56 protein-coding genes, 1 pseudogene and 1 riboswitch (2 of these 58 only partly in view) are annotated in these 55,556 nt (G+C 64.6%); of the genes and pseudogenes, 34 read left to right on the top strand and 23 right to left on the bottom strand.

Annotated features, from left to right (window positions below):
• The 3 genes and pseudogenes from catA to J5251_RS09490 form a co-directional block, all read right to left on the bottom strand.
• Positions 1-618 (bottom strand): annotated as a pseudogene (gene catA / locus J5251_RS09500) (catechol 1,2-dioxygenase) (it extends 229 nt beyond the left edge of the window).
• A 186-nt stretch (positions 619-804) separates the two neighbouring features.
• Positions 805-1,881, bottom strand: a complete 1,077-nt coding sequence (locus tag J5251_RS09495) for an AraC family transcriptional regulator (protein WP_208575914.1) — start codon at positions 1,879-1,881, stop codon at positions 805-807.
• Between the two features lie 85 nt (positions 1,882-1,966).
• A complete protein-coding gene (locus J5251_RS09490) occupies positions 1,967-2,158 on the bottom strand; it encodes a hypothetical protein (RefSeq protein ID WP_139005111.1) in 192 nt (63 codons plus the stop codon).
• A 165-nt stretch (positions 2,159-2,323) separates the two neighbouring features.
• Between J5251_RS09490 and J5251_RS09485 the strand changes: the two genes are divergently transcribed.
• The 5 genes from J5251_RS09485 to gluQRS all read left to right on the top strand — a co-directional run bounded on the left by J5251_RS09485 (position 2,324) and on the right by gluQRS (position 7,569).
• Complete coding sequence (locus J5251_RS09485; protein ID WP_208575913.1) at positions 2,324-3,721, top strand: dihydrolipoyl dehydrogenase family protein; 1,398 nt, start codon at positions 2,324-2,326, stop codon at positions 3,719-3,721.
• 263 nt (positions 3,722-3,984) lie between these two features.
• Positions 3,985-4,329, top strand: a complete 345-nt coding sequence (locus J5251_RS09480) for a hypothetical protein (RefSeq protein ID WP_139005109.1) — start codon at positions 3,985-3,987, stop codon at positions 4,327-4,329.
• A 71-nt stretch (positions 4,330-4,400) separates the two neighbouring features.
• Positions 4,401-4,494: riboswitch (TPP riboswitch) on the top strand.
• A gap of 52 nt (positions 4,495-4,546) precedes the next feature.
• Complete coding sequence (locus J5251_RS09475) at positions 4,547-5,311, top strand: 3-oxoacyl-ACP reductase (RefSeq protein WP_208575912.1); 765 nt, start codon at positions 4,547-4,549, stop codon at positions 5,309-5,311.
• Positions 5,311-6,651: an LLM class flavin-dependent oxidoreductase gene (locus J5251_RS09470; protein ID WP_208575911.1), complete on the top strand. Its 1,341-nt coding sequence runs from the start codon at positions 5,311-5,313 to the stop codon at positions 6,649-6,651. Before J5251_RS09475 ends, J5251_RS09470 begins: the two co-directional genes overlap by 1 nt.
• Positions 6,652-6,660: 9 nt before the next feature.
• A complete protein-coding gene (gene gluQRS / locus J5251_RS09465) occupies positions 6,661-7,569 on the top strand; it encodes a tRNA glutamyl-Q(34) synthetase GluQRS (protein ID WP_244250881.1) in 909 nt (302 codons plus the stop codon).
• A 71-nt stretch (positions 7,570-7,640) separates the two neighbouring features.
• Here the strand turns inward: gluQRS and J5251_RS09460 are convergent, their stop codons facing one another.
• Positions 7,641-8,339, bottom strand: a complete 699-nt coding sequence (locus J5251_RS09460) for a FadR/GntR family transcriptional regulator (protein ID WP_208575910.1) — start codon at positions 8,337-8,339, stop codon at positions 7,641-7,643.
• 124 nt (positions 8,340-8,463) lie between these two features.
• On the opposite strand from J5251_RS09460, the gene J5251_RS09455 reads away from it, so the two are divergent.
• From J5251_RS09455 to J5251_RS09440, 4 genes are all read left to right on the top strand, one after another.
• On the top strand, positions 8,464-9,822 hold the full coding sequence (locus J5251_RS09455) for an SLC13 family permease (protein WP_208575909.1): 1,359 nt from the start codon (positions 8,464-8,466) through the stop codon (positions 9,820-9,822).
• A 43-nt stretch (positions 9,823-9,865) separates the two neighbouring features.
• Complete coding sequence (locus tag J5251_RS09450) at positions 9,866-11,101, top strand: CaiB/BaiF CoA transferase family protein (RefSeq protein ID WP_208575908.1); 1,236 nt, start codon at positions 9,866-9,868, stop codon at positions 11,099-11,101.
• 1 nt (position 11,102) lies between these two features.
• Positions 11,103-12,608, top strand: coding sequence for a carboxyl transferase domain-containing protein (locus J5251_RS09445; RefSeq protein WP_208575907.1), 1,506 nt, complete (start codon positions 11,103-11,105; stop codon positions 12,606-12,608).
• 82 nt (positions 12,609-12,690) lie between these two features.
• Positions 12,691-13,671: an Lrp/AsnC family transcriptional regulator gene (locus J5251_RS09440; RefSeq protein WP_139005102.1), complete on the top strand. Its 981-nt coding sequence runs from the start codon at positions 12,691-12,693 to the stop codon at positions 13,669-13,671.
• A gap of 73 nt (positions 13,672-13,744) precedes the next feature.
• On the opposite strand, the gene J5251_RS09435 is transcribed toward J5251_RS09440, so the two are convergent.
• Complete coding sequence (locus J5251_RS09435; RefSeq protein ID WP_139005101.1) at positions 13,745-15,184, bottom strand: amidase; 1,440 nt, start codon at positions 15,182-15,184, stop codon at positions 13,745-13,747.
• 517 nt (positions 15,185-15,701) lie between these two features.
• On the opposite strand from J5251_RS09435, the gene J5251_RS09430 reads away from it, so the two are divergent.
• The 3 genes from J5251_RS09430 to J5251_RS09420 all read left to right on the top strand — a co-directional run bounded on the left by J5251_RS09430 (position 15,702) and on the right by J5251_RS09420 (position 21,695).
• Positions 15,702-18,164, top strand: a complete 2,463-nt coding sequence (locus J5251_RS09430; protein ID WP_208575906.1) for a penicillin acylase family protein — start codon at positions 15,702-15,704, stop codon at positions 18,162-18,164.
• A gap of 104 nt (positions 18,165-18,268) precedes the next feature.
• The gene (gene abc-f, locus J5251_RS09425; RefSeq protein ID WP_208575905.1) at positions 18,269-19,906 is read left to right on the top strand and encodes a ribosomal protection-like ABC-F family protein; all 1,638 of its coding nucleotides are present in this window, start codon (positions 18,269-18,271) and stop codon (positions 19,904-19,906) included.
• 379 nt (positions 19,907-20,285) lie between these two features.
• Entirely contained in the window at positions 20,286-21,695 is a 1,410-nt protein-coding gene (locus J5251_RS09420; protein WP_208576099.1) for an NAD(P)-binding domain-containing protein, read from the top strand.
• 152 nt (positions 21,696-21,847) lie between these two features.
• Here the strand turns inward: J5251_RS09420 and J5251_RS09415 are convergent, their stop codons facing one another.
• Entirely contained in the window at positions 21,848-22,075 is a 228-nt protein-coding gene (locus tag J5251_RS09415) for a hypothetical protein (protein ID WP_208575904.1), read from the bottom strand.
• A gap of 250 nt (positions 22,076-22,325) precedes the next feature.
• Here J5251_RS09415 and J5251_RS09410 point away from each other — a divergent pair, with 250 nt between their 5' ends.
• The 6 genes from J5251_RS09410 to J5251_RS09385 all read left to right on the top strand — a co-directional run bounded on the left by J5251_RS09410 (position 22,326) and on the right by J5251_RS09385 (position 26,849).
• Positions 22,326-23,039 (top strand): TetR/AcrR family transcriptional regulator C-terminal domain-containing protein, encoded by a 714-nt coding sequence (locus tag J5251_RS09410; RefSeq protein WP_139005097.1) that lies wholly within the window; start codon positions 22,326-22,328, stop codon positions 23,037-23,039.
• A gap of 197 nt (positions 23,040-23,236) precedes the next feature.
• Positions 23,237-23,617: a GNAT family N-acetyltransferase gene (locus J5251_RS09405; RefSeq protein WP_208575903.1), complete on the top strand. Its 381-nt coding sequence runs from the start codon at positions 23,237-23,239 to the stop codon at positions 23,615-23,617.
• A 404-nt stretch (positions 23,618-24,021) separates the two neighbouring features.
• A complete protein-coding gene (locus J5251_RS09400; RefSeq protein WP_208575902.1) occupies positions 24,022-24,420 on the top strand; it encodes a hypothetical protein in 399 nt (132 codons plus the stop codon).
• A gap of 235 nt (positions 24,421-24,655) precedes the next feature.
• On the top strand, positions 24,656-25,279 hold the full coding sequence (locus J5251_RS09395) for a hypothetical protein (RefSeq protein WP_208575901.1): 624 nt from the start codon (positions 24,656-24,658) through the stop codon (positions 25,277-25,279).
• Between the two features lie 71 nt (positions 25,280-25,350).
• Complete coding sequence (locus J5251_RS09390; protein WP_208575900.1) at positions 25,351-25,902, top strand: RNA polymerase sigma factor; 552 nt, start codon at positions 25,351-25,353, stop codon at positions 25,900-25,902.
• Positions 25,899-26,849, top strand: a complete 951-nt coding sequence (locus tag J5251_RS09385; protein WP_208575899.1) for a hypothetical protein — start codon at positions 25,899-25,901, stop codon at positions 26,847-26,849. The genes J5251_RS09390 and J5251_RS09385 overlap by 4 nt, the downstream gene beginning before the upstream one ends.
• A 42-nt stretch (positions 26,850-26,891) precedes the next feature.
• Here J5251_RS09385 and J5251_RS09380 read toward each other — a convergent pair whose 3' ends face one another.
• Complete coding sequence (locus J5251_RS09380) at positions 26,892-27,128, bottom strand: DUF6480 family protein (RefSeq protein ID WP_139005178.1); 237 nt, start codon at positions 27,126-27,128, stop codon at positions 26,892-26,894.
• 184 nt (positions 27,129-27,312) lie between these two features.
• Here J5251_RS09380 and J5251_RS09375 point away from each other — a divergent pair, with 184 nt between their 5' ends.
• From J5251_RS09375 to J5251_RS09355, 5 genes are all read left to right on the top strand, one after another.
• Entirely contained in the window at positions 27,313-27,669 is a 357-nt protein-coding gene (locus J5251_RS09375) for an ArsR/SmtB family transcription factor (RefSeq protein ID WP_208575898.1), read from the top strand.
• Complete coding sequence (locus tag J5251_RS09370) at positions 27,666-28,151, top strand: SRPBCC family protein (RefSeq protein ID WP_139005090.1); 486 nt, start codon at positions 27,666-27,668, stop codon at positions 28,149-28,151. Before J5251_RS09375 ends, J5251_RS09370 begins: the two co-directional genes overlap by 4 nt.
• 51 nt (positions 28,152-28,202) lie before the next feature.
• Positions 28,203-28,724, top strand: a complete 522-nt coding sequence (locus J5251_RS09365) for an SRPBCC family protein (protein ID WP_348272972.1) — start codon at positions 28,203-28,205, stop codon at positions 28,722-28,724.
• Positions 28,725-28,752: 28 nt separating this feature from the next.
• Entirely contained in the window at positions 28,753-29,184 is a 432-nt protein-coding gene (locus tag J5251_RS09360) for a VOC family protein (RefSeq protein WP_139005088.1), read from the top strand.
• Positions 29,185-29,314: 130 nt separating this feature from the next.
• Positions 29,315-29,830: a hypothetical protein gene (locus J5251_RS09355; protein ID WP_208575897.1), complete on the top strand. Its 516-nt coding sequence runs from the start codon at positions 29,315-29,317 to the stop codon at positions 29,828-29,830.
• Here the strand turns inward: J5251_RS09355 and J5251_RS09350 are convergent.
• The 11 genes from J5251_RS09350 to J5251_RS09300 all read right to left on the bottom strand — a co-directional run bounded on the left by J5251_RS09350 (position 29,827) and on the right by J5251_RS09300 (position 40,176).
• The gene (locus J5251_RS09350; RefSeq protein WP_208575896.1) at positions 29,827-31,074 is read right to left on the bottom strand and encodes an amidohydrolase; all 1,248 of its coding nucleotides are present in this window, start codon (positions 31,072-31,074) and stop codon (positions 29,827-29,829) included. The genes J5251_RS09355 and J5251_RS09350 overlap by 4 nt on opposite strands.
• 24 nt (positions 31,075-31,098) lie before the next feature.
• Entirely contained in the window at positions 31,099-31,833 is a 735-nt protein-coding gene (locus J5251_RS09345) for a hypothetical protein (RefSeq protein ID WP_208575895.1), read from the bottom strand.
• 37 nt (positions 31,834-31,870) lie between these two features.
• Positions 31,871-32,635, bottom strand: a complete 765-nt coding sequence (locus tag J5251_RS09340) for a DUF5058 family protein (RefSeq protein ID WP_139005084.1) — start codon at positions 32,633-32,635, stop codon at positions 31,871-31,873.
• A 176-nt stretch (positions 32,636-32,811) separates the two neighbouring features.
• The gene (locus J5251_RS09335; protein ID WP_208575894.1) at positions 32,812-33,765 is read right to left on the bottom strand and encodes an Lrp/AsnC family transcriptional regulator; all 954 of its coding nucleotides are present in this window, start codon (positions 33,763-33,765) and stop codon (positions 32,812-32,814) included.
• A 92-nt stretch (positions 33,766-33,857) separates the two neighbouring features.
• The gene (locus tag J5251_RS09330) at positions 33,858-34,811 is read right to left on the bottom strand and encodes a PDR/VanB family oxidoreductase (protein ID WP_208575893.1); all 954 of its coding nucleotides are present in this window, start codon (positions 34,809-34,811) and stop codon (positions 33,858-33,860) included.
• Positions 34,812-34,832: 21 nt separating this feature from the next.
• A complete protein-coding gene (locus tag J5251_RS09325; protein ID WP_139005081.1) occupies positions 34,833-35,630 on the bottom strand; it encodes an amino acid ABC transporter ATP-binding protein in 798 nt (265 codons plus the stop codon).
• Complete coding sequence (locus J5251_RS09320; protein ID WP_208575892.1) at positions 35,627-36,565, bottom strand: amino acid ABC transporter permease; 939 nt, start codon at positions 36,563-36,565, stop codon at positions 35,627-35,629. The genes J5251_RS09325 and J5251_RS09320 overlap by 4 nt, the downstream gene beginning before the upstream one ends.
• 18 nt (positions 36,566-36,583) lie before the next feature.
• A complete protein-coding gene (locus J5251_RS09315) occupies positions 36,584-37,531 on the bottom strand; it encodes an ABC transporter substrate-binding protein (protein ID WP_139005079.1) in 948 nt (315 codons plus the stop codon).
• A gap of 67 nt (positions 37,532-37,598) precedes the next feature.
• Entirely contained in the window at positions 37,599-38,669 is a 1,071-nt protein-coding gene (locus J5251_RS09310) for a succinylglutamate desuccinylase/aspartoacylase family protein (RefSeq protein WP_208575891.1), read from the bottom strand.
• Complete coding sequence (locus tag J5251_RS09305) at positions 38,657-39,100, bottom strand: hypothetical protein (RefSeq protein WP_244250877.1); 444 nt, start codon at positions 39,098-39,100, stop codon at positions 38,657-38,659. The genes J5251_RS09310 and J5251_RS09305 overlap by 13 nt, the downstream gene beginning before the upstream one ends.
• Before the next feature lie 14 nt (positions 39,101-39,114).
• A complete protein-coding gene (locus tag J5251_RS09300; protein WP_208575889.1) occupies positions 39,115-40,176 on the bottom strand; it encodes an aromatic ring-hydroxylating dioxygenase subunit alpha in 1,062 nt (353 codons plus the stop codon).
• Between the two features lie 185 nt (positions 40,177-40,361).
• Here J5251_RS09300 and J5251_RS09295 point away from each other — a divergent pair, with 185 nt between their 5' ends.
• Positions 40,362-41,018 carry a GntR family transcriptional regulator gene (locus tag J5251_RS09295; RefSeq protein ID WP_208575888.1) on the top strand — a complete coding sequence of 219 codons (657 nt, stop codon included), beginning with the start codon at positions 40,362-40,364 and terminating at the stop codon, positions 41,016-41,018.
• 200 nt (positions 41,019-41,218) lie between these two features.
• Complete coding sequence (locus J5251_RS09290) at positions 41,219-42,898, top strand: thiamine pyrophosphate-dependent enzyme (RefSeq protein WP_139005074.1); 1,680 nt, start codon at positions 41,219-41,221, stop codon at positions 42,896-42,898.
• Between the two features lie 89 nt (positions 42,899-42,987).
• Here J5251_RS09290 and J5251_RS09285 read toward each other — a convergent pair whose 3' ends face one another.
• The 4 genes from J5251_RS09285 to J5251_RS09270 form a co-directional block, all read right to left on the bottom strand.
• A complete protein-coding gene (locus tag J5251_RS09285) occupies positions 42,988-43,755 on the bottom strand; it encodes an anti-sigma factor (RefSeq protein WP_139005073.1) in 768 nt (255 codons plus the stop codon).
• Positions 43,755-44,336 carry an ECF RNA polymerase sigma factor SigK gene (gene sigK, locus J5251_RS09280; protein WP_139005177.1) on the bottom strand — a complete coding sequence of 194 codons (582 nt, stop codon included), beginning with the start codon at positions 44,334-44,336 and terminating at the stop codon, positions 43,755-43,757. The genes J5251_RS09285 and sigK overlap by 1 nt, the downstream gene beginning before the upstream one ends.
• 159 nt (positions 44,337-44,495) lie before the next feature.
• Positions 44,496-45,182, bottom strand: coding sequence for a fasciclin domain-containing protein (locus J5251_RS09275; protein ID WP_139005072.1), 687 nt, complete (start codon positions 45,180-45,182; stop codon positions 44,496-44,498).
• 132 nt (positions 45,183-45,314) lie between these two features.
• Positions 45,315-46,937, bottom strand: coding sequence for a molybdopterin-dependent oxidoreductase (locus J5251_RS09270; protein ID WP_244250876.1), 1,623 nt, complete (start codon positions 46,935-46,937; stop codon positions 45,315-45,317).
• 150 nt (positions 46,938-47,087) lie between these two features.
• Here J5251_RS09270 and J5251_RS09265 point away from each other — a divergent pair, with 150 nt between their 5' ends.
• The 3 genes from J5251_RS09265 (at position 47,088) to J5251_RS09255 (ending at position 49,581) form a co-directional block, all read left to right on the top strand.
• Positions 47,088-47,546: a DUF4383 domain-containing protein gene (locus tag J5251_RS09265; protein WP_208575887.1), complete on the top strand. Its 459-nt coding sequence runs from the start codon at positions 47,088-47,090 to the stop codon at positions 47,544-47,546.
• A 125-nt stretch (positions 47,547-47,671) separates the two neighbouring features.
• Positions 47,672-49,009, top strand: coding sequence for a serine/threonine-protein kinase (locus J5251_RS09260; RefSeq protein ID WP_208575886.1), 1,338 nt, complete (start codon positions 47,672-47,674; stop codon positions 49,007-49,009).
• Positions 49,006-49,581 (top strand): hypothetical protein, encoded by a 576-nt coding sequence (locus J5251_RS09255; RefSeq protein ID WP_208575885.1) that lies wholly within the window; start codon positions 49,006-49,008, stop codon positions 49,579-49,581. The genes J5251_RS09260 and J5251_RS09255 overlap by 4 nt, the downstream gene beginning before the upstream one ends.
• A gap of 18 nt (positions 49,582-49,599) precedes the next feature.
• Here the strand turns inward: J5251_RS09255 and J5251_RS09250 are convergent, their stop codons facing one another.
• On the bottom strand, positions 49,600-50,571 hold the full coding sequence (locus J5251_RS09250) for a D-2-hydroxyacid dehydrogenase (protein WP_208575884.1): 972 nt from the start codon (positions 50,569-50,571) through the stop codon (positions 49,600-49,602).
• Between the two features lie 233 nt (positions 50,572-50,804).
• Between J5251_RS09250 and J5251_RS09245 the strand changes: the two genes are divergently transcribed.
• The 6 genes from J5251_RS09245 to J5251_RS09220 all read left to right on the top strand — a co-directional run.
• Positions 50,805-51,242 carry a pyridoxamine 5'-phosphate oxidase family protein gene (locus tag J5251_RS09245; RefSeq protein ID WP_208575883.1) on the top strand — a complete coding sequence of 146 codons (438 nt, stop codon included), beginning with the start codon at positions 50,805-50,807 and terminating at the stop codon, positions 51,240-51,242.
• 31 nt (positions 51,243-51,273) lie between these two features.
• Complete coding sequence (locus J5251_RS09240; RefSeq protein WP_208575882.1) at positions 51,274-51,786, top strand: pyridoxamine 5'-phosphate oxidase family protein; 513 nt, start codon at positions 51,274-51,276, stop codon at positions 51,784-51,786.
• A 70-nt stretch (positions 51,787-51,856) separates the two neighbouring features.
• Positions 51,857-53,518, top strand: coding sequence for an alkaline phosphatase D family protein (locus J5251_RS09235; RefSeq protein ID WP_208575881.1), 1,662 nt, complete (start codon positions 51,857-51,859; stop codon positions 53,516-53,518).
• 83 nt (positions 53,519-53,601) lie between these two features.
• Entirely contained in the window at positions 53,602-53,976 is a 375-nt protein-coding gene (locus J5251_RS09230) for a hypothetical protein (RefSeq protein WP_208575880.1), read from the top strand.
• 231 nt (positions 53,977-54,207) lie between these two features.
• A complete protein-coding gene (locus tag J5251_RS09225) occupies positions 54,208-54,525 on the top strand; it encodes a hypothetical protein (protein ID WP_139005063.1) in 318 nt (105 codons plus the stop codon).
• Between the two features lie 17 nt (positions 54,526-54,542).
• A protein-coding gene (locus tag J5251_RS09220) for a DUF1538 domain-containing protein (RefSeq protein WP_208575879.1) crosses the window boundary here: on the top strand, positions 54,543-55,556 show its 5' portion. It continues 465 nt past the right edge of the window; only the first 1,014 of its 1,479 coding nucleotides appear in the window; the start codon lies at positions 54,543-54,545; the stop codon falls past the right edge of the window.

Here is a 55,556-nt window from a genome sequence, read left to right as displayed (position 1 = left end):
CTTTCCGCAGGAACCGTCCGTCGGGATCTGGTACGGGGCCGGCTGCATGGTGTTGATCCGGTAGTAGCCGTTCTGGTCCGCAACAACCGTGGCGCGCAGGTTCCATTCCGGCAGGCCCGGGGCGAACTGGGAGTAGAAGCCCTGGTCATCCGCGTGCCAGATCTCCACTGTGGCCCCGGGCAGTCCTTCGCCGGCCAGATTGGTGATTCGGCCCTGGAACAGCAGCGGCGTGCCCTGCTCGTCGTCGCGCATCGGCAGGGTTGCCGGGGACTCCAGCTTTGGGGCGTCCGGAATGTAGTACGGTCCCTCGATGGAGCCCTTTGTGCCCTCACGGTTCTCGTTGGCCACCTGCTCCACCGAGTGCTCCACCCATACGTCCAGGAACAACGGCCACTCCCCATCCTCGCCGACCTGGATCAGCCACGCCTTCAACGCGTTGTACTCGTCGTAAGTGACCTTTTCTTCCAGGATCGTCTGGTTGATGGCTCCGATGACCCGCGAGGCCAGCCGGTCCACCCGCTCCTGGCTGGTACCGGCCGCGAACTTCTTGTTCTCCCGGAAGCGGTCCGTCGCATTGGCGCCGGAAGCAGCCGCCGTTGCCTGTGTTTCCGTAGTCATGACTGTCCCTCCTGTGGTCTTTCGGCGATATCGCCGTTAGACAAGAGTGTTCTGGATCACCCTGGGCAGCGGGGACTGCTGATGAGGATCCGGCCGAACAGTGACAAAACAGGTCCGGTGGGTGCTAAATCCGGCACGGCACCCCTCTGTCTTCGGCCGCGGATGACTACAACGGCGGGACGGAACCTAAGGCGCGACGCCGAGGAGAGCGTCTTTGCGCAGCTGGAGCGGAGTGAGCCCGAAACGGGCCTTGAAGGCGCGGGTGAAATAGCTTTGCGACGCGAAGCCGGCCTTCGCGGAGATCCGGCCCACCGGCGTCGTTCTTTGGGTTGGATCGGAGAGGATGATCCGAGCCAGCTCCAGCCGCAGGCCCAGGATATAAAGGCTGGGCGGTTCGCCGGCCTCGGCAAAGATCCGCGTCAGATGGCGCTCGCTGATGCCGACCGCCGCCGCGACTTCGGCGGCGCTGAGCTGCGGATCGCCCAGCCGGTCCTCGATGTAACTTCGCGCGGTGGCAAGGTAGCCCGAACCGTTGCCGCTGCGCTCCCCTCTGATCATGAGGCTGAGCAGTTCCAGGGCCGAGGCCTCCGCATGCTCCAGATTTGCGGGCTGGCTGGGCTGGGCCTGCCCTGCGATCGTACCGCTGACCAACTTGGCCAAGGCGAGCATGTGCCGGTTCGCTGCCTCGCCTTGATTGAAGTTGAAGACCCGGGGCTTTAATAGGGGTTTCCCGCCGGACAGTTCCAGATAGTCATCGCGCGGGATGGTGAGCACCAGTTCACGCAGACCCTTGCAAAAGCCTCGCAGAAACGGCCGGTCGGCGTCGTAGATGACCGCTTGGCCGGGTTTAAGCGATTCCTGTCCGTCGCCGTAGTAAAAAAACGCTTCGCCTTCCAATGCGAAGAAGACGGCAATGGCGTCCATGGGGTTCTGCCGGATGAACCGTTCGTTTCGTTCCACCACCTGCGCACTGCCCTTGACCTGGGCAAACTTCAGCGAGGGGAAATGCAGGTTCACCTCGCTGGCCTGCAGCGGAGCTTCGTCCATGGTGCGGATGTCCAGCGGAATCAGCGCCTTGGAGTTATGGTGCTCCCAGAGCTGGACCCGATTGGTCGTGGGGATGCCGTCGGTGCTGAACTTCAGGAGCTTGGCAGGCTTGTGGCCGGCAAACCCCGGGGGCGGAACTGCGGTTTGTTCCTGCCCCGGGGCAGGAACATGCCCTGCAGCGGCGCGCCCTACGACATCAGAGTGGTCCTGGCTCATGGATCAATTAGTGTATCTTGAATCACATTTTCCCGACAGGCCGGAACTCGGCCAAGAAGGCGCACGCTTGTCTGCGCGGCAGAGGTCAGTAGCCGTAACCGCCTTCCTTTGCGTTGTCGGCCTCGGCTGAACCGTCAACATTTTCCGAATCCGGTCCGGCTGCCTCGGCCAGCGGCTCCTCCTTGCTGCTACCGGATTCCGCGGCAGGCTGGGGTTCGTGCGGATGCAATGCCGATTCCTCGGGCTGATCGCTGTTTTCGTTCGCTTCGCTGGTCATCTCGACTGCTCCTGCCGTTACGCGCAGTGTCCGGCGGTTGCCGGACGGCGGATTCCCAGCGTAGGTAGGTGCTAAGCAACCTGTCCATACCCCTTCTGGAAGGGCTCCCGCGTAGGATCGACCCGAGGGTGGCTTTGCCCGGCGGCACACTTCAGGAGGACCATCATGGACATTGAAGAAGTAGACCTGCTGGTCATTGGCGGCGGCAAGGCGGGCAAATCCCTGGCGATGGACCGGGCCAAAGCCGGGCAAAAAGTTGCCATGGTTGAACGTGGCATGATCGGCGGCACCTGCATTAATGTGGCCTGCATTCCCACGAAAACCCTGATCCACAGTGGCCGGGTGCTGGAGACCGTCCGGCGTGCGGAAGAATTCGGTATTTCCGGCGTCGAAGATCCGCGGATGGATCTGGCACTGCTGCGGCACCGCAAGGATGACGTCGTCGGCACCATGGTCAAGGGACAGCTCAGCAGCTTCACCGATTCCGGGATGGACTTCATTCTGGGCGCAGCGAAATTTACCGGGCCCAGGACCGTGCATGTGGACCTTAACGACGGCGGCACCCGCGTTTTGCGCGGCACCGACGTGGTGATCAATCTCGGCACCGAGCCGGCCCTGCCTCCGATCGCGGGGCTGGCGGAGGCCCGGGTACAAACGAGCAATACACTGCTCGAGCTTGAGTCCTTGCCGGAGAGCATTGTCATCCTCGGCGGCGGCTACATCGGCTGTGAATTCGCGGACCTGCTCAACACCATCGGCGTCGATGTCACGATCGTCCAGCGCGGGAACCAGCTGCTGGGCCGCGAGGATGCAGACATCTCGGCCGCGGTCAAGAAGGCCTTTATCGACGCCGGCATCACCGTCCGTCTCGGCGCCGCGGCCGAGAAAATCCAGCGAGCAGGGGACGGCACAGTGACCATCACGATCGACGACGGCGAAACGCTCGGTGCCGAGGACGTCCTGGTGGCGCTCGGCAGGAAACCCATGACCGACGGCGCCAATCTGGAAGCCGCCGGTGTGGTCCTGGACGACCGCGGCTTCATCGAGGTCGACCAGCAGTTGCGGGCGGCCGACGGCGTGTGGGCCGCCGGCGACGCTGCCGGGACCCCGCAGTTCACGCACGCTTCCTACGACGACTACCGCATCCTCAAAACGAACTTGGCGGCCCGGCATGGCGACGGCGGGGCACGCACCACCGAGGGACGGCTCATTCCCTATACGGTCTTCATCTCGCCGGAGCTGGGCCGGGTCGGCCTGACTGAGCTGCAGGCCCGCGACGCCGGCCACGACGTGCGCATCGCCAAGATGCCGGTTGCCGCCATTCCGCGCGCCCGCACGTTGGGCCAGACCGAGGGCGTGTGGAAGGCAGTGCTGGACCGGAAGACCGGCAGGATCCTGGGCGTGGCTCTGCTGGGCACCGAGGCCAGCGAAGCCACCGCCGTGGTCCAGATGGCCATGCTGGCGGGGCTGGACTTCACCGCGGTCCGGGACGCCGTCATCACCCATCCGACCATTGCCGAAGGACTGAACCTGCTCTTCACCCCCGCTTACCTGGAGGATTGAGCCACCCCGGGGCGTCAGCAACGCCGACCAGCCGGGAGAGATGGCCAATCAGCCTTGCCTGCGCTCCCGGAAGGAATCTTCCTCCGGGCCCAGCTTCGGCGCCTGGTCCCAGGACGGACTGCCGACGGCTACCCGGGATGGACGCTCCTACCTCCGCCGCATCCCTCAGATTGAGGGTGTTGGCGTTCCAAGGTCGAGCCTACGATGAGCCCTACACCGGCTCGCACCATGAGTTCCCTGCAGCAGCAAAAGAAGGATCTGTCATGGAATGTATTACCTGGTTTGTGCCCATCCTGCCCGGGAAGCTCGAGGAGTGGAGGGCTTTCGTGGAGGAGATCAAAGGCCCGCGGAAGGACGATTTCGCCCAGTCCAGGCAGCGCCTGGGAGCCAGCCGTGAAGTGATCGGCCTGGTGCAGAGTCCCGAAGGCGACTTCGCCGCTTTGTTCCACGAGGGCGACAGTGTCTCCGCGGGGTTCAGCAAGCTGGCTGCGTCCGAGGAGCCTTTCGACGTCTGGTTCAAGGACAGGATTCTGGAGCTCCATGGGGTCACCAAGGAGATGCTGGCTCAGGGACCGCCTTCTGAGGTGGTGTTCGACTACCGGGCGTAACGATCCGGAGCTTCATTGACCGTCTGGAGGTGGCGTTGCTGCAGTAGCCGGCTCGCGCAGGTAGACTCGCAGGCAGTGACACGGGGTGCCCCTTGAGGGGCTGAGAGCAAACCCGTTGAACCTGATCTAGTTCGTACTAGCGAAGGGATGTCATGCAGCGGCTGCCGTGCGGTGCGCTGCACCCATCTTTTCGCCTTAATCAAGGTGGAGAACCTCAATGCAGCTCGCAGAACAAACCGTACTGGTAACCGGCGGCGGCCGTGGCCTCGGCGCCCGGATCGTCGCAGCCTTCGCGGAAGCCGGCGCCCGGGTAATCATCAATTACCGCAACAGCGGCTCCGCCGCGGAGGAGCTGGCCGCCAAGTTCGGGCCGGAACAGGCCGTGGCTATGCAGGCGGACGTCACCGATGCCGGGCAGGTGGCGGAGCTGTTCAGCCGTGCCGAAGCCCATTTTGGTGGCGCAGTGACTACGGTGGTCAACAACGCGCTGGCGGATTTCTCCTTCAACGGGGATGCCCGCTCCAGCGCCGCCGATATTTCCTGGTCCGAGTTCGAAACCCAGTTTTCCGGCAGCGTGCGCGGCGCGCTGAACACCGCTCAGCAGGCACTTCCCGGAATGCGCGGCCGCCGGTTTGGCCGGATCATTAACATCGGCACCAACCTCTTCCAGAATCCGGTAGTTCCCTACCACGACTACACCGCGGCCAAGGCGGCCCTGCTCTCGCTGACCCGGACGCTGGCGGCGGACCTGGGCCAGCACAACGTCACCGTCAACATGGTCTCCGGCGGATTGCTCCGCACCACCGATGCCAGCGCGGCCACCCCGGATGAGGTCTTCGACCTGATCGCCGCCTCCACTCCGCTGCGCAGAGTAACGACTCCGGAAGAACTCGCCGACGCGGTATTGTTCTTCGCGTCGCCCTGGGCCCGCTCGGTGACCGGACAGAACCTGATGGTCGACGGCGGACTGGTGATGAACTAGTGGCGGCGCGGCAACTGCATTTCAACGCGTTCCTGTTCGGCTGCGGCCACCACAGCGCAGCCTGGCGCCGGCCGCAGTCACCCATCAAGCAGCTCGGCGACATCGCCTTCTACGAGCGGTTGGCCCAAACCGCGGAGCAAGGCCTGTTCGACGCCGTTTTCTTCGCCGACGGGCACTCCACCGGCAATCTGGGCGCGGGTCCACTCTGGCACATGGAACCCCTCACCGCCCTGTCAGCCATGGCCCGGGCCACCAGCAGGATCGGCCTGGTCAGCACGGTTTCGGCTACTTTCTACACGCCGTTCCATGCCGCCCGCATGCTGGCCTCGCTGGACCACATCAGCGCCGGGCGCGTCGGCTGGAACGTCGTCACGTCGATGTTCGACGCCGAGGCACGCAACCACGGCATGGCGGCCATGCCCGGGCATCAGGAACGCTACGAACGCGCCGCCGAATTCATCGACGTCGCCCTGCGGCTGTGGGATTCCTGGACCGACAACGCGCTCGTCCTCGACCGGCAGGGCTACTATGCGGATCCGGCCGAAGTCCTCCCGCTCCACCATGAGGGACGGCACTTTCTGGTGGACGGCCCGCTCACCGTTCCGCGCTCCCCGCAGGGCAGGCCCGTGCTATTCCAGGCCGGCGCCTCGGAGCAGGGACGCAACCTCGCCGCCCGTTATGCCGAAGGCATCTATGCCGTCGCCTACGATCTGGCCAACGCGCAGGCCTACTACGCGGATGTGAAGCGCCGGATCGCCGCCGCCGGACGGAACCCGGACAAGGTCGCCGTCATGCCCGGCCTGGTGACCTACCTCGGGACAACAACGGCGGAAGCCAAGGCCAAGCAGGCGGAAACCGATGCATTGCTGCCCACGGAACATTCCCTGGCCCAGCTGGGCACCTTCATCCAGCAGGACTGCAGCGGCTGGGAGCTGGACGCTCCCGTGCCCAGCTTGCCGCCGGCGTCGGAATTCACCGGCCCGCAGGGCCGCTACACCACCATCCTGCGGATTATCGACGCCGAAAAGCCGACCGTGCGCCAACTGCTCGGCAGGCTCGCGGCCGGCGGCGGACACTGCACCATGGCCGGCACGCCCGAACAGGTGGCGGACCAGATCGAGCTGTGGTTCACCTCCGGCGGCGCGGACGGATTCAACCTGATGCCGCCGCTGCTGCCGGACTCCCTGGACGAGTTCGTGGACCGCGTCGTTCCGGTGCTGCAGCGCAGGGGGCTGTTCCGCACCTCCTACACCGGCAGCACGCTGCGCGAGCATCTGGGACTGGACCGTCCGGCTGCCGCGGCTAGAGGAAGGGCAGAAACCGCCGGCTCCGCTTTATAGACTGGACCCGTGCCTCCTATCGATGCCGGAGCCGGCCGCTTCGCCCCCAGCCCCTCGGGCGAACTGCATGTGGGAAACCTGCGCACCGCCATCCTCGCCTGGCTTTTCGCCCGCAGCACCGGCCGCGATTTTCTGTTGCGGATCGAGGATCTGGACCGCGCCCGCGCCGGGGCGGAAGACAAAGTGCTGGAGGATCTGGCCGCCATCGGGCTTACGTGGGACGGCAACGTGCTCAGCCAGACGGACCGCTTCCCCCTCTACCGCGCGTCCATCACCGCCCTGGCCGACGCAGGCCTGGTCTACGAATGCTTCTGCACCCGCCGGGAGATCGCCGAAGCCCCCAGCGCTCCGCACGCCCCGTCCGGCGCCTACCCCGGAACCTGCCGGAACCTCAGTGATTCAGAACGCGAACGACGGCGGCAGGAACGGCCCGCTGCCCTCCGGCTGCGGGCCGGAGTCACCGAATACACCGTGACGGACCGGTTGCACGGCGAGTACACCGGCGTCGTCGACGACCTGGTGCTGCTGCGCAACGATGGCGTGCCGGCCTACAACCTCGCCGTCGTCGTCGACGACTCGGAGCAGGGCATCGACCAGGTGGTCCGCGGCGATGACCTGCTCAGTTCCACGCCCCGGCAGGCCTACCTGGCGTCCCTGCTTGGTCTGACGCCAGTCCAATATGCCCATGTGCCGCTGGTGTTGAATACCCATCACCGCCGGATCGCCAAGCGCGACGGCGCCATTTCCCTGCGCACTCTCGCCCTGGCCGGGATTGGTCCGGACAGTGTGCGGGACATGGTCCTGAGTTCGGTCGGCCTCCCGGCCGGGCCGCTGGAGCAGGCACTCAAGGCGTTCTCGCCCGGTCAGCTGCCTACCGAGCCGTGGATCTTCGAACCGCCTGCGTTCGACCTGCACTGAAAAATCCCCAATCCAACCACGACGACGGCTGGCGCGGACAGATCCTAATCTCGGTCAGGCCTCCAGCTTTCTTACTTGAGCAGGGCTACATCCGAGACCAGTTCGATATGGGACAACATCGCTGCAGCGGCCAGATCCGGGTCCTGGGCCCGGATGGCATCGGCGATCTTGCGGTGGGATGCCAACGACTGCTCAGGGCGGCCAGGCTGCCCCAATGATTCAAGGCGGGTTTCGAGGACCATTTCGGCGATGAAGGTCATCAGCTGCGCAAGCACCGGCGAGTGCGCGGCCTCCGTGACTGCCTGGTGGAAAAGCTCATCTCCGTGGGCGCCCCGGTCGCCCTTGCCGACTTCGTCTTCCATGACGCTCAGGGCTTTCTCAATGCCGGCCAGATCTTCGTCCGTCCGTCTCGTTGCTGCTAAGGCGGCAAGCTTCACCTCCAGGGTGCTGCGCGCTTCAACGATTTCCGGCAGGCGGTTCTGATGCTCACGTAAGTCCCGGAGCACGGTGGCAATGCTGGGCCGGTAGACCAGCACCGCGCCCGTGCCGTGCTGGACGCTGATCACGCCGAGTACCTCCAGAGCCACGAGCGCCTGCGCCAGGGTGGCTCGCGAGACTCCGAGCTGTTCAGCCAAGTCACGCTCAGCCGGAAGGTGATCACCCGGCCCCAACTGCTCGGACTCAACGTAACTCAGGATTTGCTTCATCAACTGCTCATAGAGCCTTGGCCGAGCCACGCGGCCCAAGAGTGAAGCAGGCTTTCCAGCCATACCGTTCCTCCCCTCATCGGAATTGCCTCCACAGTACACCTATTGACAAGAGACTCAGTGTCTAGGAGGCTAGGCCAGTGAGCCAGTGACCCACTTCACTATTAAATCTTCTGGAGGAACGCCGATGTCCGCTCCCGTCTTATCAATCATCGTTCTGGCGGCGATGTTCCTGATCGCCACGGTCCTGCCCATCAACATGGGCGCACTCGCCTTCGTCGGCGCCTTTCTGCTCGGAGCCGTCTTCCTGGGGATGGACACCGACACCATTTTGGCCAACTTCCCCGGCGGCCTTTTCCTGACGCTGGTAGGCGTCACCTACCTGTTCGCTATTGCGCAGAACAACGGCACCATCGATTTGTTGATCAGTCGGGCAGTGAAGCTCGTCGACAACAGAATTGCCCTCATCCCGTGGGTCATGTTCATCATCACGGCCGCGATCACAGCGGTCGGCGCGCTGGGCCCTGCTGCGGTGGCCATTATGGCCCCGATCGCTCTCGGCTTCGCTGCCAAATACAAGATCAACCCGCTCATGATGGGCATGCTGGTAGTCCATGGCGCGCAGGCCGGAGGCTTCTCCCCCATTGCCGTCTACGGGGTTATCGTCAACGGGCTCATTACGGACGCCGGCTTTGCCTTCAGCCCCACAGCCCTGTTCCTGACGAGCTTCGCTTTCAACCTGGTGATTGCTTTGGTGCTCTTCCTCGTGCTCGGTGGCCGCAGCCTGTCCATGACAAGGGTGGGACAGTTCGTCGAGCAGGTAGCTGAGGCACGGATGTCTGTGAGCGTCGGCAACAGGGCCAGCGACGTCACATTCAAGGGAGCCGGCAGCGGCACCTATGGGCCACGGGATCCTGCAGGCGACGGCTCCTCCAAGCCGTCCGGCGAGCGCCTGCCGCAGCTGCTGACCATTGCAGGCCTGATCGTACTCGCCGTCGTGGCCCTGGGCTTCAAAGTCGACGTCGGATTCGTCTCCATCACCATCGCCGTGGTCCTCGCGCTCGTGTCACCGAAGGCCCAGAAAGGCGCTGTCAACAAGATCAGCTGGTCAACCGTACTGCTGATCTGCGGCATGCTGACCTTCGTCGGCGTGCTGCAAGAAGCCGGCACAATCGACTACGTTTCGGACGGCGTCGCCAACCTGGGTGTTCCGCTGCTGGCTGCGTTGCTGATCTGCTACATCGGTGCCGTCGTCTCCGCCTTTGCCTCCTCCACGGCCATCCTGGCCGCACTGATCCCGCTGGCCATCCCGTTCCTCGACTCCGGCGAGATCAGCGCCGTCGGCGTGGTCTGCGCCCTGGCAGTCGCCTCCACGATTGTCGACGTCTCGCCGTTCTCAACCAACGGAGCCCTGGTGCTGGCCAACGCACCGGAAGGCACCGACAAAGACCGTTTCTACAAGCAGATCCTGGGCTACGGCGGCATCGTCGTGGTGGCCGGGCCCGTCCTGGCCTGGTTGACCTTGGTACTGCCCGGCTGGCTGTGACCCGCCGACCCTCCAACTGCAGATCCACACCAAAGGAATCGATATGAGCATTGCAACCGACCATCGCACCGGGACATCCCTGGACGCAACCGAAACGGCGGGGCCACTGACTGGATTTACCGTAGTTGACCTCAGCCGTGCACTGGCGGGCCCGCATGCCGGCATGATGATGGCCGATCTGGGCGCCCGCGTCATCAAAGTGGAGAACCCGGGCCACGGGGATGACACCCGCGGCTGGGGCCCGCCCTTCGTCGGACCGGAGGATAACGCACAGGCCACGTACTTTCTGTCCTGTAATCGGAACAAGGAATCCATTGCACTGGACCTGAAGAGCGACGACGGCAAAGAAGTCCTCACCGAACTCATCCGGCGTGCGGACGTGCTGATCGAAAACTTCCGCCCAGGCGTACTCGACCGGCTGGGCTTCGACGCCGCCCGGCTGCACGAACGCAACCCCGGACTGGTGATCCTCTCGATTACCGGGTTCGGGCACGACGGCCCTGAGTCGCACCGCAGTGGCTACGACCAGATCCTGCAGGGCGAAGCCGGCCTGATGTCCCTGACCGGCTCCGGACCAGATGACCCGCAGCGCGTGGGCGTACCGATCGCGGATCTGCTCTCCGGTATGTACGGTGCCTACGGCGCGCTGGCCGCTCTGATGGAACGCGAACGTACCGGACGCGGACAGGTGGTCCGCACGTCCTTGCTCGCGGCGATGGTGGGAGTCCATGCTTTCCAAGGCACCCGGGCCACGGTGGCCGGAGAAGTGCCCCAGGCGCAAGGCAACCACCACCCCTCCATCGCACCCTACGGATTGTTCAGTTGCCGTGGCGGCAAGGTCCAGATCAGTGTGGGCAGCGAAAAACTGTGGGCCGCTTTCAGCAAAGCCTTCGATGTCGACGGCTCGCGCCCGGAATTCGCCACCAACGCGGACCGGGTCAACAACAGGTCCCTCCTCATCCAGGAGGTGGAAGGCGCTTTCGCCACCTATGACGCGGCAACGTTGCTGAAGAAACTGGACGACGCCGGGATCCCTGCGGGCAAGGTGCGCAGCCTGGACGAGGTCTACGCCTGGGACCAGGTCAAGTCCCAAGGCCTGCTCGTCGACGTCGAGCATCAGGTCCTGGGCAAGGTGACTCTTCCGGGACCGCCGCTGCGGTTCTTCAACCCGGCCAGCGCCGAGGAAACCACCCGCAGGACCCATCAGGCCCCACCGATGCTGGATGCAGACGGTAAAACTATCCGGGCCTGGCTCGCCGGCGAAGAAGAGGCGAATTGAGATGCAGACGTTGCAACAGGCACGCCACCTGAACGCCGTCGAACTTCTTGACACCGTTTTGGATCCGGGCTCCTTCAGATCCTGGGATACACCGCCGGCGCAACCTGCGGCGGACGGGAAATACCGACAGGAACTGGATGCCGCCGCCCGGAAGAGCGGAACGGACGAGTCCATCCTGACCGGGGAGGGGCTGATCCGTGGCCGGCGGGTGGCCGTGATCGTCTCGGAGTTCACCTTCCTGGCCGGCTCGATCGGGCAAGCCGCCGCGGAGCGAATCACCGCCGCGATGGAACGGGCCACGGCTGAACGTCTTCCGCTGCTCGCCGGCCCTGCCTCCGGAGGCACCCGCATGCAGGAAGGAACTCTCGCTTTCCTCGCGATGGTCAAGATCACGGCGGCGGTGCACCGCCATCGGCAGGAAGGCTTGCCCTACCTGGTCTATCTACGCCACCCCACCACGGGAGGGGTGATGGCGTCCTGGGGCTCACTGGGCCATGTGACAGTCGCCGAGCCGGGTGCGCTCCTCGGGTTCCTCGGTCCTCGGGTATTCGAGGCGCTGAACGGCGAACCGTTCCCGGCAGGCGTGCAGGTTTCCGAAAACCTCTTCCACAAGGGGCTGATCGACGCGGTCGCTCCGCCGCAGGAACTAGCGGAAATCCTGGACCGGGCGTTGAACATCCTGCTGCCGGGATCGGTCGATCCTGTTCCGGAGCCGGAAACCCTTGAAACGCGGCCCGCCGGCGCAGACGCCTGGACATCGATCCAAATCTCCCGGAACTCCCGCCGGCCGGACCTGCGCTGGTTGCTGGCTGCAGGCGCTGATGATGCATTACCGCTGAATGGGACGGGACAGGGCGAGAACGACCCCGGACTGTTGCTCGCGCTGGCCCGCTTTGGCGGACAGTCGTGCGTGGTGCTCGGCCACGAACGACCGCGGGATCCGAGCGCTCCCGCCATGGGACCGGGATCGCTGCGCGAGGCCCGCCGAGGCATGAAGCTGGCCGAAGAGCTCGGCCTGCCCCTGCTGACGGTCATCGATACCGCAGGCGCCGCCCTGTCCAAAGAAGCAGAGGAAGGCGGACTGGCTGGAGAAATCGCCCGATCGCTGCAGGATCTGGTCGGACTGCAATCCCCCAGCGTATCGGTACTGCTCGGCCAGGGTGCCGGCGGCGGCGCCCTCGCCTTGTTGCCAGCGGACCGGGTCATCGCCGCCCACCATGCCTGGCTGTCGCCGCTGCCGCCCGAAGGCGCCAGCGCCATCCTGCACCGCACCACCGAATACGCGCCGTCAATCTCGGTTCAGCAAGGAGTCAACGTTACTTCCTTGTACGGCAATGGCTTGGTGGACCATATCGTGGACGAACGCCCCGATGCCGCGGTCGAACCGAAGGACTTCTGCCGTCGGATGGCGCGTGCTATCGAATATGAACTGTGCGCCGCCGCCAGCATCCCCATGGCCGAACGCGTGGAGCGACGCTGGGAGAAATTCCGGCAGCTTGGGTGCTGAGTCAGGCGCGGATCGACGGCTTCCAGGTTACTCCGGCATAGGATCGGGGCAGCATCCGATAACAGCAAGGAGAATCCAGTCGATGCCGCGCATTCTGGACGAACTCGAGCAGCGCATAGCCGCGGCCCTGATGGTGGACGGCCGGGCGCCCTGGCGAAAAATTGCCGCCGTGCTAGGCGAGCCGGAACGCACGGTCGCCCGCCGCGGCTCTGACCTGCTGGCGGCCGGCGAGGTCGCCGTCGTTGGGCTGCGGACCCGGCAATCGTCGGCCCTGCTGCGCCTTGAGTGCATGCCTGGCACGAGCCGGGCTGCGGCCGAGGCTCTCGCGCAGCGCCGTGATTCCACTTTCAGCTACCTCATGACGGGCGGGGCGGACTGCGTGGCCGAACTGTTGATGGATCCGCAGGAGGTCAGTAACATCTTGGCCACTGAGGTACCGTCCACCGTGGGATTGCTGCGGGCCGCCAGCTACCCCGTGTTGCGCTATTTCCGATCCATCCGAGGATGGAACTCCGGTGTGCTGACCGACGCCGAAAGCATGGCCCTACGGTCCGACCTCACCGTCGACTTCACCGCGAACCATGCCCTGCGTCCGCTGCAGTCGGCGGTGCCCTCCCCGCTGTCGGGCCAGGACCTGCGTCTGCTGGACGCGTTGGTCGAAGACGGCCGTTCCAGCTTGGAAGCCTTGGCACGCCGCGCCGGAGTTTCGGAAACGACAGCCAGGCGCCGAAGCGAGTGGCTGCTGCGCAATAATTTAGTCAGCATCCGTGCCATCGTTGAGCCCGCTTCGCTGGGACTGCCCCTCGAGGCGTTCCTCTGGATAAAGGCTGCGCCCGGCAAAGTCGATGCGATCGGCCGCGCCCTGGGCAGGGAACCCGCGGTCCGGTATGCGGCCGCAGTCGCCGGGGACCGCCAACTGGTAGCGGATGTGACGGTCAGCGATCAGGAAGAGCTCTACCGTTTCACAACCGATTCGCCGTGGGCTGCCGAGGCCGACAGAATCGAGACGACCATGCTTTTGCAGGCGCGTAAACGCGGCGGCCGGCTCCTGCCCGCACCCTGACTAGGCAACGTCTACCCAAGCCGGCTGCAGGCCCTGGCAGCTGTGGCAACGGCGGCCACAGCTGCCGGCACTGTCAGGAAGTCGCAGGGGAAGCCGCAGGCCGGCTCGGCTCCGGCCGACGGTCCACGCAGCGCGTCCGATCCTCGAATGCTTTGGCCTGGCGCAGCAGGGCCATGTCCTGATAGTGGTTCGCGGCAATTTGGAAGCCAACCGGGAGACCCTCGGCGGTAAAGCCGGCAGGGACCGCCAGCACGGGCAGGCCGGTAGCAGACAGGACGCATGCCGAACGCATCCAGTCCAGATAGGTCCGGGACTTCACACCGGCCACCTCACCGGGGTAGCGCATCGTGGCGTCGAACGGCAGCACCTGGGCCGCCGGGCTCAGGAACAGGTCGTATCGCCCGAAGAAGTTCTGCACGGAAGCTTCCAGCCGCGTCCGCGCCGCAGTCGCTTCGATCAGGTCCTGGGCGCTGAGCGACCAGCCAAGCTCTACATTCCAAATCACTTCCGGCTTGATCAAATCCCGGTGGCTGCGCACAAGCGGTCCCAGCTCTGCGGCAAAGTCCGTCGCCCTGGTGGCTTGGAAGACCTGGTCCGCTTCGGAGAAGTCCGGTGTGGCCTCTTCCACGATCGCCCCGGCCTCCTCGAAGACCCGCAACTGGCGCTGAAGCACCTCCAGTACTGCCGGTTCCACCGGGATGCCGATGCCGAAATCCGGGCTCCAGCCGATTCGGACGCCACGAAGGTCGCCGTCGAAAACACCCGCGAACGCCTTCCCGTCCAGCGGTGCCGGAGTCGGCAGTTTGCGCGACGGTCCGGCCACTGCGGACATAAACAGCGCGATATCCGAAATCTCCCTGGCCATGGGACCGGTCCGGCCCAGCCATGCCCAGGCATTGTTCGGCGCGGGCATCGGGATAACGCCGTACGAGGGCCGGAATCCGGCCACATTGCAGAAGGAGGCCGGAATCCTCAGCGACCCGCCCATATCCGAGCCTTCACCCAAGGGCTGGATGCCGGCGGCTATGGCGGCAGCCACACCGCCGGACGAACCCCCAGCGCTGCGGGACGGCGCGTACGGGTTGGTGGTGGTGCCGAATACCTCGTTAAAGGTGTGTGAACCGGCGCCGAATTCGGGAACGTTCGTCTTACCCGTAGCCACCACTCCGGCCGCCCGCAGCCGTGCCACGATGAGGTCGTCCTCGTCGGGCACGTCGTCCTTGAAGATCAGCGACCCCTGCGTCGTCCGCATCCCCTTGGTCCGGTGCGTGTCCTTATGCGTCATCGGCAGCCCGTGCAGCGGTGGCAGGTCCACCCCGCTGACGGTCAGCCGGTCGGCCGCGTCCGCAGCGGCGAACGCAGCCTCAGGATCGAGGGTGACGACGGCATTAATCGCCGGATTCACTTCGTCGATCCGCGCCAGATGCGCGGCAACGGCCTCGCGTGCGGAAAAGTCCCGGCGGCGAATACCCTCCACCAGCTTGGCTGCGGTCAGCTCCAATATTTCGGTCATTCCTACTTACTCCAATACGCAAGGTTTTCAGCTTCTTTCAAAGTCTGGACCTGCCGGAGCGTCAGCGGAAGCTCGAACCATGATTCAGCTCACAGTGGGGGAAATGGCCAATGATATGGCGCTTTCTGCCAGCTGTTGCCATGGAACCATCACAAGCAGCCTGTTGTGGCTATCCCACCTGGCTTTGTACGGCCCGTCGGACGAGGGACGATGCGCAGCAGCGCCCTGATGACGGCAAGTATGGGCAGAGCAGAGGCCGGGAAGATTAATAGACCTGACCTTCGTTTTTCAAGGGTACCCGTCCAAATGAACGGCCGGTCAGGAATTAAGACCAGCTAGCTTGCCATCCGATCTTTTCGTCGCAACACTAGGTACGCTCGCGGCGGGAAGCCATCCCAGCCCTGCCGCGGCTCCGCCGGCCCTGCGCGCCATAAGCCCCGCCGTGCCGGCGCCTTCCCTCCCCTCCCCTTCCCGCATCGCCTTAAGGCGTGCTCCATTAGATTCGATGAGGAGTCCGATGAAGAAGAAGTCCGCATTAGCGGCACTTTCCTTAATCCTTTCAACAGGCCTGGTTGCCGGGGTCGCCGCTCCAGGCGCCGTAGCCCAGGAACCAGCGGCAGCGCAGGTCAACGCACAGGTGTCCGAAACAGGAAAGGCAACCATCAAACGGGACAGCTACGGCGTCCCCCATGTTTACGCGGACACCACCCGGGACCTTTTCTACGGCTATGGTTACGCCGTCGCCGAGGACCGGATGTTCCAGCTGGAAATGGCCAAACGGGCCGTGCTCGGAACCTCCGCCGAGGTGCTCGGCCCCGACTACGTGGAAATTGACAAGCGTTCCCGTGCTTCCTTCGATCCTGAGGCCATTAAGGCGCAGATCGAGGCCCTGCCGCAGGAAGACCGCGACATCCTCGAGGGCTATGCGGCCGGCTTCAACGAGCGCGTCGGTGAGGTCATGGCCAACCAGGAGGAGCTGCTGCCGAAGCAGTTCACCGACTACGGCTTCGAGCCCACCACCTGGAGCGCCTACGACGTCGCCATGATCTGGGTTGGCACCATGGCCAACCGCTTCTCGGACAGCGCCGGCGAGTTGTCCAACCTCCAGGTCCTCCAGCAGCTCACCACCGAGTACGGTGCGGAGCAGGGCCAGCTGCTGTTTGACCAGTTGCAGTGGACCGAAGATCCGACGGCGCCAACCACGGTTCCCCGCGAGGACAAGAAGCACCCGAACAAGCTGGCCGTGGACAGCCCCTCGCAGCTGGCCGATCTTGCCAAGGTCTCCCCGGATCTGGAGGATAGCGGACTGGCTTCCATGAAGCAGTTCGGCGGCGGTGACTGGCCCGCGGTCAAGCCGGAAGCCAGCAACCTCTGGATCGTGGGCGACAAGAAGTCCAAGGAGAAGGGCTCCGTCCTCCTGAACGGCCCGCAGTTCTCCTGGTTCAACCCCTCGTATGTCTACGGCATCGGCCTGCATGGAGCCGGGTTCGACGTCACCGGCAACACCCCGTTTGCACACCCCACCATCCTGTTCGGCACCAACAAGGACATCAGCTGGGGTTCAACCGCCGGGCCGCTTGATGTCAATGACGTCTACCAGGAACATCTGGACCCGGAGAACCCGCACCGGTACCGGTACGACGGCGAGTGGCGTCCCATGGACGTGCGCACCGAAAAGATCGAGGTCGCCGGGCAGGAACCTGTCGAGCATCAGGTCTACTCCACCGTGCACGGCTACGTAACCAGCTTCGACGCAGCGAACAACACCGCCTACTCGAAGAAACGCAGCTGGGCGGGTACGGAAATCCAGTCGTTCATGGCCTGGATCAAGATCATGAAGGCGCAGAACTGGGAGGAGTACCTGGAGCAGGCCGAGAAGGTCGGCATCACCATCAACTGGTACTACGCCGACAAGGAAGGCAACATCGGCTACGTCTCCCCCGGAAAGCTGCCGGTCCGCGCCCAAGGCCACGATCCCCGGCTGCCCGCCGTCGGCGATGGCTCCATGGAGTGGGAGGGCATCCGCCCCTTCTCCGAGAACCCCAAGGTCTACAACCCCAAACAGGGCTACATCGTCAACTGGAACAACCAGTCGGCCGCCGGGTTCAACGCGGGCTCCGGCAACTGGTCCCCCGTGGACCGGGTGAACGAGATCATCGAGCGGCTGGAGGAAAAGCAGAAGTTCACCACCGACGAGATCTGGGACATCAACGAAGAAACATCCTTCGCTGACCTGAATATCCGCTACTTCCGCCCGTTCCTTGAGGATGCGGTGAAGACGCTTCCGGCCAAGGATGCCCTGGTGCAGGATGTCCGGCTGCTCACCGAGTGGGACGGCCAGCGGCGCGACGGGGACGGCGACGGCGATCTGGATGGGCCGCAGGCAGCGATCATGAATACCTGGCTGCCCATCCTGTTCGAAACCGTGCTCGAGGACGACCTTCCGGCGTCGGTGTTCGAGAACTACGCTCAGGGCACCGGCTTGGCGCGGCCCGCCAACGGCAGCAAACTCGTCTACAACGCCCTACTGGGCGAGGACGCCGGCGTCGAGCAGAGCGTTGACTTCTTCAACGGCGCCGACAAGCAGCAGGTGCTGCTGGACACCTACCGCCAAGCGCTCGCCCAGCTGGCCGCCGAGCAGGGCGCGGACCGCTCCGCATGGAGCGTGCCGGCACCCCAGCATGAGTTCTCCTACAAGAACTTCATTGGGGTCCCGCAGGCGACCGCGGAAGAAAACCTGACCGGTCCCGCGTACATGAACCGCGGCACGCAGAACGACATCGTCTCGCTCTTTGGTTCGGACGCCAGCATGTGCACGGTCGCGCCGCCGGGGCAGAGCGGCTTCATCGCTCCCGACGGCACCAAGTCCGAGCACTATGCGGACCAGCTGCAGATGTATGCGGATTTCGAATGCAAGAGCGAGAACCTGTACCCGCAGCAGCTCGAAGCGAATCTGGAAAGCACCACGGTACTGAAGTAGCACGGCAGGAAGAACGACGGCGGCAGGTCACCCACATGGCCTGCCGCCTTTTGCTCCGGGCGGGACGGGGCGTAGGTCGGCAGTTCCGTCTCTAAGATGGACTAATGACTGCAACTCTCGTGGCGAAAGACCTTTCCGGCGGCCACGGCCACCGCACCCTGTTTGCCAATCTGAACCTGACCGTCGCCCCGGGAGACGTTGTCGGCGTCGTTGGTGCCAACGGGGCAGGGAAATCGACGCTGCTGCGCCTTCTGGCAGGGGTGGACGCACCGATGGCCGGCACGGTCAGCGCCGCTCCCTCGGACGCGTTTATCGGCTGGCTGCCGCAGGAACACGAGCGCATTCCCGGCGAGACCATCGCCGGCTACATTGGCCGCCGCACCGGCTCCGCAGCCGCAACTGCTGAAATGGAAGCCGCTGCCGAGGCCCTCGGCTCCGGGACCAAGCAGGCCCAGGACGCCTATGCCGTTGCGCTGGACCGCTGGATGGCCTCCGGCGCAGCGGATCTTGAGGACCGGATTCCGGCCGTGCTGGCCGAGCTTGACTTGGCAGCCGGGCCCGACGCCCACATGACCGGCCTTTCCGGTGGACAGGCCGCGCGCGTGGCCCTCGCCGCCCTCCTGCTAAGCCGCTTCGACGTCGTACTCCTCGACGAGCCCACCAACGATCTGGACCTTGCCGGACTGGCACGGCTGGAGAACTTTGTCCGGGGGCTCCGCGGCGGCGTCGTCCTCGTCTCGCACGACCGCGAATTCCTGGCCCGCTGCATCACCAAGGTAGTGGAGCTCGATCTCGCGCAGAACAAAGTGGCGGTGTACGACGGCGGCTACGACGCCTTCCTGGAGGAGCGGGCCGTCGCCAAGCGCCATGCCCGCGAGGCCTACGAGGAGTTCGCCGACAAGAAGGCGGACCTCGTCTCGCGGGCACGGACGCAGCGCGAGTGGAGCTCGCAGGGCGTGCGCAACGCCATGAAGAAGAGCCCGGACAATGACAAGATCCGCCGCCGTGCCAGCATGGAATCCTCGGAGAAGCAGGCGCAGAAGGTCCGGCAGATGGAATCGCGCATCGCGCGCCTGGACGAGGTCGAAGAGCCGCGCAAGGAATGGCAGCTGCAGTTCAGCATCGGCACCGCCCCGCGTTCCAGCTCCGTGGTCGCCACCCTGAACCAGGCCACCGTGCGTCGCGACGAATTTACCCTCGGCCCCGTTTCCCTGCAGGTCAACGCGGGCGAGCGGATCGGCATCACCGGCCCCAACGGCGCAGGCAAGTCCACCTTGCTGAAGCTGCTGCTCGGCCATCTTGCGCCCGACGACGGCGCCGCCAGCCTGGGGTCCAGCGTTGCCGTCGGCGAGATCGACCAGGCCCGCGGACAGCTGGCGGACACGAAGCCGCTGGGCGAAGCCTTCGAATCGCTGGTGCCCCAGCTGAACCAAGCCGAGGTCCGCACGCTGCTGGCTAAATTTGGTCTGAAGGCCGATCAGGTGAGCAGTCCGGTAGGCGCCCTCTCCCCTGGCGAGCGCACGCGTGCTGCCCTCGCTTTGCTGCAGGCGCGCGGGGTTAACCTGCTGGTGCTCGACGAACCCACCAACCATCTGGACCTGCCTGCCATCGAACAACTTGAGGAAGCACTCGAAAGCTACGACGGCGCCCTGCTGCTGGTTTCCCACGACCGCAGGCTGCTCGAAAACGTCCGGCTGGATACCCGTTGGGAAGTCGATAACGGCCGCGTGCTGGCCAAGTAAATTCCGACAGGAACGGCGAGCTCAAGCAGCGCTTATCCTCGGCACGCTTTGACTTAGCATTCCTGCAATGTTGTACTGAGGAGTAGGTTCGCTGTGGTTATTGGATCTTCAGTGAACCGCTCGGAATCGTTGGTCCAGGCCTGACAGTCTGGGCCTCCGACCTGCAGTGCCCCCGCTCTCCCGTCACCGGGATTGATTGACCGTCTCCCGTCCCCGGGATTGATGAACAGGGCCAAGCGCGTAGTGCGCTGTTACTGTTTTTGCCGCCGCAACCTGCGTTGCGCCGGGTATACGCGCTCTGCGCAGCCTGGCCGCCTGGTTCCGCGGTCTTTCCGGGCGTCGCATCTGACGAAACAAGATCCAATGGATGAGGAGATGCATAAAATTGCGAGTCGGAATCATTGGTGCAGGGCCCAGCGGAATGGCACAGCTGCGGGCATTCGAATCGGCGCGGAAGCTTGGCGCCGAAATACCGGAAATCGTCTGCTTTGAAAAGCAGTCCGACTGGGGCGGTCAGTGGAACAGCAGCTGGCGCACCGGCCTGGACGCCTCGGGCGAGCCAGTACACAGCAGCATGTACCGCCACCTGTGGTCCAACGGCCCCAAAGAATGCCTTGAGTTCGCCGACTACACCTTCGACGAGCACTTCGGCCGCCCGATCTCTTCCTACCCGCCGCGCGAGGTCCTCTTCGACTACATCAAGGGCCGCGTGGAGAAGTCCGATGTGCGCAAGTACGTCCGCTTCAACACCACAGCACGCTGGGTCTCCTACAACGAGCAGACGCAGGAATTCACGGTCACGGTCGAGGACCTGGCCGCCCAGAAGACCGAGACCCATGTCTTCGACAAGCTGGTCATTTCCGTGGGCCACTTCTCGGTTCCCCACGTGCCGCAGTTCGACGGCATAAACAGCTTCCCCGGCGAAGTCCTGCATGCCCATGACTTCCGCGGCGCCGAACGCTTCGCCGGCAAGGACCTCCTGCTGATCGGGAGCAGCTACTCCGCCGAGGACATCGGCATGCAGTCGCACAAGATGGGCGCCCAGTCCGTCACGTTCAGCTACCGCAGCGGCCCCATGGGCTTCGACTGGCCGGACTCCGCCGTCGAGCGCCCGTTGGTCACGCGTTTCGAAGGCCGCACTGCGCACTTCAGCGACGGCACCACCGGCGAGTTTGACGCCGTCGTTCTTTGCACCGGATACCAGCACAAGTACCCCTTCCTGCCGGCCGAACTGTCGCTGAAGTCCAAGAACGTGCTCTACCCGGGCAACCTCTACAAGGGCGTCATCTGGCAGGACAACACCAACCTGTTCTACCTCGGCGCCCAGGATCAGTACTACACGTTCAATATGTTTGATGCGCAGGCCTGGTTCGCCCGCGACGTGATGCTTGGCCGCATCGAGCTGCCGGATGAGAAGGAACGAGCCGCCGATATCCAGGCCTGGCTTGAGCGCCAGGATGCGCTGCCCGACCACGACGCCGAGGCGGATTACCAGACGGACTACCTGCGTGAACTGATCGCGCTGACGGACTACCCGGAGTTCGATCTGGATACGGTTTCCGCCCTGTTCAAGCAGTGGATGAAGGACAAGGAAGACCACATCCTCGGCTACCGCGACAACATCCACCGCTCCGTGATGACCGGCACCATGGCTGCGCGGCACCATACCCGCTGGATCAATGCCATGGACGACAGCCTGCAGCGCTACCTCAACGGCCCGTCCCAGGACGTGGACACCCGTACGCTGACTGCGCTCACGCAGGATGACGAGCAGCTCGCCGCTAAGTAAGGCACTCCGGTCGGCTACCGGTCTCAAAGCACGACGGCGGGGCTCGCCGTAGGAGCTTCGGTCCAGGCGGTCGTTGCAACACCAACGCGTTGGGAGTTGCAACGGCCGTGCCGCGTTTTAACGCGTTTAGCAGGTCGCACAGGGCAAAAGAGCTAGCTGAGTTCCAGCTCGGCGCCGCTCGGCTCGGCCAGCTCCACCGGCTCACTCAACTCCACCGAGGTCAACTGCGCAGCCTCGTCGATCGATTCTGGATCCGCCCCGGCTTTGGCCGCCTCGTCGATAGCTTCCTTCAGGGAAAGCTGAGCCTGATCCATTTCAACCTGAAGTGTTTCCAGCGCCGCCGAGGCGGCCCATACCTGCTTCAACTCGTCGTCCATCACTTACTCATCCAATCAGTCAGTCCGGGCAGGCGTCCGGGTATGAATCCAACCAGGCGTGCCGACAGCCGCCGGCGGACGCCGCCTCCGCCCAGCTTACAATGTAAGCCTTCCCTGGGATAACCCTTTCAGCCGCTCGCGAACTCTCTGCCTGCACGCGGACCGTCCACACGAAGACCCCACCGCAGCTTTGGCAGGTGACGAAGCCGTTTCCGGCGGCGTAGGGTGGGAGAACGCATGGAGGGAGCGATCGATGTCGGAACCTGAAAAGCGCGATAGCGGGGACAGGGGAACAGCGACCGCGGAGAAACCGCGGTTGGACCGCCAGCGCATTCTCGAGGCCGGCGCCGCTTTTATTGAACAGTTCGGCCCGCGCCACCTATCCATGCGTCGGCTCGGTACGCAATTGGGCGTCGAGGCGATGTCCCTTTACCGCTACGTTCCATCCCGGGAAAACCTGCTTGACGGTATCGTCGAGGTCGTCATCGACGACCTCTACAAAGACCCGGAAGTCTACTCCGAGCCGCGTCACGGCTGGCAGGACTATCTCCTGCGGTTGGCCCATGGACTGCGCCGGCTGGCTCTGGCGCACCCTCAGGTGTTCCCCCTGATAGCCACACGGCCGACCGAGGCACCCTGGGTGCGCCCGCCCCTTCGCAGCCTGCGCTGGGTCGAATCCTTCCTCAAAGCGCTGACTTCAGCAGGCTTTTCCGATCAGGCCGCTGTTGATGCCTACCGCGCCTTCAGCAGTTTCCTGCTGGGCCATCTGCTCTTGGAAGTCGCCGCCATGGGCGCCGACGTGGGGCCGGTGGATGAAGCGGAGCCCCGTCCGCCGAAGAGCACGGACCTGAACGGCTACCCGCTCCTGCAGCGCCTGCAGGAGCGGCTGTCGGAAGACCGTTCGGAACAGGAATTCGAGGAGGCCCTGGAGAGCCTGCTCGATAGGTTGGAGGCCCTCCAGGCTTAGGCACAGACGCAATCCGTTCGTCGGCGCCGTTTTGCCGGAAATAACTAAGCATGCTTAGCTTACGTCGTAAGCCAATCCGATTGCAGTTTATGGGCAACAGCCCTGACGCTGTCACATCCGGGCGGGGCGGAACAGGTGCGCAGCGCTACATGCGGCACTGATCGCCTCACCACGGAGTGAAAAGTGAGGAGAGAAGCATGCATGTGATTCACAATAATTTTGGAGCGTCTCAGTTCGATGCGTACATCGATGGAGCGGTAGCGGGATCGTTGCACTATCAGATGCAGGGTGATCAGCTGTGGCTTCTCCATACTGCCGTGGACGATACGCACCGCGGCCAGGGTCTTGGCACCGGCCTGATCCGGAATGCGCTGGCCGATGCACACCGCCGCCGGCTTGAGGTCCTGCCGTTCTGCCATGAAGTCCGCAAGCACATTTTTGCCCATCCCGTTTACTTCAACCTCGTTCCCGAGGCTGACCGCGAGAGCTTCCGCAAGCCCGTGGAGGAACAACTGCCCGTTTGGCCCTCTGCCCGGCGCGAGCTGGCCGAGGTGGGCGCCCGGCGAGCGGTAGACTGAAGGCCCTCGTCCAGATGGACCTGGAATGCTCACACGTGCGGATCCCCCCGGCCAGCCCGAATGCCGGCTAAGTGTCAGCGCTTCGGCAGCTCCGGCACAGACGCCGTCGGGTCTCGCATTGGCTGCCTAATCCGCATCGCGGCCCAGCAATGCGGCCGTTGGATTCAGTACTACAGACTTGTGAATACCCAGGTTTGGTGGTTCGCAACCCCCAATGTTGGGCTGTTGCCGTTCCCTCAGCGCCGTTTAATGTTTGCCTTACCCTTGGCGGAGGTTGATCCAAACCAGGGGTTGGGAAAATAACAGGCTTGGTACCGCCGGGTATCCGGCCGGCTCCGGGCATCGATACAATCCGTTGGCCTGACTAGCAGTACTCCACATGGTGTTCGCGAAAGAACAAAGTCATGATGCAGAAACCAATTACCTGGCGATTGCTGATTCTGGTCGCGGGAATCCTTCTGGGCTTGCTCGCCGGTGTGGGCCTCTCGGCCCCAGCAACCGCTGCAGCACCGGGTTCGGTCGCTGCCGCTTCATACGGGACGGGTCTGGATCTGGACGTCAGATACAACGGCACATTCGTAGTCAAGGGCAACGGTTACAAGGCCATGAAGGTCTATGTGAAAGTCGTCAGGATCAATAAGAACGGTACGTCTAACATAGTCGCGCATAAGAACTTGCGGACCAACAACGGCAACTTCGAGTGGTCCGGCACGAAGCTGCAGTGTGGCAAGACATATCAGGCGCACTCCTACAGCTATAAGGACGGCTGGGACTCAAGCAGAATGTTGCCCGTCAGGTGCTAGCCCACGAAAAACCAGTTGAGACCAAGCCCAGGGGACGTCCGGACGCGGACGTCCCCTGGGCTTGTCAGCGGGCCTGATTAGCCGCTCTTTTGCCATGCGTTTCCCGACCTGCAAAAGGAATTTCAGGCCAGGCGTAACCTTTCGGCTCCCGCATTCGATTAGTTGGGTGTACGGGCACCGGCGCAGCACTTCTTTCCGCAGCGCCGAAGCCTTCTAGACGAGTATGAGGAGATTCATGACCAACCGCTTCCGCACCCTGAGCCTTCCCGCCAAGGGCGCCGCACTGGCCGCCATCATCGCCGTCGGCGGTGCGGGTGCAGCCGTCGCAGCTCCGGCTCTGACCGGTGCCGCCGAAACGACTGCCGTCACCACTCCGGCAGTCCCCGCCACTCCCGCCGTTCCGACGGACGACGCCGAGAATGCGGTTCCGGCTGTTCCGGCAACTCCCGCTGTGCCCGCCACCGGTGACGCCGAGGCCGAGGCCGAGGCCAACGTTGAAGCAGACGCTGACGCCGCTGTTGATGCCGATGCGGACATCAGCAATGAAGGCCGGGCGGACGCAAATGTCGACGCCGACGTGGAGGCCGACGCTAAGGCGAACGTGAACGCGGAAGCCAACAACGGCGCTGTCGTTAGCCCCGCAACTCCCGCAACTCCTGCGGTTCCCGGCATCGATGGCGTAGATGTTCCCGCCGTTCCCGCTGTTCCGGCCACGCCGGATGTTCCGGCCACCAATGGCCAGGCGCAGGCTCACATCGACGCCCGCGGCGAGGCTTCCGCCGACGCGTCCGAAAAGGGCATTGACGCGGGTGCGGAAGCCGGCATCGCTGTCTCCGGCCAGGCTGACGCCGGAAAGTAGATTCCGGGCGGCGGAGGTGCGGCGGCTACACTGGTGGCGCCGCACCCCTGCCCAGGATCGAAGGACACCCCTTGCCCCAAGCGCTCCCAGACGACGTTCTGTCAGCTGCGCAGTCCGGCGACGCGGAAGCCTTCAGCCAGATCTATTACACGCTTGCACCCGGCGTATCCGGTTACTTGAAAGCCCGGGGCATGGAGGATGCGGAAGGATCGGCCCAGGAGGTCTTCCTTACCGTTTTCTCCCGCATCGGCACGGTGCGCGGCGGCTACCAGGGCCTGCGTACCTTTGCCTTTTCAGTTGCGCACGCGCGCTACGTCGACGAAGTCCGTAAGCGTGCCCGCCAGCCCCATGTTTCCGAATACGACCCGGAAACCGACGCCCGCACCTCGGACTCGGCCGAAACCGTGGCACTGGAAGCCTTGGGCGGAAGCACCGTCGAAGAGAAGCTGCGGGAATTGCCACCGGACCAGCGCGAGGTCCTGCTCCTGCGGATCGTCGCCGACCTCTCCCTCGAGCAGGTCGCCGAAATCATGGGCAAATCCACCGGCTCCATCAAGCAGCTGCAGCGCCGCGGCCTGCTGAAACTCAAGACACTAGTTGAAAGGAAGGAGGCACTGGTATGAAGACCGATGCGTTCACCGACGAAGAATTCCTCCGGCAGTTGCTCGACGAATCGGATGTGCCCTCCTCGGACACGTTGCACGACTCACTGCTGCAACTGCGTGCCGCCGGTTCGGCCCAGGCCGCCCCTCCTTCCGCCGAGCTGGCCGCCTTCATGTCGACGAAGGTCACTCCCCTGCGCCCGCGGCGCCGGGCAGCCAAGGGTGCCATGATCGGCGTCGCCGTCGCCGCCGGTTCGGCCCAGGCCGCCCCTCCTTCCGCCGAGCTGGCCGCCTTCATGTCGACGAAGGTCACTCCCCTGCGCCCGCGGCGCCGGGCAGCCAAGGGTGCCATTATCGGCGTCGCCGTCGCCGCCGCCACCGGGCTCGGCGTTACCGGCGTCGCGGCCGCAAGCCCCGAGTTCCGCAACGCCGCGGACCAGACCGTCCAGCAGGTGGCCTCCTTCTTCAACAACGACGCCGGCGGCTCGTCCGTGCAGAAAACCACCTCCGATATCCCGGGTCAGGGCGATGGCGAGGGTACGGACGAGGACACCGGCAAAGAACTGCGGGCACCCGCCGAGGACAGCGACGCCGGTTCCACCGACTCCCGCTCCGGAGAATCCGGCGACGCCGGTGAATCGCGTGAGCCCGGTGAATCCGGAACCGGCGCTGCCGGCACATCCCGGTCCGGCGCATCCCCATCCGGCAAGGAGGAAGGCGCAACACGCAGCGAAGGTGTTCCTTCGCGTGACGGCAGACCAAACCAGGACGGCGCCCAGCGGGGTCTGCCCCTGTCCGAGCTGCCCGGCGACAAGGTCCTGCCCAAGAACCTCGACGACCAGCCCGGCGAAGACAAACTACCCCTGCCGGCGGAGCCCAAGCCACCGGCCGCCCCACAGAAAACCGATCCCGCCGCGATCCCCGACGTTCCGGTCCTCCCCGAATCGGCCGTGGACGGCAGCGAGTAAAGCGATGACCGGGGTCCGCGGTCGTGCTCATGGGTTTACCTGCTAGGAGAAGGCCAGCACGCCCGCATAGACCAGGAACAGCAGCGCCACAATGAGGGCTGACAGGCCGATAATGCCGAGCCAAAGCCACGGCACCCATCTCTTGGGTCCGCCTTCTGCATGCCCTTGGGTCAAGTTTGTTTGCGCTTCCGCCGGCGGTGTTTCCCCGGGCGGGACGCCGCCCCCGGGTTCAAGTCCCGTGATGTGATCTTCTTCCGGGTCCGGGTTGGAACTGGACATCGCCATGCCTCCTTGCAAGAACAAATCGTGAACCTGCTGCTTGCAACAGTAGACAGGCATTAAGCAGGCTGTCTATCACTGTGCCCCGGGTGGATCGCACTCCCTGCGCCTCTTGACCAGTTCCAGCACCGGGCGTAGGTTGTTAACAACCGATAGGTTGATAAACAAAGAAGTTGACTAAGCCATGGACCGCAGCGACGACAGCCTCCTCGACAAGGCCTTCCTGGCCCTCGCCGACCCGGCCCGCCGCCGCATCATTGCCCGGCTCAGCCGCGGCCCGGCCACTGTCAACGAACTGGCGGAGCCCTTCGAAATCACCAAGCAAGCGGTTTCGAAGCACATCCAGGTCCTCGAGCAGGCGCAATTGGTCACGCGAACCCGCGATGCCCAGCGAAGGCCCGTCCATCTGAATCCCGCACGGCTGGAAGCGCTCACCGCGTGGATCGACCAGTACCGCCTGGTCCGCGAAGGGCAGTTCCGCAGTCTCGACGCCGTGCTCCAATCCCAGGCAAAAACCAACATCACCAAGGAACCATCATGAGCAACGCACTGAAACTTTCCGTCCCCGAAGGCATGCCGTTCATCGATTACGAGCGCGAGTTCGACTTCCCCGTCGCGGACGTCTTCCGCGCCCACAAGGACCCGGAGCTGATCAAGCAGTGGCTCGGCCCGCGCGGCCTGAAAATGGACATCGACCATTACGATTTCCGGACCGGTGGCAGCTACAGCTACCTGCACACCGGTCCGGACGGCGTCGCCTACTCCTTCTCCGGCGTCTTCCACACGGTCCGCGAGAACGAGTTCGCCGTCCAGACCTTCGAGTTCGGAGGCTACCCGGACGTCGTCAGCATCGAGTTCATGACCTTCGAGGACCTCGGCGGCGGCCGCTGCAAGCTCATCGGCCACTCCGTCTACCCCAGCCAGGAGGCCCGCGACGGCATGGCCCAATCCGGCATGGAAGGCGGCATGACAGAGGGCTACGAGCGGCTGGACGAACTACTCACCGGCGCGCGGACGGCATAACTCCGGCGCTGATTCCACCTACACAAACAAAGTACGACGACGGTGCCCGCCTTGAGCGGGCACCCCGCCAATGGCTGGGAGGACATGATGGCTAACGTACTGAAGCTCAACAATCCGGAAGCTCTGCCCTACAGCGAGTACGAGCGCGAGTTCGACTACCCGGCGGCCGAGGTCTTCCGTGCCCATGCCGATCCGGAGCTGTACCGGCTGTGGATCGGCCCGCGCGGCCTGACCACCCGGATCGAGGAGCACGACTACACGAGCGGCGGATCTTTCCGCTTCGTCCAGCACCGCGGCGACGGCATTGAACACGCCTTCCGCGGCATCTTCCACAGTCTCCGCGACAACGAGTTCATCCTGAATACCTTCGAGTACGAGGGTTATCCCGATGTCGTGACCTTGGAATACACAACGTTCGAGGATCTGCCCGGCGGACGGTCCCGGTTGACCGGGCGCTCTGTCTTCCCAGATCTAACCTCGCGCGACCGCTATCTGAGCGATGGCATGGAAACGGGCATGTCCGAAGGTTACGATCGGCTCGAGGAACTGCTCGCGGGGGTTGCCGCCGTCTAACTCCCACCCGCCGAAAAGGAGATACGCCATGGATTGGACACTGGAAGTAGTGCTGTTGCCGGTCGCCGACATTGACCGCGCCATCGAGTTCTACCGTGACAAGGTCGGCTTCAACCTGGACCACCACACCGTCAATGAGCACATGAACGTGGCCCAGCTGACGCCGCGGGGATCGGGCTGCTCAATCGTCATCGGCAACCTGCCTGCCCAGAGCGAAATGGAGCCCGGCTCCCTGCGCGGCCTCCAGCTGGTCGTTTCCGATGCCAAAGCCGCCCGCGAGGAACTCCTCTCCCGCGGTGTGGAGGCCAGCGAAATCACCGTTTTCGACAAGCGCGACGGCGGGACCTTCTTCGGGTTCAGTGACCCGGACGGCAATACGTGGGCCGTGCAGGAACTGAAAGTCCGGGGCGAAAAGCCGCTGATCCCAAGCGACGCCCGCAGCGGCCTCGGCGAGAAGTAGCCCGTTCACAGATTTTCCCTGCTGAGAATGCAATCCGTGGGCGCCGGCGGCTCCGAACCACCCACAGGCCGCAACATCAGCAACGGTACGGAGGGCAACGATGGCCAGGGCTTCCACGAGACCTTCGGAAATGCGGAACCAACAGGTGCGAATTGTGCCTGTCCTGGCGGCGGCAGGACTGGCGATGATGCTGGCGCTGGTCGCCCATCTCGCCTCGGGCGGGACTATGCCGGCCCTTCCGGTCCTTATCGCCATCACTGCCCTGACTACCCTCGCCGCAACAGTGCTGTCCCGCGTCAGCGCCCCGGCCTGGACGCTTGTCCTTGCCGCCGGCGTTGCACAGCAGGTGCTGCATCTGGCTTTCGAGGCCTTTGCCGCACGGCCGGCAGCGGCAGGTCTGTCGGCAGTCTCATCCTCAGGACCATCCCACCCACATCATTCGGAGGTGGACCCTGCGCAACTGGCGGCCTCGATCACTGCCTCTGCCGAGCATGCCGGGCCCCACTCGGAGTACGTCATGCTGATGCTCCATTTCCATCTGGCTGCCGCCGTGTTGACCGCGCTGCTGATGGCCTGGAGCCGACGGAGGGGCGGGCTTCCGCAGAAGCCCGCCCCTCCGTCGTCGTTATTTAGAACCCGGGCTTAGCGCCCAAGCCGCGACCGCAGAGCTGCCACAGCGGCCTTGACGCCGGTGGAGAGCGTGGGCTCCATCACCGGGGCAAAAAACGGGGAATGGTTCATTGGTACCGGTCCGTCGCCGTTCACTACTTCCGCGGAGTGGCCGCCGAAGAACCAGTACACGGCCGGGACATCGATGGCTGCGGCCAGATGGCCGAAGTCCTCGCTGCCCATCAGCGCCGGCACTACGGAGACCGCGTCCTGCCCGATCGCGCCCCGCAGCACCTCGGCCAAGCCTTCGGCCTCGGCGGGCTCGTTGTAGCAGGCCGGGAAGGTGTACAGTTCCTCGATCTCCGGCTCGGGCGCTCCGGAGGCGGCAGCCTCGGCCGAGACGATGCGCCGTACCGCGGCGAGCACCTGGGCACGGACACCGTCATCGAAGGTACGGATGTTCAGGGTGAACTCCGCGGACGCGGGGATGATGTTCTCTTTCAGCCCGCCGTGGAAAGTACCGACGGTGACCACGGCAGCCTGCCGGGGATCCAGTTCGCGCGAGACGATCGTCTGCAGCCGGACCACCATATGGGCACCCAGGACGACCGGATCGATGGAATCCTGCGGCTGTGATCCGTGGGACTGGCGTCCGTGCACGGTGACCTTGAGCGAGTCTGCCATGGCCATGGCGTTGCCGACCGAAAGCGAGACCGTCCCGGCGAGCCCGGGCATGACGTGCTGGCCATAGACAATCTCCGGTTTCGGGGCGCGCTCCCACAGACCGTCGGCCACCATGGCGGCCGCCCCGGCGGCGGTCTCCTCACCAGGCTGGAAGATCAGGACCAAAGTCCCGGCCCACGCCTCTCGAGACTCCCCAAACATGCGGGCAACGGTCAGCAGCACCGCGGTGTGGGTGTCGTGGCCGCAGCCGTGCATCACCGGGACCTCGGTGCCGTCCGGCAGGATGCCGGTGTCCGTGCTGGCGTAATCCAGACCCGTATCTTCCTTGATCGGCAAGCCGTCGGTATCGGCGCGGAAGCCGACGACGGGGCCGTTGCCGTTGCGCAGTATGCCCACCACACCGGTGCCGCCGCAACGGAAGTTCTCAATGCCCAGCCCGTCCAACTGCTGCTCGATGAATTCCGCCGTCCGGTGCTCCTGCATGGACAGTTCCGGATGGGCATGGAGGTGCCGGTAGAGTTCGTGCAGCTGCGCTTGCTGCTGCTGCGTGAGGCCAAGCCCGGCGGTCTGCACCACGGCGTCGAGGGTGTTGCTCATCATTTCTCCTGTAGTTCTAAGGGTCTAATTCTCGACGGCGGCAGCGGGCTTACGGTCGCGGGCCAGCCAGGAAACGACAATGGTTCCGATCACGGCGATACCGGTGGTCAGGAAGGCGATGGCCGGGACCAGCGGCAACAGGACGAACTGGACCAACAGTGCAATGGCCACGGCGATGATGGTGATCCGCAACTGCTTGATGGTGAGGATCGCCTGGACGATGACCGCCCCCAACACCGACGGAAGAACGTAGAGCCGGGCAACGTCGATGATCTCGACCGGGATGATGCTGATCAGCCAGGTGCCAAGGACGCCGACGAACAGTGCCAGCGAGACCAGGTGGATTGCTGCGGCACCGCAGATAGCGGCGACGGCGGCGAAGTCACCCCGCCGGGTGCCGGGCTTGGCGCCGATCCGGGTCTGCGCGATCAGGGCCGAAGGAAGCAGCTTGCTGGAGATATTGCCGATCATGAAGGCCTGGTACATCGCGGCAGGCCCGAGGATCGGGAAATAGGTGACCGGTTCGACAATCCAGATGATGGCGAACACGGCGGCCACGGCCGCAAAGGCGGTCCAGAGCTGGGCCGCGCTGATGTCCAGGCCGGTGAAGAAGACCAGGTACAGCGGCCCGGCCACCGAGAGGATGAGGCCCGCGATCATGGTCAGGCGTCCCCAACGGGACGTAGTGCGGTCGAATTCGGCAAGATCCGATTCGGCCTCGGCCGCTGTGATGGGAGTAGGGATGCTGGTTGCAGACATTGTGCGTTCCTTAAGAGCGTTCCGGTAGGGCGGCGGATCAGGCGACGGGGGTTCCGGCTGTGTGCGCCATGTAGGCCACTACTAGACCGGCGACGATGGCGAAACCCAGGCCCCATTCGCGCAGCCAGGCACGTTTCCGGCTACGGCCCACTGCCGCGCACAGGCCCATCACAGCGGCGGACGTGAGCAGTGCATAGACGTGGATCATGGACTTGGGCACCTCGGCGACGCCCAAGGCGATGAACGCACCGAGCAGGGCGGCGCCGGGGACAATCGACATGGCAACCGGGTTGACCTTGGCCAGCTTGGTGCCGCCGCGTTTCATCAACGGAGTCAGGATCAGAGTCGCCAGCATCCACATCGCGCCGCCCATGCTCATGGCAAAGAAGGCGATGGCGAAGACGTTCTGGGTGTAGGTCGGTCCGCCGAGTTCGGCCCCGGCGCTACCGGCTGCGATGCTCGCCGCGCCGGTCTCGTAGGCAGCCGAGCCGATCAGGCCAATCCGGACCAGCACGGCGGGTGTACCAAAGACCGCCAGCAGCGCAATGGCCACCATGACGACGGCGAGGGACGGGCCGATGGCGGCAATCGCGCCGGACCGGAAGGCGGTCTTGAGCTCCGGGCCGGTGATCTCGGCCGCCGGGGCGGCTTTGCGGGCGGCCTTCATATAGATGACGGACTGGATAAGGATCACGGCGAACACGCCGGCTGCGCAGATCCACAGCACTGGCATGTTTGCTACGGCCAGAATGTCAGTGGATTCGCCGGCGGCGGAGACAATGCTGGAGGTTGTGGGTGACATGGTTCCTCAAGATGTGATGTGTGTCTCAAGCGGTTTCTTGTTGGAACCACAATGCGGCTTTCAGCCTGCACAAAGCAATAGGTGACGGAATCTGCCAAAAATCTGCCAAATTCCGCCATGAGGCACTACCGCCGGATGTAGTTGCGGCTGATAGCGTCACCGGGATCGCAGTTTTGCTATTTCCCGGGTGTGAGGCGGCCGCCGCGCTTGCGCGCATGCAGCAGCAGCGACGTGCTGATCTGGGCAACGTCGGCGGTCCAGGCGCCGCTGCTGGTGAAGTCATAGAGTGCCTGGTTGTTCGCCACGGTGACGTCCGCAAGGATCTGGTAGTCCCCCGTAATCGCAGCCACGTACCGTGTCTCCGGCAGCGCCGCCAAGCGCTGCCCAAGCGTTTCGAGCTGGGCGGGGCTGGTTTTGATCCATAACAAGGCCTCGACCGGCAGTCCCAGTGCTGCCGGCTCGACCAGGGCGCGCAGGTGTACGGTGTTGGTTTCAAGCAGCCACTCGGTGCGCCGCCGTGCCGTTGCCTCGGAGACTCCCACCCGCCGGGCAATGGCTTCGAAGGACGCCCGCCCGTCCTCGCACAGCACCGTGGCTATCTGATCGTCTGCCTTGGTCATCTCCGGGTATTCGCCGAACACTGCCGGATCCCTGAGCGGGACGGGCTGCAGTGCGGCACGCTGCTCAACAGTGAGCGGTCCGGGCTGCCAGGCCCGCAGAGTCTTGAAGTAGCGCAGTATCGGGTAGGTGTTGACATGCTGGAGCCCGGCAATTCCGGGCAGCTCATCGGCCAGCGCAGAATGCAGCCGGTCACGGTCGGTGAGGATCTCGGCCAGGCAGTCCGCAGTACCCGTGACCATATAGACGAAGGAAGTATCCGCTCGTTGAGCCATCGCCTGGACTGCGACCCGCGCCGTCCCCGGGGCGCAACGCATTTCAACCAGGACCGGTGTCGGCCGCAAGCGGATCCCGAGCACGCCGACGATTCCGGACTCGAGCAGTTCGCTCCCCCGGCGGGCGACGGTCCGCTCGGGTTCCCTGAGGACCGAGGCGATTTTCCGCCACGACGCGCGCGGGTCGATTTGAAGTGCAGTGACGATCTGCTGCTCCAGTGCCGTCAGCTCGTGCACGCGCTACTCCCTTCCGGCAGGGCCGGACAGAACAAGGCACAGGCCAGCAGGGCGTCGAAGCATTCGTCCAGCTTACAAGCAGCGGGGATGCCTCACAGGTCCAGCAGCAGGCGCTTGCCCTTGCACCGGGAGACGCAGATCATCATAGTGTCTCCGGCCGCGCGCTCATCGTCCGATAGCAGCGAGTCACGGTGGTCGATCTCGCCGCCAAGCACGCCGGTCTCGCAGGTACCGCAGATCCCTTCCCGGCAGGAGTTCGGCTGGTTGATCCCGGCGTTCTCCAGCGCCTGCAAGATGGTCTCCGACTGTCCTACCGAAACCTGGGTGCCGTCGGCTAGTTCCACCACAAAGGAAGATTCATCTGAGAGTTGCGCCGCTGCCTGGTCGCTGGCGGTGAACCGTTCGCAATGGAAGCGTGCGGGATCCTCCCATCCGTCGGCGATGGACTGGAGCACGTTCAGCAGCGGTCCCGGTCCGCAGGCGTATACGTGGGTGCCCGCATCGAGCCGGCCGAGCAGTCCGGCGAGCGGGTAGAGCCCGCTCTCGTCATCGGCGTGGATTTCGACGTTCCCGCCGAGGGCCAGTGTTTCCCCCAAGAACGCCATCGATTCCCGGCTGCGGCCGAGGTACACCAGCCGCCAAGGCACTCCGCGCTCGGCGGCGTGGCGGACCATCGGCAGCACCGGCGTGATGCCGATGCCACCGGCGATGAATACGTAGCCGGCAGCGGGCTCCAGCGCGAAGTTGTTGCGCGGCCCGCGGAGCTGGATCTTGGTGCCGGGCTTCAGTTCGTCGTGGACATAGGCGGAGCCGCCGCGTCCTTCGGCTTCGCGCAGCACGCCTAGCCGCCACGCGGCTCGGTCCGCCGTCTCTGAGCAGAGCGAATACTGCCGCAGGATCCCGTTGGGCAGGAGGACATCCACATGGGATCCGGGGTTCCACTCCGGCAACTCCTCCCCCAGGGGATGTTCCAGCCGCAGCGAGACCACGCTGCTGGACTCGCGTTGGATCGAGCGGACCTCGACGTCGAAAAATTCTTCATTCATGATTCATTCACCACTGATGGTTCAGGCCGCGGCCGGTTCGGAGAGCACCGAGGCAAGGAAGGCCTTGGTGCGTTCGTTCTGCGGATTGGTGATGACCTCTCGGGCAGGCCCCTGCTCCACCACGTAGCCATCGGCCATGAAGACCACCCGGTCGGCGACGTCGCGGGCAAAGTTCATCTCGTGCGTGACCACCACCATGGTCATGCCGGAGTTGGCCAGATCCTTCATCACCTTCAGGACTTCCCCCACCAGTTCCGGGTCCAGGGCGGAGGTGGGCTCGTCAAAGAGCATCAGTTTCGGCTCCATACACAAGGCGCGGGCGATCGCCACCCGCTGCTGCTGGCCACCCGAGAGCTGGCGCGGATAGGCATGGGACTTTTCGGCCAGGCCTACTTTCTCCAACAGTGACATGGCCCGCGCCACGGCTTTGGCTTTCTTCTCCTTGCGTACCAGCCGCGGCGCTTCGATCAGGTTCTCCAACACCGTCATGTGCGGGAACAAGTTGAACTGCTGGAAGACCATTCCAACTTCGGAGCGGCTGCGGCAGACATCGTTGTGGCTCTGCTCGTAGAGTTTGGTGCCCTTGAGGTCGTAGCCGACGATCTTTCCGTTCACCCACATCCGGCCGCCGTCGACCGTTTCAAGATGGTTGATGCAGCGCAGGAATGTACTCTTCCCGGATCCGGACGGGCCGATCAGGCACACGACCTCTCCCGGCTGGACGTGCAGGTCAATGCCTTTCAGCACCTGGTTGGAACCGAAGTTCTTGCAGATGGCATCGGCCTTGACCATGGGTTCAACGCCGTGGATCGCCGTCATTTTTTGCCGCCTTTCAGGGAGAGTGCGTCATGGGTGGCGAAAAACCTCTTCAACTGTTGCAGCGGCGTCGGCGGCAGGTTCCGCTGATTGCCCCGGGCAAACCGCCGCTCAAGGTAGTACTGGCCAACCGTCAGGATCGAGGTGATCAGCAGGTACCAGAGGCTGGCGACGATCAGCAGCGGCACGGTCTCGAAGGTCCGTGCGTAGATGATCTGCGCCGAATACAGCAGTTCCGGCACCGAGATCACGCTGACCAGGGCAGTGGTCTTGAGCATCCCGATGGTTTCGTTACCCGTGGGCGGGATGATCACCCGCATGGCCTGCGGCAGCACCACCCGGCGCATGGTCTGCATCCGGGTGATGCCCAGGGCCTCGGCGGCCTCCGTCTGCCCGTGGTCCACGGAGAGGATTCCGGCCCGGACGATCTCGGACATGTAGGCGCCCTGGTTCAGACCCAGTCCCAGGATTGCTGCAGTCATGGGTGTGATCAGCTGGTTCGCGTCCAAATGGACGCCAGGGATGCCGAGCGTGATGACCGGGTAGAGCGCCGCCAGGTTGAACCAGAACAGCAACTGCACCAGCACCGGGGTGCCCCGGAAGAAATTCACGTAGGCGAAGGCGGCCCCGCGGACAACCGGATTGGCCGAGAGCCGCATGACTGCGAAGACCACGCCGAGGGCGATGCCGATGGCCATGCTGATCGCCGTCAACCCCAGCGTCACAAGGATGCCGCGGCCAATGGAAACATCGCGCAGGTAGAGTCCCACGACGTCCCAACCAAAGTTGGGGTTGGTCATCACGGAGTGCAGCAACAGCCCCGCGATGACGATGATGACGGCGGCGGAGAGCCATCGGCCCGGATGTCTGGCCTTGACGACGGTGTAGCCATCGCCGGTGGAGGCTGTTTGCCCGCTTCGGGTAGTCACGGCAGTCATGCGGCTGCTTCCTCTCGGCTACTTCTCGTCGAGGACTTCGGAGGTGATCAGGACGGACTCCGGGAGACCCCATTTGGCGCGCATTTCCTCGTAGTAGTCGCTGTCCAGAATGCCCCGGGTGGCCTCGGTGACGGCTTCCTGCAGCCCTGCGTTTTTCGCCAGGGCTATACCGGTGGGGATCGGTTCGTAGTCCTCACCGGCCGCCAGTTCGAACTGACCGCCGGCTTCCTTGGCTTGGTAGGCCAGCGAGACGCTGTCCGCCACCACGGCGTCCACACGCCCGGACGTCAGGGCGAGATTGGCATCGGTCTGCCCGGGAAAGTTCTGAATGACAATGGGCTCTTTGCCCGCGGCCGTGCATTCCTTGGAGAAGGCGGGCAGATACTCCATGGACTGGATCGAGCCCTTCTGCCCGGCGATCTTCTTGCCGCACATGCTTAAGGGGTCCATCGAGATCTGCTGGGGATTTCCAGGCACGACGGCGACGCCGGAGCCGCCGTTGAGGTAGTCCACGAAGTCCACGATCTTCTCGCGTTCAGGCGTGATCGAGAACGTCGACATGGCCATGTCGTATTTCCCAGAGGCCAGACCCGGCAGGATGGTGTCGAATGTTGCCGGCACATGCTCGACCTCCAGGCCCAGCGCGGCGCCCACGGCGTCCGAGAAGTCGACGTCGTAGCCGATCATGGTCGTGTTGTCGGTGTCGTAGTACTCGAAGGGAGCGTACGTTGGGTCCGAAGCCACGCGCAGGGTTCCGGCGGCCCGGATCTCCTCGGGCAGCAGGTCCCTGGCCGTCTCGTTGAGGGCAACGGCTTCCGCGCCGGTATTGGCGCCTGCCGAAGCCCCGGAACCTGCCGGTTCCGGGGCGGCTTGAGAGGCATTGGTGCAGGCGCTGAGGGACAAGGCCAGCAGTACGGAGCCGGCCAGGATGGTTGACCGGGTGGCACGTTGACGGGAATGACGCATGGATTTTCCTTTCATGGTCCGGACCGCGTTGTCCGGTAACGGATATCCGGCATTGATCAGGAGACGATCAAGGCCTCGGTGCTTCAAGTTCAGGTGCTATATGGAGCAGGTAGCTGCCGAGCGCGACCAGTGCCGGCCGGCGCAAGATGGCGACGATGCCATCCACCCGGGCTGTGTATTCCTGCGGTGCGCGCTCCAGATCATCGATGGCATGGACCCGGGCAACGGGATCGCCCGCCCGGACCCGCTGGCCCAGGGCTACCAGCGGTTCGAAGATGCCCGCAGCGGTTGCCATGACCGGGGAGTCGGGCACCAGCTCCAGCCAGATCGGCTCGGCCGTTGCCGTTGTTTCCAGCTGGACTTCGGTCTCCGGTTGCGCTGCAAGGATTCCCACGTGGGCCAGCAGTGCGCGCACGCCCCGGCGCGCGTCGGACAGGATTCCCGGATCAACCGTGCCTCCCCCGCCTAGTTCCGTGGACAGTGCCAGCACGCCGGCGTCGTCGCCCGCTGTACTGAGCGAACCAGGTTCAAGGCGGGGCTGTACCACGATCACGTAGGGCAGCCCCATCGCGCGCGCAGCGGAGACTTTCCGTTCCCAGGTCGGCTGGTCCGGCCCGCGGTAGATGAACATGCTCGGGAGGTAGGTGGAGTTGGAACCGCCCGAGTGCAGATCAAGCACAACGTCGGCGTCGGGCAGCAGCGTGCCCGCGATCAGGTCGGCAACCTGGTCGGTGGGTCCGCTGCGGTTCTGTCCCGGGTAGCTTCGGTTGAGGTTCCCGCCGTCGATCGGCGAGACCCTGGTGCCGGCCCGTACTGCCGGTGCATTGGCGGCAGGCACGATGACCACCGTGCCGTTCAGGTGCTCCGGTTCCAGGGACCGGATCAGTTCATGCAACACCACCTGGCCTTCGTATTCGTCCCCGTGCGTGCCCGCGACCAGCAGCGCGGTCGGTCCGGTCCCCGAGGAAACGACCGCGACCGGCAACGGGATCAGCCCGTTGTCATAGACGTTGTCCGAATGCGACAGGCCCGCAAAACCCAACTGCTTGCCGGCCCGGCCCGGTTCGATCCCGTGCAAGGACTTGCCCGACGTTCGCCGCTCGACGTCAACGACGCCGCCGGCGGTCACGGGACCCACCGCAGAACCTTGGCTTGCCTCGGGGCAAGGGTGATGACCTGGACAGTAGCTTCACCGGCTGCCAGCGACAGCCTGATACTCTCGGCGTCCTCGCCTTCGACGATGAAGACGTCGCCCGCCCGCAGCCAGCGTTCCCATGGTCCGTCCTCAGCAGCGACGAGGGCTTCGCCTGCCAGCCCCGTGACCACCAGCTGCTCGCCGGCGCCGCGCTGCAGCACTCCGGTGTAGCCGCCGGCATAACGGTGGCTTTCGGAGGAGATGTAGCTTGCATCGGCGTCGAGCGCTACCGCCGGTTCCGGCCCGGACTCATCCAGCTCCACCGTCCAGCGCCACGGGTCGCCCCGCTCGGCCGAGTCGGGACAGGCAGCCAGAATCCTGGCACCGGATTCCGGTGCGGTCTCCCCGCCCAGCGCGTTGGCTCTGATCAGCATCCACATGCGGGCACCTACGCTGTCCTGGGAGCAACCGGCTCCCGGCGGACAGCCGCACCGGCGACGGACTGCGCCTGCTGCTCCTTCTTCAGCAGGGCACCGAGAATGCGCCGTGCCTTGGCCACGCCACCGTCCTGGGCGATCAGCACATCGAACTCACCTTCCGGCCGGGTCTGCATGCCGATCTCCTGGGCCTCCAGTGCCGACGCGTCCTCGTCCAGCACCGTGGCCAAACCAACTCGCAGGTCCTCGGTCGCTTGCTCGTTGTCCACGGCGAAGTTGCGGCTGAAAGCGTAGTAGTACCAGGAATTGTGCTCATCGATGGGGGTGATGCCGTTGAGGACCTTAATCAGGTAACCCTCCTCGCGGGGCTTGCCCTCACCGGTGATCCCGGAATGGAGGACGTGCAGGTTCGGCACGAAGAACTCCGTGCAGTGGAAGCGGTCGAACAGCCCGCGGGCATCCATCGTCTCGGCGTAGAGCGGGGGCGCTGCTACCGAAGGCATCAGGCGGTCGACGCTGACCACGTTGCCCTCGACCTCCACCGTGATGCCGTGCTCGTAGATGTAGTCATCTCCCACGGTGGTCTTGTGCAGGAAGGACTCGTGGGTCAGGTCCAGCAGATTGTCATGGATCAGGTCCGCCCGGCACTTGAAATGGTAGGAATGCGTCACCGTAGCCCATTCCGGGTCGACCATCCAGTGGGTGTCCGGCACGTCCGCCGGGTTGGCCAGTTCGGGGTCGCCGGTCCAGATCCAGATCCAGCCATCCTGCTCCACCACCGGATACTTGCGCACCTTTGCGCGTTCCGGAATCGAGGACTGGGCCGGCACCTTCGTGCACACACCATCGGGGCCGTACGTAAAGCCGTGGTAACCGCATTCCACCGAATCGCCGACGGTGCGGCCTTCGGACAACGGGAAAGCACGGTGGGCGCAGCGATCGGCGAGTGCGATGGCCTCATTGTCCTGGGTACGGAACAGCACGATGGGCTGCTCGCAGATGACCCGGCGAACGGGCTTGCGAGTCACTTCCGTGGACCACGCCGCCACGTACCAGGTGTTCAACACATACATTTTCACGGTCTCCTCGGTCGGGTGTATACACTGTATTCAGTGAATCGGTGTGAGGTCAACCACTTTTGCAAAGAGATTTGCGAAGGCCTATCCCGCCTCTCGTTCCGGCCAGGTGCGGGCGGCAGCGCTGATGGTGGAACGCAGCGACTTCATGCCAAGATGGATCAGACCCAAGGAGGACCGCCATGGCCGGCATACCGAATGATGTGAGGCCTCTGGCCGTCCGCGTGTACGAGCAAATCAGCGCCGACATCATCAGCGGCAGCATCGAGCCGGGTTCGGCGCTGGCCCAGGAGACCGTCGCCGCCCAGTACGGCGTCTCCCGCACCCCGGTGCGGGACGCCCTGACCCAATTGACCCTTGAAGGATTGACGACGCTCGTTCCGGGCAAGGGCTACATCGTCAACCAGTTGGACGAGCGCGAGATCGAGAATGTCTACGAGGTCCGCTATGCCCTCGAATCACTCGCCGTCCAACGTGCCGCCGGCGCCTACACGCCCCAGCAACTTGTCCGACTCAAGGGCCTCATCGATGAAACGGAAATTGTCGACCCCCAGGACAGCGCCGAACTCTTCCGGCTTGGCCGGGCGTTCCATCTGGCCCTCGTCGAGCCTTCGGGCAACGACTATCTCCGCGGCGTCATCACGTCGATCTGGAACCATCCCGTCCAGCACCGCATCACCCTCACGTACCGCCAAGGCCCGGAGCACCAGGCCAAGGTCATCCACGATCATCGCCGCATCCTCCAGGCGCTCAAAGACCAGGACATATCCCGAGCCATCGAAGTGCTCGCCCACTGCCATGACGTGAAAGACCCCAACCGCTACGAGCCGATCGACTAAGCAGGGCCGCCGGAGCGCGGCCACCGGACAAAACAACCCAAAGTGCCGCGTTTCACATTCATTACCCCACTGTGTCCTGCCCGCTGACGTCCTCGGCCGTTCGTGATGTAACTTTTGCTCAATCGCAATGTGCAAAATCCATGCGACCGCACATTGACGAACCGACCAAACTGTTCATTCAAAGACGAAAGAGGACACCCATGACGCAGTTGACCGTGGAACCAGCCGACACCAAGGAGCAGCAGCCGCTGCTGAAGTCAGCCGGACACGTCATTGTGGACACGCTGGTCGCACACGGAGTGAAGCGCACCTATGTGGTTCCCGGCGAGAGCTTCCTGGATGTCCTCGACGGCCTGCATGAGTCCGACATCGAGACCGTGGTCTGCCGCCACGAAGGCGGCGCCGCCTACATGGCCGAAGCCGACGGCAAGATGAACCAGGTGCCCGGCATCGCCATGGTCACCCGCGGCCCGGGTGCCGCAAACGCCCACGTCGGCCTGCACACCGCATGGCAGGACTCCACCCCGATGGTCCTCTTTGTCGGGCTGATTCCGTTCGAGCACCGGGACCGCGAGGCCTTCCAGGAGTTCGACATCAAGTCCTGGTTCGACACCGGCGCCAAGCGCGTCATGGTGCTGGACCACGCCGAGCGGGCGTCCGAAATCGTCGCCGAAGCCATGTTCGCCGCCATGAGCGGACGCCCGGGCCCCGTCGTCGTCGGTCTGCCGGAAGACATCATCCGCGAGCAGATCAACCCCACGCTGCACCCGGAGATCCCCGTAGCAACCGGCGGCATGACCGTCACGGATTGGAAGGCGCTGAAGGCTGCGCTGAAGGATGCCGAGAAGCCGCTGTTCGTGGTCGGCGGCAACGACTGGACCCAGGAGGGCGCAACGGCGCTGTCCAACTGGCTGGAGGACCACCATGTTGCCGCTGCGGCAGAGTGGCGTTGCGAAGGCATTGTTCCGTTCGATTCGCCGTCCTACGTCGGCCCGATCGGCTATGGCCGGCCCAAGCCCACGTACGACCTGCTGGAAGAAACGGACCTGCTGATCTTCGTCGGCACCGTCCCGGGCGACGTGATCACCGACGGTTTCCTGGTCCGGCAGGACTGGTCGAAGAAGAACTTCCTCGTTACCATTGATTCCTCCCTGCGCGGCCGTTCCGGCGCCGTCTCCCACCAGATCGTTGCCAAGCCGGATGTCTTCGTCCGCGACCTGGTGATGATGGATCTGCCGGTCAAGCCGGAATGGAAGACCTGGACCGAGCGCATGCGCGCCGAGCAGGAGAAGTTCGCCGCGCTGCCGCCGGCAGAGCCCTCGGCCGGCCAGGCCCGGATGGACACTTTGATGGCCAACCTGGTGCGCGATCTGCCCGAAGACGCTATGGTCACGCTGGGCGCCGGCGAGCACACCAACTGGGCGCACCGCTACTTCCCCACCCAGCAGTACGCCTCGATGCTCAGCGCCCGCAACGGTTCCATGGGCTACTCGATCCCGTCCGCCATCGCCGCCTCGCTGGCACACCCCGGCCGCCGCGTCGTCACCATCGCCGGCGACGGGGAGTTCCTGATGAACGGCCAGGAGCTGGCCACGGCCGCGCAGTACGGCGCCACCCCGCTGGTGATCGTGATGGACAACCAGGAATACGGCACCATCCGCACGCACCAAGAGCGGCACTACCCGGACCGGATCTCCGGCACCCAGCTGAAGAACCCGGAGTTCGCGCTGATGGCCCAGGCCTTCGGTGGTTTCGGCATCAAGGTAGAGAACGACGCCGATGTGCCCGCCGCCCTCGAAGCGGCCCTGAAGGCGATCGACGAGCAGAAGACCTTCGCGCTCATCCACCTCGTGGTCGAGCAGCGGGTCCGCGCCTACTGAGCCCTGCTCGGTCCGACTCACGACGGCGGGCGGTCACCTTTCGGTGGCCGCCCGCTTCGCTTAATGGCTGGTAGCCAGACCGGATCCGCCTACAGCTCCTGCAGCATGATCGGATCCGTGGTGGGTTGGGGCGATCCGCCGGCAGGTTCCACCGTGATGCCCAGATGGGTGGCATCGGAGACGCCTTCCAGCAGCCTCATGCTGGTCTGCCCCGCGGCGTCACCTTGGATCAGGCCCGCAGGCTGGGCGCCCTCGTCCGAGATCAGCCAGAGCTCGTAGGTCCGGTCCTGCTCCAGCTGAGGAAGGTCGTGCGTGATGACTGCGCCCTTGTCGGCCTGCGCGGACAAGGCGATGGTCACCGCGGCACCGTCCGGCATCCGGCCCGGAATCATCTTGGCATCCGGCGCCGTCAGGACCGACATCACCTGGCTCTGCTGCTCTGCCAGCGCCTGGAGGCGCTGCTCGGTCCGTTCCTGGTCATTGGAGACGCCCACGGCCCAGCCACCCAGCGCTGCCGTGGTCACCAGCAGAACTCCGGCCGCGGCACTGAGCCAGCGCACCGCCGTCGTACTTCTGGCCTTCTTCTCGCTGCGTTTCGTATCGAGGTCGGCGACCACTGCGTCGACGGGCAGCTGGCGAGTGTTGCGGATGGAGGCCATAACCTTGGATTTGAGCTCCGGCGGCGGGGCGACGGCGGGCGTGCCGTAGGCCAGCATGGCGGCTGTTTCGCTCAATCCGCGGACTTCCTCGCGGGTATCCACAGCGCCTAGGGCGTGCCGTTCAAAGGCATCGCGTTCGTCGTTGTCCAAGGCGTTGAGGGCGTACGCGCCGGTCAAAAGATGCAGCTGCTCGTCCATCACGCCACTCCCAACTTGTCCCGTAGGCGGATCATGCCATCGCGGATCCGCGTCTTTACTGTTCCCACCGGAATGTGCAGCATCGTGGCAACCTCCCGGTGGGTGTGGCCGCCGTAGTAGGCCAGCGTGATCGCCTCGCGCTGGCTGTCCGTCAGGCTGGCCAGCGCCTTGTTCACGCGTTCCGATTCCAGCCGCAGTTCAACTGTATCCGCGACGTCGTCGTAGCTGGCCTGGTATTCCTTGGTCCCCTGGCGCAGGTCCCGGTCCATGCTGGCCTGGCTGGCCCGTACCCGGTCCACGGCCCGCCGGTGGGCGATCACCAGGATCCAGGAGAGGGCCTTGCCGCGGTCCGCGTCGAACCGGGCCGCGTTCTGCCAGATTTCGACAAAGATTTCCTGCGTGACTTCCTCGCTTTGGGCCGGGTCCCTGACAACCCTGCGCACCAGCCCGAAGATGGTGGGCGACACCGAGTCATAGAGCGATTCGAACGCGGATTCGTCCCCCAGCGCCACGCGCCGGATGAGCTCCTCCTGTGTCGGCGGGGCGTCCGGCCCCACGGGCCGCAGCCATGGCATTCGCATTGATTCAAGGTTCTCACGCCCGTCGGACACTCCGCACCTCCTTGGTTCCTGTGTCGGCCCCTGCATTTCCAAAACCTACGTAAGGCGATGAACGACGGCGGCAGGCGGGGCTGCCGCCGTCGTTCTCCCCATTCCGCTCCCCTGGCGGAGCTTTTCCGGCTACTTGGCCGGCGGCATCAGGACCGAATCAATCATGTAGACCGTGGCGTTGGCGGTCTGGACGCCGCCGCAGACAACGCTGGCGTCGTTGACCATCAGTTCATCGCCGCTGCCGCTGACCTCGACGGACTCGCCCTGCACGGTGGTGTGTTCACCGACGATCTCGTCCGGGCTCAGCTGTCCTTCCACCACGTGGTAGGTCAGGATGGTGCTCAGTGTGGCGTCATCGGTCTTGAGGCTTTCCAGCGTCTCGGCGGGGATGGCGCCGAAGGCCTCATCCACCGGCGCGAAGACAGTGAACTCGCCGCTGTTAAGCGTGTCCACCAGATCCACCTTGGGGTTCAGTTTGCCGGAAACGGCTGCCGTCAGCTGGGTCAGCATCGGGTTGTTGGAGGCGGCGACGGCGACCGGGTCCTTCGCCATGCCCGCCACGGACCCCGCGCCGTCCGGCACCGCAGCCGCGTAATCGGCGCAGGCCGGGCCAACAAGGTTGGCGGCCGGATCCATGGCTTCGCCGGACTCCGGGGCCATGGACTCCGTTGTGGTCGACTCGGATCCGGTGGTGGATTCGGGGGCCGCGCCGGCGTTGTCCGTTTCCTCGGACCCACCGCCACAGGCGGACAGGCCGAGGGTCGCCACTGCGATCATTCCGAGTGCTGCAAAGTTCCTGCTGCTGTTCTTCAACATGGCTTTTCTCCTTGAGGGTGGCGCGGCTCCTGCCGCCTCCTGTTCCGAAAGCAACGCTCCCGGGCTGTCATGATGTATTCGGAACCGGTGCCGGGATGGATTGGATGAGATCGGAAAAAACTTTGGGACCGGTCAGGGTTCCACGGTGACGTTGATGGAATGCCAGCCCGAGGCGCCGTTGGGAATCGGGTCCGCCCGCTCATCGGTCTGCAGTCCGTCCACCGCGTCATAAGACCGGACGCGCAGGTAGTGCTGCCCGGGCTCGGCTTGCCAGCTGAACGACCATTGGCGCCAGGTATCCACCGTGGCTTCGGTTGCCAGCTCGGCTTCCTGCCAGGGCCCCTCGTCCACCTGGACTTCCACCCGTTCGATACCGCGCTGCTGGGCCCACGCGGTGCCGCCGACCGCGACCTTTCCTGCCGGCACACGCGCGAACGGCCGCGGGGCTTCGATCCGTGATGCTGCCTTGATGGGAGCACGCTCGGACCAGCCACGGTCCGTCCAATAGGCCGTCTTATCCTCGAACCTTGTGACCTCCAGATCCACCACCCACTTGGTGGCCGAAACGAAGCCGTAGAGCCCGGGCACCACCATCCGTACGGGGAAACCGTGGTCCAGCGGCAGCGGTTCGCCGTTCATGCTGACCGCGAGCAACGCATCCCGGCCATCGCGCAGCACCTCCAGCGGCGTCGATGCACTGAAGCCGTCGACACTTGTGGACAGCACCATGTCCGCGCCGGGTAGCGGGCGGGCGCGTTCCAGCACCTTTGCCAGCGGATAGCCGAGCCACTTGGCGTTGCCGGCCAGGTCCCCGCCGACAGGGTTGGAGACGCAGGTCAACGTCACGTAGGAATCCAGCAGTTCGGAATCCAGCAGCTCCTGGAAGGACATCGTGAACTCTTCCTCCACCATGCCGTGCACGCGCAGCTGCCAGGTCTGTGGATCAATCCGGGGCACGGCCAGCGCCGTATCGATCCGGTAGAAGTCCGCGTTGGGTGTGACGAAAGGGACCACCCCCTCTACGGGTGCATGGACACCGGCCGGCAGTGGTTCAGCCTTGCGGAACGGTGAGGGCAGCCGGAGCGCCTTACGGAAATCCTCCACGCTATTGCGCAGACCGGCGAGCGCGCTGCCGCCCGCCCCCAGGACGGCGGCGGTCACGGCGAGCAGACCGGCTGCGGCAAAGAAGGAACGTCTTGTGGGCGGGCGGGAGGCAGCGGGGGCAGCCTGCGCCGGCAGGCTGTTCGGAACGTCCGGATCTGCCGGAACATCCGAAGCGGGACCAACAGCCGCCCCGGTTTCTCTTGCCTCCGGAATGCGGCGCTCCAGCAGCCGCAGCGAAACGAGTCCAGCAAGGGTGCCTGCCGCCGTCGGGATTAGATCCTGGACACCGGCCCCAGCCCGGGTGATTACGGCGGCACCGACCACTGCGCCCAGCAGTATCACTGCCGCGGCGCCCCACGTCCAGCGGCGCCTGGCGAGCAATCCGACCAGGCAGGCCAGTACCGCCGTGACCACGCCCATCGCGATGAACAGGACGGCCTTGTCCGCCGTGCCGAAGGTTTCGACGGCGAAATTCTTCAGCCAGGCCGGGGTGAAATCGATGAAGGCCGCGCCGAGAGCGACCAGCGGCGACGCGGCCGGACCGAACCAGACGCCGGCCAGTTGGGCGACGCCCAGCAGCACTCCGGCCGAAACCAGTCCGGCGAGCGCTGCGGCCAGGACGGACAAGGGGATTCTCTTGAGCTTCTTCACACCCGGTATTCGTAGCCGCGGAGCAAAAGTATTGGCCGAATCTTCAAGGAACGTCCAAACCACCTGCGCATCCGCTCCGAATACCGGACAGGCGAGTCCACACAAACAGGCGGCCGCCGGGAAGCAAGTCCATCAGAGAGGAAGAGCATCATGACTACGTCAGATCAAACCAGTATCCGTGAGGGCAAGCGGACCAGTGTTCAGACAGTTACATTGGCCGTCGGCGCGGTATTCCTGCTGGTCGGGATCCTGGGCTTCGTTCCGGGCATTACCAGCGGGGTCGATCAGCTCACTTTCGCCGGACACCAGTCCGGTGCCATGCTGCTGGGACTGTTCCAGGTTTCAATCCTGCATAATATCGTGCACCTGCTCTTCGGCGCCGTCGGTCTGGCGCTGTCGCGGAGTTGGTCCGGTTCCCGGAGCTACCTCATCTGGGGCGGCGCCATCTACCTGGTGCTGTGGATCTACGGGCTGGTCATCGGGCACGAGTCCCCGGCCAACTTCGTTCCGCTGAACACGGCCGATAACTGGCTGCACTTCGTCCTCGGTGTCGCCATGCTCGGCCTCGGTGTCCTCCTGGGACGTGGCCACACAGCAACCAAGGCCTGAAACGGGACAAAGGACTGTCACAGCTTCTTCATAGGTTGGCCGCCTAAGGTCCTACTCATAGCCCCGCATGGGGAAATACGCGAGCAAAGCCAGACAGCATTTCTGGCTGCAGGGAGCGGACGGCTATGACAGCTAAAGACGGCGTCTTTGCGACCAGAACCTCGCCGGACACGACGGGGAATCTGATGACGGACCACCCGGTTCCGGGTACCTCGGATCGTCTTCTGGGCGGCCGTTACCGAGTGGGTCCGGTCATCGGGCTGGGTGGCATGGGAACGGTTTACCGGGCCTGCGACGAAGTCCTTGGCCGCGAGGTGGCACTCAAGGTTTACCGCCCGGATCCCGTTGACCCGGAACGGCTCCGTTGGCACCACGAGGAAATCGCGACGCTGGCCCGGCTGAACCACCCGGGTCTGGTCACCCTCTACGATGCCGGCAGCTCCCCTTTCGACGGCGGGACCGTGTCCTGGCTCGTTATGGAACTCATCCCGGGGGTCGACCTCGGACGCTACCTCGATGCCGGACCGCTGGATCAGCTGGAAACGGTCCGGCTCGGCGCCGAACTGGCTTCCGCCCTTCACTACATCCACCGGCGCAACATCGTCCATCGCGATGTTAAGCCGGGCAATATCGTCATGGCCCGCTACTTTGACGACGAAGCTCCGCACCCCAAGCTCGCTGATTTCGGCATCGCCAGAATGATTAACGGAATGCCGCTGGCCCCCTCCGGGACCACATTGGGCACCGCCGGCTATCTCAGTCCCGAACAGGTGACCGGCGCAGCGGTTGGAGCTCCTTCGGACGTCTATTCTCTTGGCCTGGTGCTGCTGCAGTGTCTCACGGGCGAATTGGAATATCCCGGCCCACCCTTGGCATCGGCCAGAGCCAGGCTGGCGCACCCACCTAGAATACCGGGGAACCTCGGCCCGGACCTGGCCGGACTTCTTGAAGCCATGACGGCCAAGGACCCCCGGCATCGGCCTGTCGCCGTCGAAGCCGCCCAGGCCCTCCGAATGATTTCCGGCAGCGAGGCACCCGCCGCTGCAAGAGCCGGTTCCGGTACCGTTGCCGTGCCTTCGGCCGGTACCCGCATCGGCCCAGAACCGCCGACAGCACACATCGCACTGCCCGTCCTGAAGACGAGCCAAATGACCAACGCCACCCAAGGCTTGCCCTGGCGGGGCCTGCCGGAAAGGCCGGCGGGGCAACCGGCCCCGGTCGATGGGCTTGATCGACCAGCGCAGTCCAGGTCCGCGGTCGCCCGGACCCGGGGCAAACGAAAGCCGCCCATGTTGCAACTAGGCCTGGCGACGGCGGCCCTGCTCCTCATGGTTGCGGCGCTAATCTTCGGTGCCGTGATCGCCACCTCCGGGAGGTCCGCTCCCGTGCAAGCGCCCGCTCCTTCAGTGCCTGCGGAACTGGACGCGCACCTGCAGCAGCTCCAAGAAAGCCTCACACCATGAACCGGCCGGCAGCCCTCACCCGAACGCTCCTGGCCGGCTTAGTCACCGCAGCGGTGCTGGCAGGTTGCGCCCAGCAGGAAGATGCGGCAGCAAAGGCCCTCGACACCTTGCAGGAACGGGCCAGCACCATCAAACAGCTGGCATCAGAGCAGAACCTTCCCATTGCCCTGAACGAAGTTGGCCTGCTGGAGAAGGACTTGGAGAAGGCGGCCACGGACGGGCACATCGCGGCGGAAATGCAGCAGAAAGCTGCGAAAGCGCTGGCCGCGGTCCGCAACGATTTGGAAGTGCTGGCGGGGGAAACCGCCCAGCCGGACGTGGCCCAAACGCCAGTACTTCCGGCCCCCGAGGACACCTTCTCCCATGAGCGGGAAGATTGGCGGAACCCCGAGGGGACCGAGGACCGGGAACAGTGGGACAACGACCACGGCAGGGACACCTGGGATGACGAAGACCAGGACCGCTGGGAGGACCAACAGGACGAGGCCCGGGATCAATGGGAGGACCGGCTGGATGAGTCACGGGACCGGTGGGAAGACGAACGAGACGACTCAGATCACGGACACCACTGATGCAGACGTGACCTCTGGCTAACGGTCCCACGGAACAAAGCCGAGCCGCTTGACCACCACATTGGCCAGCGGTTTCCCCTGCCGCCAGGCATGGAAGTTGCTTTCGAACTGCGCGGACAGTTCGTCCAGCCAGTTCTGCGAATCACCTGACATATGCGGAGTAACGAGGACGTTGTCCAGCTGCCACAACTCATGGTCTTGGGGCAGTGGCTCAGTTTCGAAGACGTCGAGCACGGCGCCGCCCAACCGCCCGGCCTGCAGAGCCTGGACCAAGGCGTCCTGGTCCACCAGCCTGCCCCGGCCCACGTTAACCAGCACGGCAGAGGACTTCATCGATTCCAGGACCGCTCGGCTGACCATTCGCTCTGTAGCCGATGTCAGCGGGGCGGCAAGCACCACGTAGTCATACCCACCGGCCACCTTGGCAAAGTCCGCGCTCGCGTGCACCGTGCCGAAGTCGCGGTCCCCGGTCCTGGCGGTGCGGCCCAGACCATCGACGTCCATTCCGACGGCGCGCAGGAGCCTGGCGGTACAACGGCCGATGCTCCCGGTGCCGGCGACCAGAACCCGTGCCCCTGCAACTTCCGTTGTCGGCCAGCTTTTCCACTGCTGCCGGCGCTGCCGCTCACCGGCCAGTCCGAATCCTTTGGCAAAGTGCAAGACGCCGCCCAGGACGAACTCCGCCATCGGCCGGTCGAAGATGCCGCGGGCGTTCGTGACGATCACGTCCGATTCGACGAGCTCCTGAAATAGCAACTTGTCCACACCGGCTGCCGGGACGTGGATCCACTTCAGCGCGTCCGCGTTCGGCCACACGTCCTGCAGTCCCTCGGCGAAAAAGTCCCACATATACAGCACCTCCGCCCCGGACAGCGCGGTTCCCAGGCCTTCTATGTCCGTGATCCTGAACTCCGCGTGCTCCTGCAGCTTCTCCAGTCCGATGACGGGCCTGTCCCCTGCAAGGACGGTAACTATGGGCTTTGCGTTCATCCGTTCAATCTAATTGACGACGCCGGCCTGCAGAAGGCGGAAATCTGACACAAATTGCCTTGCCCCGCGCCGCCGCTGGATGGCACTGCCGCGGGCTATGACAATTGGTGCCCCCGCACACACCACGGGGTGGAGGCAGCAGAAAAAAGGCCAACAAACTTTCCGGCACTCTCCTCTTGAAGGGTTCATCTCCTCCCCTATCCAGCGCGGCCGCTTCATGGCAAAGTGGCGCCATGAGCGAAGATCTGCGGATGCCTGACGCCGGCAATCCGACCCTCCGGCTGGGCTTGGACGAATGTTGGGATCTCCTCGAGGGCACGACGCTGGGCAGGCTGGCCGTCAGCTACCGCAATGAGCCGGACGTCATTCCGGTCAACTTCTGGGCGGCGGAGAAGAGCATTCTGCTCCACGGGTCCGAACACGTCAGGGACATCGTCCGCCGGGCCGAGCACCGTGTAGTGCTGGAGGCAGATGGGCGTAGCGGTTCCTCCGTCTGGAGCGTGATGGCCAAGGGCAGGCTGCGCGAGTTGACCGGCCCTGATGAGATCTTGGCGGTCGAGCGCCGGCAGCTCAAACCCTGGACCCTTACCCGCAGGGTGTTGTATTTGGAGCTGGAACCCTCGGAACTCACGGGGCGGCGCATCGCCGTCGGACCCGAAAACGATGACTGAGCCAGCCATGCCTGCCGAAAGGAAATACCCCATGCCACGGCACCACAACGGCCCGCCGTCGACCATCCATACGGACGACGGCCCGGCCGGCAACGAGCCACACGCGAGCCTGCCTGCCATTCCGGATCCGGACAACCCCGTCATCGAACTGACCGAGGACGAATGCTGGGACCTGCTGATCGGCACGATGCTCGGCCGGCTGGCCGTCAGCGTGGCGGACAGGCCGGAGCTCTACCCAGTCAACTTCCTGGCCCACGACCGCCGGATCCTGATCCGCACCATGGAAGGCACCAAACTGGTCTCGATGGCCATCAATAACAGGGTGGCACTGGAAGCGGACGGCCGCTCCCTCCACTCGGTCTGGAGCGTGGTAGTCAAGGGCACCATCCATGAGCTCACCACCGAAGCAGAAATAACGACGGCGGAGCAACTGTCCCTGCGCCCTTGGACAGCTTCGGTCAAAACCACCTATGTGGAAATCACGCCCTCGCAGATCAGTGGCCGACGCATTGCCCTGGCGGAAGAGTTCAAGCTGGAACGCTAAAGCATGGCGGCCGATTTTCAGGAAGGCTAATTGAGTAGCCGCGGGCCGCTTGGGCAGGTACAAATGATGCATGACGACATCGCCCCTCGTGCTCGGCCCGATGATGCGGTACGTGGACCAGACGACCGCGAGTATCTGGGTGGAAACGCGCGACGCCGCGCGGGTTGATGTCAGGGCCGGCGGGCAATCGTGGAACGCCCGGACGTTCGCCGTACACGGCCACCACTACGCGCTCGTGGAAGTAGCCGGCTTGGAGCCGGGCAGCGTCACTCCCTACACCGTGGAGATCGACGGCGAGGAAGTCTGGCCGGCAGCGGGAGCCGAATTCCCGCCGTCGTGCATTGCAACGCTCAAGCCGGACAAGCCACTGCGGCTGGCCTTTGGCACCTGCCGCACCAGCGTGCCGCACGACAAGCACGGCAACCGCACCCACGGCGTCGACTCCATGCGCGCCTACGCACTGCATATGGCCAAGGGCGGCGACGTGTCCTGGCCGGACCTGCTTCTGTTCCTGGGCGACCAGGTCTACGCCGATTCCACCAGCGACCAGATGCAGGAGTTCATCCGGGCCCGGCGCGATATGAGCGAGCCTCCCGGCGAGGAGCTCAAGGATTACGAGGAGTACGCGCACCTCTACAACCTCGCGTGGTCGGACGAAGCCAACCGGTGGCTGCTCTCAACCCTGCCGAGCGCCATGATTTTCGACGACCATGACATCCGCGACGACTGGAACGCCTCGCAGACCTGGAAGCAGCAGATGCAGCAGACCTCCTGGTGGCACGGCAGGATCGTGTCCGGGCTCGCCTCGTACTGGGTCTACCAGCACCTGGGCAATCTTTCCCCGCAGCAAAGGGCCGACGACGTCGTCTGGAGGCTGGTTGCCGAACATCACGGCGAGAAGGAACTGGATCTGAGCGAGACGCTGGATGCCTTTGCCGAGAAGGCGGACCATTATCCCGAGAGCTACCGGTGGAGTTTTTCGCGCGATATCGGCGGCGTGCGCCTGATTGTGCTGGACTCCCGCGCGGCACGCGTGCTGGAGCCCGAACACCGTTCGCTGCTGGACGACAAGGAAATGGCGTGGCTGGACGGCCGGCTGCAGGGCGGCTTCAGGCATGTGCTGGTGGCAACCTCGCTGCCGTTCCTACTGCCCACCGGACTGCACCACCTCGAGTCCTGGAACGAGGCCCTCTCTGAAGGGGTCTGGGGCAAGCCCGCCGCGAAGCTCGGGGAGAAACTGCGCCAGGCCATCGATCTGGAACACTGGGGCGCGTTCCAGAAGAGCTTCCAGGAGGTGGCGTCCATGGTGCTCGAGGTTGCCGACGGCGAGCGCGGTCCGGCCCCGGAAACCGTCACGTTCCTGTCCGGCGACGTGCACTTCTCCTACGTCGCCGAGGTACAGCGGCCCGCCGGCAGCCGCATTGTGCAGGCGGTCTGCTCGCCGATCCGCAACCCTCTGCCCCGGATGATCCGTTCCTTCACCGCCATCATGTCCTATGGAGTGGCCGGCCCGGTGGGCGCCCTGATGGCGCGCTCGGCAAAGGTGCCCGATCCGCCGTTCAGCTGGCAAACCATCAAAGGCCCGTGGTTCGACAACAACCTGGCCGGCCTCGAAGACACCCCGGACGGGCTGAAGTTCTGGTGGCAGAGCGGCGTCGTCGAGAATGGCGACCACGACCGTCCCCGGGTGCAGGAGGTCGCGGCCGTGACCCTCCCGCCGCGCGGGGCCTAAGCTGCTGACGGCTCGGCAGGAGCTGGTACCGGAAGCGCGGGAGGGCCTGTCGCCGTCGTTATGTGTGTGCTTACACTGCTCGCATGAGCATTCAGGGTGAGTATTTCGCGGCAGCAGAAACCCCCAATAACGACGGCGGCGCCCCGCCTCCCGTTTTCGTCTACCGTGGCGCCGAGGGTTTGCTGGCTGCGCAGTTGGCTGAGGCGCTGGATAACCACGAGCTGCTCGAGGGCAACTGGGAGCTGGTGCATACCTATATGCCGCCGGCGGAGCGGACAAGTACCCCGGCGGAGAAAGAGGACGGTCCGACGACCGCGCCAAAGGACGCCGGGCCTAGCGGAGCCTTGGAAGAGCTGGCGGCGGACGCATCCGTGCGGTTCAGCCCCGGCGAGCGGCAGCAGGTAGGGCGCTGGAGCATCGTGCAGTTGGCGGATTTCGGTTTCTTGCACAAAACTTGAGCTTTCCTTGAGCGTTAGCGAGGGATGCTGCCCCGATCATGTAAGGAGCCGGGAAGGACCCCACTCCTGCCCGGCAACCATTGATCGGGACCGTTCGCTTGATCTGTGGCTGTTGGGGGATTTGTCCCGGGCGGTCAGCCACCTGGTGGCCCGGGACATCAACTATTGCGCCGCTCCCCCGCTGGGTCTAGCGTGATGCGCATCAGCATCCACCGCTAATAAGGAACCGTCATGGCTGGCTTTGTGCAGATCATCGAGTTCAAGACCTCGCGCATCGAGGAGATCGAAAAACTAGGGACGCCCTCGAGAGCGGAAGGAAGCACGCCTGCCTCCTTCCGCGGAGTAAAGGTCACCGCGGACCGGGACCGGCCCGGCAGCTACTACACCATTGTGGAGTTCGACTCGTATGAGTCGGCCATGGAAAATTCGGCCCGACCGGAGACTTCCGAATTCGCCCAGAAGTTCGCCGCTCTGTGCGACGGGCCGCCCGTCTTCCGCAACCTGGACGTGCTGTGGGCGGACACCGGGCAGGACGCGCAGGCCACGTAGGCAAGTCCTGAGACGAGATGGAACACCTCACCGGCTTCGCCCGCGAATTCCTGAAGGCGATGAGGAACCTCCTGCCTATTGTGGCGGTGGTCGCGGTGTTCCAACTAGTGGTCTTCCGCGGGCTGCCCGAGGATCCCCTGCAGCTGGTGGTTGGGCTGCTGATTGTGGGCGTGGGCATCGCGATGTTCCTGCAGGGCCTGGACCTCAGTGTCTTTCCGGTGGGCAAGAACATCGCCAACCAGTTCACCCGCCGCGGTGCGCTGGGGCCGCTGCTGGCCTTCGGCTTCGCCATCGGGTTTGCGGCCGCCGTCGCCGAGCCTGCGCTGATCGCCGTCGCGGAACAGGCCGAGATTGTCAGCGAAGGCAGGATCAACGGGCTGACGCTGCGCGTGGTTGTCGCGGTGTCCGTGGGTTTCGTCCTGGTCCTGGGGTTGCTGCGCATCCTGCGGGGCTGGCCGGTACACCGGCTGCTGATCGGCGGCTACGCACTGGCCCTGGCGATCACCTTCATCGCACCGGATGAGATTGTCGGCCTCGCCTACGATTCCGGCGGCGTTACCACCAACATCGTGACCGTACCGATGATCGCCGCCATCGGCTTGGGTCTGGCCAACTCGATCAGGGGGCGCAGCATGCTGGCGGACGGCTTCGGCCTGGTGGCACTGTGTGTGATGGTGCCGATTATCGGCGTGCAGCTGTACGGGGTCTGGGTCTACACTTTCGGCAACACCGGAGCCGTTGCCACCGCGCCCGGGGCCGGGTCCGGCCATTGGGCGGCGGACTTCGCCCTCGGGCTGGCCGAGACCGTGCGCGATGTGCTGCCGATCGTGCTGGTGGTCCTGTTCTTCCACTACCTGGTGCTCAAGCACAAAATCGCCCACCCGGTGCGCGTGCTGGTCGGCTTCGTCATGGTCCTGGTGGGCCTGTATGCCTTCGTCGTCGGGCTCAAAATCGGGCTCTTCCCCATCGGCACGCAGATGGCCGAGCAGCTGATCGCGCGCGACGTGCCCGTGCTCATCCTGCTCTTCGCA

The sequence above is a fragment of the Arthrobacter crystallopoietes genome, assembly GCF_017603825.1.
Lineage (GTDB): Bacteria > Actinomycetota > Actinomycetes > Actinomycetales > Micrococcaceae > Crystallibacter > Crystallibacter crystallopoietes_B.
This window is presented reverse-complemented; position numbering and strand designations above follow the sequence as displayed.

Bases quoted from the DNA above. Each gene is read 5' to 3' on its own strand.
- J5251_RS09265 (WP_208575887.1), top strand. From the start codon at position 47,088: ATGACTACGTCAGATCAAACCAGTATCCGTGAGGGCAAGCGGACCAGT.
- J5251_RS09475 (WP_208575912.1), top strand. From the start codon at position 4,547: ATGCAGCTCGCAGAACAAACCGTACTGGTAACCGGCGGCGGCCGTGGC.
- J5251_RS09435 (WP_139005101.1), bottom strand. From the start codon at position 15,184: ATGACCGAAATATTGGAGCTGACCGCAGCCAAGCTGGTGGAGGGTATT.
- J5251_RS09480 (WP_139005109.1), top strand. From the start codon at position 3,985: ATGGAATGTATTACCTGGTTTGTGCCCATCCTGCCCGGGAAGCTCGAG.
- J5251_RS09385 (WP_208575899.1), top strand. From the start codon at position 25,899: ATGAAGACCGATGCGTTCACCGACGAAGAATTCCTCCGGCAGTTGCTC.
- J5251_RS09430 (WP_208575906.1), top strand. From the start codon at position 15,702: ATGAAGAAGAAGTCCGCATTAGCGGCACTTTCCTTAATCCTTTCAACA.
- J5251_RS09440 (WP_139005102.1), top strand. From the start codon at position 12,691: ATGCCGCGCATTCTGGACGAACTCGAGCAGCGCATAGCCGCGGCCCTG.
- J5251_RS09350 (WP_208575896.1), bottom strand. From the start codon at position 31,074: ATGAGCAACACCCTCGACGCCGTGGTGCAGACCGCCGGGCTTGGCCTC.
- J5251_RS09300 (WP_208575889.1), bottom strand. From the start codon at position 40,176: ATGTATGTGTTGAACACCTGGTACGTGGCGGCGTGGTCCACGGAAGTG.
- J5251_RS09450 (WP_208575908.1), top strand. From the start codon at position 9,866: ATGAGCATTGCAACCGACCATCGCACCGGGACATCCCTGGACGCAACC.
- J5251_RS09495 (WP_208575914.1), bottom strand. From the start codon at position 1,881: ATGAGCCAGGACCACTCTGATGTCGTAGGGCGCGCCGCTGCAGGGCAT.
- J5251_RS09340 (WP_139005084.1), bottom strand. From the start codon at position 32,635: ATGTCACCCACAACCTCCAGCATTGTCTCCGCCGCCGGCGAATCCACT.
- J5251_RS09285 (WP_139005073.1), bottom strand. From the start codon at position 43,755: ATGGACGAGCAGCTGCATCTTTTGACCGGCGCGTACGCCCTCAACGCC.
- J5251_RS09455 (WP_208575909.1), top strand. From the start codon at position 8,464: ATGTCCGCTCCCGTCTTATCAATCATCGTTCTGGCGGCGATGTTCCTG.
- J5251_RS09400 (WP_208575902.1), top strand. From the start codon at position 24,022: ATGATGCAGAAACCAATTACCTGGCGATTGCTGATTCTGGTCGCGGGA.
- J5251_RS09305 (WP_244250877.1), bottom strand. From the start codon at position 39,100: ATGCTGATCAGAGCCAACGCGCTGGGCGGGGAGACCGCACCGGAATCC.
- J5251_RS09370 (WP_139005090.1), top strand. From the start codon at position 27,666: ATGAGCAACGCACTGAAACTTTCCGTCCCCGAAGGCATGCCGTTCATC.
- J5251_RS09315 (WP_139005079.1), bottom strand. From the start codon at position 37,531: ATGCGTCATTCCCGTCAACGTGCCACCCGGTCAACCATCCTGGCCGGC.
- J5251_RS09320 (WP_208575892.1), bottom strand. From the start codon at position 36,565: ATGACTGCCGTGACTACCCGAAGCGGGCAAACAGCCTCCACCGGCGAT.
- J5251_RS09245 (WP_208575883.1), top strand. From the start codon at position 50,805: ATGAGCGAAGATCTGCGGATGCCTGACGCCGGCAATCCGACCCTCCGG.
- J5251_RS09460 (WP_208575910.1), bottom strand. From the start codon at position 8,339: ATGGCTGGAAAGCCTGCTTCACTCTTGGGCCGCGTGGCTCGGCCAAGG.
- J5251_RS09445 (WP_208575907.1), top strand. From the start codon at position 11,103: ATGCAGACGTTGCAACAGGCACGCCACCTGAACGCCGTCGAACTTCTT.
- J5251_RS09235 (WP_208575881.1), top strand. From the start codon at position 51,857: ATGACGACATCGCCCCTCGTGCTCGGCCCGATGATGCGGTACGTGGAC.
- J5251_RS09485 (WP_208575913.1), top strand. From the start codon at position 2,324: ATGGACATTGAAGAAGTAGACCTGCTGGTCATTGGCGGCGGCAAGGCG.
- sigK (WP_139005177.1), bottom strand. From the start codon at position 44,336: ATGCGAATGCCATGGCTGCGGCCCGTGGGGCCGGACGCCCCGCCGACA.
- J5251_RS09355 (WP_208575897.1), top strand. From the start codon at position 29,315: ATGCGGAACCAACAGGTGCGAATTGTGCCTGTCCTGGCGGCGGCAGGA.
- J5251_RS09380 (WP_139005178.1), bottom strand. From the start codon at position 27,128: ATGTCCAGTTCCAACCCGGACCCGGAAGAAGATCACATCACGGGACTT.
- J5251_RS09490 (WP_139005111.1), bottom strand. From the start codon at position 2,158: ATGACCAGCGAAGCGAACGAAAACAGCGATCAGCCCGAGGAATCGGCA.
- J5251_RS09375 (WP_208575898.1), top strand. From the start codon at position 27,313: ATGGACCGCAGCGACGACAGCCTCCTCGACAAGGCCTTCCTGGCCCTC.
- abc-f (WP_208575905.1), top strand. From the start codon at position 18,269: ATGACTGCAACTCTCGTGGCGAAAGACCTTTCCGGCGGCCACGGCCAC.
- J5251_RS09290 (WP_139005074.1), top strand. From the start codon at position 41,219: ATGACGCAGTTGACCGTGGAACCAGCCGACACCAAGGAGCAGCAGCCG.
- J5251_RS09410 (WP_139005097.1), top strand. From the start codon at position 22,326: ATGTCGGAACCTGAAAAGCGCGATAGCGGGGACAGGGGAACAGCGACC.
- J5251_RS09360 (WP_139005088.1), top strand. From the start codon at position 28,753: ATGGATTGGACACTGGAAGTAGTGCTGTTGCCGGTCGCCGACATTGAC.
- J5251_RS09275 (WP_139005072.1), bottom strand. From the start codon at position 45,182: ATGTTGAAGAACAGCAGCAGGAACTTTGCAGCACTCGGAATGATCGCA.
- J5251_RS09395 (WP_208575901.1), top strand. From the start codon at position 24,656: ATGACCAACCGCTTCCGCACCCTGAGCCTTCCCGCCAAGGGCGCCGCA.
- J5251_RS09240 (WP_208575882.1), top strand. From the start codon at position 51,274: ATGCCACGGCACCACAACGGCCCGCCGTCGACCATCCATACGGACGAC.
- J5251_RS09260 (WP_208575886.1), top strand. From the start codon at position 47,672: ATGACAGCTAAAGACGGCGTCTTTGCGACCAGAACCTCGCCGGACACG.
- J5251_RS09225 (WP_139005063.1), top strand. From the start codon at position 54,208: ATGGCTGGCTTTGTGCAGATCATCGAGTTCAAGACCTCGCGCATCGAG.
- J5251_RS09295 (WP_208575888.1), top strand. From the start codon at position 40,362: ATGGCCGGCATACCGAATGATGTGAGGCCTCTGGCCGTCCGCGTGTAC.
- J5251_RS09230 (WP_208575880.1), top strand. From the start codon at position 53,602: ATGAGCATTCAGGGTGAGTATTTCGCGGCAGCAGAAACCCCCAATAAC.
- J5251_RS09330 (WP_208575893.1), bottom strand. From the start codon at position 34,811: ATGAATGAAGAATTTTTCGACGTCGAGGTCCGCTCGATCCAACGCGAG.
- J5251_RS09250 (WP_208575884.1), bottom strand. From the start codon at position 50,571: ATGAACGCAAAGCCCATAGTTACCGTCCTTGCAGGGGACAGGCCCGTC.
- J5251_RS09345 (WP_208575895.1), bottom strand. From the start codon at position 31,833: ATGTCTGCAACCAGCATCCCTACTCCCATCACAGCGGCCGAGGCCGAA.
- J5251_RS09405 (WP_208575903.1), top strand. From the start codon at position 23,237: ATGCATGTGATTCACAATAATTTTGGAGCGTCTCAGTTCGATGCGTAC.
- J5251_RS09325 (WP_139005081.1), bottom strand. From the start codon at position 35,630: ATGACGGCGATCCACGGCGTTGAACCCATGGTCAAGGCCGATGCCATC.
- J5251_RS09255 (WP_208575885.1), top strand. From the start codon at position 49,006: ATGAACCGGCCGGCAGCCCTCACCCGAACGCTCCTGGCCGGCTTAGTC.